This is a genomic window from Oceanospirillum sp. (assembly GCF_982874595.1).
The window spans coordinates 1-45051 of sequence record NZ_CEYNZH010000017.1 but is presented as its reverse complement, the minus strand read 5'-3'; the positions used below and the strand labels follow the sequence as shown (position 1 = coordinate 45051).

Sequence of the window (45051 nt, the reverse complement as noted above, 5' to 3'; positions counted from 1 at the left end):
GGCACTTTGGCACTTTGGCACTTTGGCACTTTGGCACTTTGGCACTTTGGCACTTTGGCACTTGCCCGATCTGCCCAGCATCAGTGGTACAATTGCCTGATATGTTGAAAGCTGGAACAGATACTATGCATCTGCCGCAGCATAGCGGGATGAAGACCAGCGGTATTTGCCGGTGAACGGTTCAGGGCGAGTAAAAGCGAGAGCGAGAGAATAATGAGCAAGGTTGATACCCTTAGCATTTACGGTTTTAAGTCGATCCGGCAGTTAGATCAGCTGAAACTGAATGATCTTAATGTGCTGATCGGGGCTAATGGTGCCGGTAAAAGTAACTTTGTCAGTTATTTTCGTATGCTGCATGAGTTAGCGGAAGAGCGTTTACAAGTTTGGACGTCTAAGCAGGGCGGGGCTGATCGTGTGCTCTGTATGGGGGTAAAAGAAACTGAGCAGCTTAAAACAGTTATCCGCTTTGGTAATAACGGGTACCAGGCGGTACTTGAACCCACAGTGGAAGACAGTTTTACCTTTATCGAGGAAAAACTGTATTTCAAAGGGCCCTACTATGGAGTAACCCGCCCCGACCTAGGCGCAGGTCATAATGAGTCAAAATTAAAAAAGGTGATGCAAGGGGGGATTTCCCAGAACATTGCCACCTTTTGTTATAACGCCATTGCCGGTTGGAAAGTATTTCACTTTCACGATACCAGCGACACTGCGGCAGTAAAACGTCAGGGGGCGGTGCACGATAATGAGTATCTGCGCTCTGATGCAGCGAATTTGGCCGCTTATCTGTTTAAGCTGCAACAGCAAAATCCTGAGGTGTATAGCCAGATCCGTAAAACGGTCCGTTTGGCGGTGCCCTTTTTTGATGATTTTGTTTTAAAGCCGGTACCGCTTTCATCCGGAGAGGAGCAGATCCGACTGCTGTGGAAACAGGCTGATAGTGATTACCCGTTCTGGCCCAGTCAGCTTTCTGATGGTTCGATCCGTTTTATCTGTCTGGTCACCGCGTTACTGCAACCAGAGCCACCCTCTACCATCATCATTGACGAGCCTGAGCTGGGTTTGCACCCTTATGCAATCACTTTGTTAGGTGCTTTACTGCGGGCGGCATCAAAACGTATGCAGGTGATCGTCTCTACGCAGTCGGTGCCACTGCTCAATGAGTTTGAACTGGACGACCTGATTGTGGTTGAACGTGAGCAGGGTGTTTCAACATTTAACCGCCTGGATACGGATCAGTTTGCCAGCTGGCTGGAAGATTACTCGGTTGGTGAGCTTTGGCAGAAAAATCTGTTGGGCGGGAGGCCGTCACGATGAGTGCAAAGCCCCCTGTTTTTGTGCATGTCATCTGCGAGGGACAAACAGAAGAAGCCTTTGTTAATGAGCTGCTGGTTGAGCCTTTTGCTTGCAAAGGGATCTACCTGAAGCCAGGCCTGATCGGTCGCCCGGGGCATAAAGGCGGCAATTTTAAGTTTGATCGTCTCTACCCGGATGTTGAAAAACGCCTTCTGGCAGACAAAAACTGTTATTGCACCACCTTTTTTGATTTTTATGGTTTGCCGGAATCTTTTCCCGGTAAAAGAGAGGCGGCTAGTCTTACCCGTATTGAAGATAAAGCCATGACACTGAACCGGGCATTGCTGGAGCAGCTAACCACCAAGTTGGGTAGTGATGCCATGCGGCGCTTTATTCCCTATGTACAGATGTATGAGTTTGAAGCCCTGCTTTTCAGTGATCCGGAAAAAATGGCAAGAGGAATGGATCAGCTGGAACTGACGTCATCGTTAAAAGCTATTCTTGATACTTTTGAATCGCCGGAACATATCAATAACAGCCCGCAAACCGCTCCCAGCAAGCGTATTGAAAAGCTGGTATTTGGTTATGAAAAGCCTTTGCTGGGTACACTGGCAGCACTGGAGGTAGGACTTGTTCAGATGCGGCAGGAGTGTCATCTTTTTAATGTTTGGCTACAGCAACTGGAAGCTTTGGCTCCCTGACGACTGTTGCCCTCGGAATAACCAGCCGGAAAATTCAGTTAAGGCGTGGAAGCGCCTTAACTATCATGTTAACTACTATCTGCAAAAAACAAGGGTAAAAAATTTTACCTTTGTGCATAAAAAGTTATCAAACAAAAGAGTTTCTCAGTTTGTTTTTTTGTCATAACCTATTGATTTTTATGGAATCAAAGAAATGGCACGCCACCTGCAATTAGTAAGGGAGCGCGACTAATGGTCGCTGACTTTCACTTATTCCAGGATGGTATCCATGAAAAAACTGATCTCTCTGCTGTTTCTTTTCTCTCTGTCTTCTCTGGCATTGGCCGAGTCCAAATCCTTCCCTGAGCCTTTTGGTCTGACCTGGGGCATGTCAGAAGCTGCACTGATTAAGGCCGACTTCAGTAAGACAGGCCCCTCCGATGATTTCAATGTTTTTACGTCGGTTTCGACACCAAAAGCCTGGTCCAAGGCCGATGACTATATTGCGCTGACCTACCGGGGCAGTCTGGTTAAGGTAGCTGCACACTCCAAAAAGTTCTCATCAGATCTGTACGGCAGTGAGGGCAAGGCGGAGTACGAAAATATTAAAGCTCTACTGACCCGGAAATATGGTGCACCAGAGTCCGCCTCGGAACGATCCGGCCTCAAACTCTACAAAGATGCTGACGAGTTCTACCAATGCCTGAAATACGACGGCTGCGGCTTTTACTTTGCTCTTTTAAGATCAATCAAGGCTATATTGCCGTGCAGTTGGAAGGGGTGTCACGAGGTACGGGCTATCTTTCTATCTCCTACGAAAGCCCAGGGTTTTATCAGGCAAAAGAAGCGATTAATAAGCAGGATTCTGCCGCTGACGCAGAAGCGTTTTAAGGAGCCCTATGATGCACAATTTTTGTATCAGACTAGCTTTTACGTTGGTAATCGCGTTGCTGAGTTCAGGTGCTTCAGCAAAAAATCTGAGCGCAGATCGTAAACAGATTCAACAGAGCGATCCTCGTAATGCCCCGGTCAGCTTCACGCTGAACAGTCGGGGGAAACCTTGCAGTTCTGCGTTCAGGATCTCAAGGATCAGGCGCAGCCGATGGATGTATTCCGAGTGTTTCTACAAACAGCCGAGCACTTTAAAGCGCGTACATTTGAAAAGGTGGCTTTATGCTTTCGCAACGAGAACCGCTTTATGCTCAGTGGTGATGATTTTCGTGTGATGGGTGAAGAGTTTGGTGTACAGAACCCTGCCTATACCATACGCACCTTCCCGGAAAAGTTGACCACAACACAAGGGGCAGCCGCTTTTGCAACTCACAAAGGTGGTGTACTTTATCTGATGCGGGTGCAGATGGCGGACTTTAACCAGATGCATGCCCAGTGGAGTCCAGAAATCTTTCGCCTGCTCATGTCGGGCAAGATGATTAATCAGAGTGAGTACAATACAAAAACAAATGAGTTTGAAGACAACCCATTTTATCAGGAAATCATCGGTAACTTTGGTGAATATGAGAAAGTCTATCGAGCGATTGGATACGAACTAAAGCCCATGGGGTGCTCTTATTTTATCCGGGAATACGGCCTAAAAACGTATGATGACAACGCGATGCAGGCAATGGTCTTGCTGGACTGTATTAATCGGGGGATGACGTTAAAAGGTATCAATCCAACCGTTATCCGAGAGCGAAACATTGGCCTGCCTTATGATCATCTGAGAGATATCGCTGAGGATCCAGCAATAAAAGTGGTGTTGAAAGGGTGCGGGCTGAAGCCACCACTGGAAAATAATGTCGATAATTCATTGGTGGCAAAAGGGTTGGCACATAACGTCGGTGGCAAGTTGGTATTGAGTGATGCCGGCTTGTGTTTTATGGATGAGTTGATTGAGCATGCTAGGTATCTAGATGTAGAAACCAGTTAAAAAGAAGCCGTGCAACCTCATATCGCAATAAATCGCGGTACCGAGAACAATCTGGTTGCCTTCTCCTGCAAAAACAAAGTTAAAGCCTATGAGGTTGTGACTCCCGGCCAGAGCGGTTTTATCGCCCCTTAGGGAACACCTTTGCCTCATTATCAGATCCGTTATCCCTGTATGAAAACCTTGATTACAAGGAGACCTGGCTGAGCAAGAAAGATGTGAAAGCACATACCAGATCGACAGAAACCATCAACACCCATCGCTAGGGGATAACACTGTAGATTTAATTGAGTCTACGGTGTTCCACCTTAGGTGGTTTAGCCACAGCCATTGCTGTGGCTTTTTTTATATTTGATGGATTAAATAAAAAATAGTGGTCAAAATCTGAACCGGGAAATTCAGCACTTATGTGACCAAAAAAATGGTCCCAATTGTCAGACAATTTACTTCTTGAGCAAGCATCTGAGAAAAATTTCCCTATGAATCAATGAGGTATATTCTTAAAGGTTTTGATTTTTCACACCCACCAACATTGACATGGTAGGGGTCGCTGGTTCGAATCCAGTCATGTCTACCAGGTACCTAAGAAAAACAGTCACTTATGAGCATTGCTCGGGTGGCTGTTTTTTTTTGGCAAAAAATTGGCAAAGTTTTGGCAAAACTTAGTCGTGTTTCAGGCTTAAGCCTTTCCGCCAGTCTCTGAACAAGGCTGGGAATCGCAGGTGGGAGTGTTGATCAACTCATCCAGAGTGGGTGTTACAATGGCGACGCAGGCTAATCGCCCATTCGCTGAGGCGTTCGCGGATTCGTTTGCACATATTCGGTAAGTACAAATAACAAACCCGCCAAAGGGCGGGTCGTTGATTGTATCGCTGCAGGCGCGAAAGCTAAGCTAATAACCTTGAGTAAAAATCCGTGATTTCAGCAGAGGCATGGGTCAGGAAAATATTATTATTGTCACCATCAAAAATGGCAATCAAACCCCAGCTGTTACTAATGCAATCAAGCAGGATCATTTCAGTATTTTTGCTTTTAAAATCAAGCTGATAGATACCTGTATCAGCATCGCAAACTGTTGTAATACCTAACAGTGTCTTAAACTCCTGCAGCAATCCTATGCTTACATCGGTCCGAATCATTGTGCTCATTGTCTGAACTCCTTATCAATAGAGCTATTGGCATCAAGTAATGATTTCATGTTTCGTCATTTCACAATCCAGCATCATAACCATGGATACGGTTGCAGCCGGATGCAAAACTTAACAAATCTGGACTTGCCCACTATACCGTAAAAAACGGATATCAAATCTGACAAAAATACATTTTTGCAGGGGCAAGCGCTTTGTGGTCGATAATAAGTGTGGCAGGCGATATAAAAGGTGCTGAAAAAGCAGGGGTCAGCTATCAATCTGGATCATTACTGCATCCGGTCGCCAGTATTCGAATTCGCAATCCATCAAGATGCCATCCTGATTGTAGTTAACCCGACAGATTTTCAGGATCTGTTGTCCCTCTGCCAGATTCAGGGCTTTGGCCACATGCTCCGGTGCGGCAGTTGGAATCACATCGAAACGGGATCGTGCCGTCTGATAGCCATACCGTTTGTCATAAAGCGCTGTCAGCGACTGAGACAGGTCATGAGTCAACAGATCCGGAAACAGGGCGGCAATCAGGCAGTTCTCGACAAATAAAACTACCCGATTATCAATCGAGCGCACCCGCTGAATCCGATGTACCGGTTGAATACTCTTCAGCTCAAGTACTTTACTAATGTCGCTGCTGGCCAGCTCCGTTTCAATCTTCAGTACCCGGGTTGCTGCCTGGCGTTGCTGTTCTTCCACCATCCGGTGAAAGTGACTGCGGGACAGAGGGTTATAGCGAAGCCGGGGTGGAGAGACAAACCAACCCCGACGCTCTTCCCGATAGATAAGTCCTTCTGTTTCCAGAGCGATCAATGCATCTTTCATTGTGATACGCGTCGTCTGAAATAACTCGCTTAACTCCCGTTCGGAAGGGAGCTTCTGTTGGCAGGTATAAATACCACCGGCGATCTGTTCTTTAAGTATCCCTTTAATGCTTCTGAGCTGCGTTTTCATAATCGTCTCAGCACAACCTCTGAACTAGTCCAATAAATAAGCGTCGAAATGCTATCACTATATTATTTCTTTTTAAATATTGTGGTTAATTAATCACTTTTAGCGACTAAAAAGCGTCATACAGCCTTAATCTTACTGTCACAAAGCTGATCTAGCATCGAATCATCAAAACTGACCTAGTCCAGAAAGGATGTTGATAATGAAACTGATATTAAAAGCGGCTTCTTGTGCTCTTGCGGCCGCTCTGTCTTTAAATGCGATCGCTTCTGAGAAAACGGATCTGAGTGCACTTATCAGTGCTGCCAAGAAAGAAGGCGCTGTTTACAGTGTGGGTATGCCGGATAGCTGGGCCAACTGGAAAGATACCTGGCGGGATCTGAAAACAAAGTATGCTCTGGAGCATCAGGATACGGATATGAGCTCGGCTCAGGAGATTGCCAAGTTTGAAGCTGAGCGCAAAAACGCCACAGCAGATATCGGTGATGTCGGTTTTGCCTTTGCCCGTGTGGCGGTTCGCAAAGGTGTGACTCAGCCTTATAAGCCATCAACCTGGAATGAAATCCCAGATTGGGCTAAAGATAAAAACGGTCATTGGGCGCTGGCTTATACCGGTTCTATCGCCTTTATCTCCAATAACAATCTGGTAAAGAATGCGCCAAAATCCTGGGCTGACCTTCTGAAAGGTGATTACAAGGTCACTGTCGGTGATGTCGGCGTAGCGTCACAGGCCAATAATGCAGTGTTAGCGGCAGCATTTGCCAATGGCGGTGACGAGAGCAACTTAAAGCCTGCAATTGAGTATTACGCCAAACTGGCTAAGCAGAACCGCCTCTCGTTCAATAACCCCAGCATCGCTAACCTGGAAAAAGGAGAAGTAGAAGTAGCTATTCTGTGGGACTTTAATGCGCTGAATTACCGCGACAAGATTGATCGTGATCGCTTTACGGTATCGATCCCTCAGGATGGCTCGGTAATTTCCGGTTACACCACTATTATCAATAAGTTTGCCAAGAATCCGAATGCCGCCAAGCTGGCTCGTGAATATATTTTCAGCGATCAGGGCCAGATCAATCTGGCAAACGGTTATGCGCGTCCCATCCGCACCAGCATTAAGATGCCAGCTGAAGTACAGGCTAAATTACTGCCGAACAGTCAGTACTCCAACGTTCAGCCGATCACAGACTTTAAGGCCTGGGAAAAATCCGCACGTAAACTGCCGCGCCAATGGCAGGAAAGCGTTCTGATTCACCAGCAGTAAGAGGTCAGTATGAGCAATAAGGTTATCCTTGTTGTTCTCGACGGCCTTAACAGTGACATAGCCCGAACGTGCATGGGCTATGTCAATGGCCTGGTCGAAGATCAGCAAGCCTCCGTTTATACCTTACAGAGTGAACTTCCATCTCTGTCCCGCCCGCTTTATGAGTGCATTCTGACAGGTGTGAAACCGGTCAACAGTGGCATTACACACAATCAGGTCTGCCGTCGGTCTAAGGAAGACTCTGTATTCAGTCTCGCCAGAAAGGCGGGCTTAACCACAGCCGCCGCCGCTTATCACTGGGTGAGCGAGCTTTATAACCGTGCGCCTTACCAGCCACGTCGTGATCGGGTAACGGCGGATGAATCTCTCAATATCCAATTTGGTATGTTTTATCAGTGGGATCATTATCCGGATGAGGCTTTGTTTCAGGATGCAGATGCACTGCTGAATCGCCATAACCCGGACTTTCTTCTGGTTCACCCAATGAATATCGATGATGCGGGGCATAAGTTTGGACTTGATTCCCGCCAGTACCGTAACAGTGCCCGCCGGGCCGATATCATCTTGTCGGAGTACCTGCCGGATTGGATACGTGAAGGCTATCAGATTCTGATTACCAGTGATCACGGTATGAATAACGACCTGTCTCATGGCGGAACTCTGCCGGAAGAGCGGGAGGTGCCGCTGTTTACCATCGGTCAGCGCTTTAGCCATGCTCCGGCAGGGATACAGCAGGCCCAGATCTGCGGGTTGGTCTGTCAGTTATTGGGAATACCGCACGACAAACCCTATCCAGCGGAGTTTTTGCGATGAGTTATCCGGTACAGGCCCAGAGTCAACCGTCTAGTGACACCACCGCTAATTCAGGGGCTAAAGCTGCCATGCACAAGGTCAGACGTTTTTTAGGGCAGGGCAAGGTTAAGGCGATTGCTGTAGTGATCCCTTTTGTGGTGTTTTTCTATCTGTTTCAGCTGACACCTTTGGTTTGGGTCGCAATCAATAGCTTTCAGTATGATGGTTCCTGGTCACTGGAACACTACACAGAAATTCTGGATTCTGCCTTTATTCAACAGGGTTTCCGCAACAGCCTTTGGTTGGCTTTCTGGTCAAGCTTAGTCGGCTTATTACTTGCCGCTTTGCTCGTGGCTTCTTTACGCCATCTCAATAGTCGTCTAAGGGATATGATTGTTGCTTTTACCAATATGAGCAGTAACTTTGCCGGTGTCCCTCTGGCTTTTGCCTTCATCATTATTCTGGGTACCAACGGTGCGGTAACGCTGTTACTGAAACAGTGGGGCGTTATTGATGATTTTAACCTCTATGGCAGTAGTGGCCTTCTGGCGCTTTATATCTATTTTCAGATCCCACTGGGTGCATTGTTACTGTACCCGGCGTTTGATGCGCTAAAGCATGAATGGCAGGAAGCTGCTGCTCTGTTAGGCGCATCGCAGCGGGTTTATTGGTGGCGGGTAGGTCTTCCGGTGTTGTCACCGGCGTTACTGGGCACTTTTATTATCTTGTTTGCCAATGCGATCGGTGCTTACGCCAGTGTTTATGCCCTAACTGCGGGTAACTTCAATGTGGTCACGGTACGTATCGCAAGCCTGGTATCGGGGGACCTGTTTCTTGAGCCGAATCTGGCGGCTGCTATATCCGTAGTACTGATTACGCTGCTGGGCGTGATTACCGCGATCAATCAATGGCTTATCGGCAGGAGCTATCATGCAAAACGTTAATCTCTTGTATCATAAAACAGTGGTTTATAGTCTTGTTGCTCTGCTGGCATTACCGATAGCAGCAACCCTGGTTTACTCCTTCGCCAGCCAGTGGGGCGCGACCATACTTCCTGACGGCTTCACACTGAAATGGTATAGCCAACTGTTTTCCGATATACGTTTTCTGGAAGCCTTTGGCCGGTCACTGCTTGTCTGTGTTACCGCGCTGCTGTTAGCGCTGGTGCTGGTGATTCCGCTGGCCTTTGTGGTGTTTTACTACTATCCCGGTTACGACAAGCTGATGAATCTTCTGATTCTGTTGCCCTTTGCCGTGCCGCCGGTAGTGTCTTCCGTTGGCTTACTGCAGTTCTACGCCGATGCCCCTTTCCCGATGTTGGGGACACCCTGGATTCTGATTGGCACCTATTTCACCATCGCGCTGCCCTTTATTTACCGGGCGATTGCGAACAGCTTTTTGGCGATCAATCTGCGGGATCTGGTGGATGCGGCCCATCTGCTGGGCGCATCTACACCAAAAGCCTTTTTCTACATCATCCTGCCAAACCTGAAAAAAGGTGTGTTGGCATCGATGTTTCTATCATTTTCCTTCCTGCTGGGGGAGTTTGTCTTCGCCAATATTCTGGTGGGTACCCGTTATGAAACCCTGCAGGTTTACCTCTACAACATGCGCCAGACCAGCGGTCATTTCACCTCGGCACTGGTGATGACCTATTTCTTTTTTATTTTTATCTGTACCTGGTTGGGCAGTCGAATCAGCAAGAGTAATGCATTATGAGTTATGTCAACGTCACCGGCCTGAGCAAGGCATTTGGTCAGAATCAGGTTTTTACCGATATTGCTTTCACCATTGAGCAGGGCGAGTTCATTACCCTGCTGGGCCCCAGCGGCTGTGGCAAATCAACCCTGCTGCGCAGTATAGCAGGGCTCAACTCTGTTGATAGCGGCTCATTAGCCGTTGCCGGTCAGGAGATCACCCATCTGGCACCACAAAAACGGGAAATCGGTATGGTGTTTCAGTCTTATGCGCTGTTTCCCAATATGAACGTGGAAGAAAATATCGCCTTTGGATTGAAAATGAAGGCCGTTCCTAAAGAAGACGCCCGAAAGAAAATTGCCCGTATTATCGATCTGGTCGAGCTAAAGGGTAAGGAAAGCTGTTATCCCCATCAATTATCCGGGGGGCAGTGTCAACGAGTGGCTCTGGCACGTGCTTTGGTCGTTCAACCCCGTATTTTGTTGCTTGATGAGCCCTTATCTGCGCTGGATGCAAAAATCCGTAAAAATTTGCGAATTCAGATCCGGGAGATTCAGAAAGAGCTCAATCTGACCACTATCTTTGTCACTCATGATCAGGAGGAGGCGATGCTGATGTCAGACCGTATTTTCCTGATGAATGGTGGCCAGATTGTGCAAAGTGGCACGCCGGAGACTATTTACACCCAACCCGCTAATGCTTTTGTGGCGGGTTTTATGGGACATTACAATATACTGGATAAATATACAGTTCTTGACCTGTTTGGCCTGAACAGTGAACAGCCGATCGCGATCCGCCCGGAAGCGATCTATATCAAAGAGCCGGGACGCCAGTACCCGGAACAGATGACGGAACCAGCAAACGCCATCATTAAAGACCACCAGCTGTTGGGAAACGTGATTCGGTACAAGGCCCAGATCGGTCAGCAGGAAGTTACTCTGGATGCACTAAACCGCTCAGCAGAGCATCTGATACCAGCCGGTAGGCCGGTTGAACTTCTGTTTGATCGCCATGAGTTTCAGCTGGTGGGAGCTTAAGTATGACTCAGACACTGTACGTCTTTGATATGGATGACACCCTGATCGAAGGTGACTGCTCCATGATCTGGAATGAGTATCTGGTGGAGCAGGGGATTGTCACCGAGCCGGGGTTTCTGCAGCGCGATCGTGAGTTAATGGCCCTCTACAGCGAGGGCAAAATGAGTATGGAGGCCTATCTCTCGGCCACTCTGCAGCCGTTACAATCGGTCAGTCTTGAACAGCTATCCCTTTGGGTGGAGGCCTGTGTCACAGAGCAAATACTGCCTCGGGTTTATCCTGAAGCACAGGCTCTGATTGAAACGCTGAAACAGCAGAAGAGCAGAATGCTGGTGATCTCGGCCAGTGCCAGTTTTCTTATCGAGCCGGTTGCCCGTGCATTAGGTATTCCTGAAGCTTTAGGCATCAACCTGAAAGAAGACGCAGGAAGAATCACATCACAAATTGAAGGTATCGCCAGTTATCGGGAAGGCAAGGTCAAACGGCTTGAGCAATGGCTCGCACAACAAGGTATCGACAGACAGCAGCTGGAGATTCACTTCTATACCGACTCGATCAATGACCTGCCCTTATGTTTGTACGCTGACTATGCACACCTGATTAATCCATGCCCGTTACTGATCCAGGCCGCAGACCATCGTTGGCAGCACTACCACTGGTAAGTGTTGCTTTCAGGGGAAATGATTAACTGATGAGAGATTTCATTTCAGCGCAAGCAGGATCAGATGGGGAGGCATGCTGGAATTTTTACGAACAGGGTTATTTCTCTGCTTACCCAATTAAAAGCCCGTAACCTGAGGGTGGCGGGCTTTTGTTTTCAGACCGGCGACATATCAATTCATTGGATGTGCTACACAACAAGGTGGGTTTTATATTTATTTATGCGAATGAAATTATAAAAAACATTAACATTTATTTGCCTGTGCTTCCAAAAAATACAATCAGTCATTACAATTAGTTACAATGCTGATGTCTTTAACGCCTTTTAGCGAGTTAACCGTTATTCAGTATTATAGAGTTTAGTTTTTTCTTAATTAGGGCTAGGCGGTGTCTTCGATTCTTACCATAAGGATGCGCAGGCTTATTGGTAAACTGCGTTAGCAAGGAGTGCCATATGTGTTTTTCTGTATTATCTCGTCCGTTTTCTTATCTAGCAATCTGTAGTTTATTTCTTACCGGCTGCGGTGGAGGCGGATCAGCAGAAACTGATGACAAACAGGATTCAACAGAACAAAGGATCAATGTAAATATTTCTCATAAGCTTCTCAGTCAGTTGCCCGATGACCAAGAGTATTTTGTCATTTCCGAGAGCGGCCAGACGAATGCCTCGATTGCTGAAGGGACCCTCACCAATAAAGCTCCTGAAGAAAGTGAACTGGTGCTGCTCTCTTCAGAATTTGGTGAGCCAATGGCTGTAGGAATCCGACATAGGGGAGATAGTTCAGTTCAAATTGACCTCACTAGTACTGCAACAGTGTTTGTTCTTCGTCATGAGCGATTTTTTGGCGTTGAATTTGATGATTTGAATGCGTTGCAAAGTCGGATCCGGTCTCATCCTCAGTTTGTAACTCTTGTTGAAAAATTACAGGCGGAAATCGACGATAAAAGTCCTTGCCCGATGAATCCTAATTGTAGCTTTTTGGCCACTATTACCGCTGATGAGGTTGCATCTACCTTGAGCTTGGATGGCCTTACGATGTCCTCGGGCGGAGGCCAGAACTAATGAAACGATTAAATAAGGCTTTGGCTTTAAGTACTTTGTTGCTTATTTCTAATTTACCGCCAGCTCTTGCTGACTCATCTGTTACTTTGAGCGATCGACTTTATCTGGATAGTACCGATACTGGAAAGCTTACAGTTTCTAATCGTTATCTGACCAACTATATAATGCGGGTTGTTGATCCTGTCACCGGGAAACTTGGTGGAATGCGCTTTATTAAGCCCAGTGATAAAGCGATTGACTTTGATATCGTTGATATTGATTTTGACGGCATAATTCCTAAGACCAACCTAAGCTATCCTGCAAAAGCGCCTGAAGAAACTGAAATTGATCTAAATAGTGCCGTTAGTGATTGGCGCAATGCTGATCTGGTATTTCAAGGGGCAAGTCTTGTTGATATGTCCTATAGGATCAGTTCAGGACGTCTAAGCAAAACTGAAGTGGTCGATACTATTATCCTCTTTGCTCTCAACGCGTTGACGTTAACGAAAACGAGTATCAGTGTGGTGCACGACCTTGACACAGCGGGTTTAAGTGAAGCAGGGGAATTAGTCTCAAAACTTAAGCCATGGGCAGAAAAAATTGCAAATTTCCAGGATGAAATAGCCAAGCTTGGCTTACTTTCTGATGTATCACAGACCTGGCTCGACATCGCTGATCTTTTCCTGAATGAGCTGGACCAGGATCTGAGCGCATACCCTGGGTTGGCCGATTTTAGGCAATATCACTTGATTTTCAATGAGTCTCTGAACCAACTGAAAGTTGTGGCAGGGATTACGAAAGAAATTACTGCGGGCCAGCAACAAAAAATAAAGGGGACTATCGCCAATCAGTATAAACGTCTGCTAAAAGATCTACCGGTTGATTTGAGCAATACATCCGTTGATACCGTTTTGGATCTCGCAGCTAATGAATTTGCGGTTCAGTATCGCGATGCAACTACTGGTCGTGAACAGGCAGAGCTTATTGCTCTCTATTTTATCCAGCCGATGGAAAAAACTCTTATTCTGTTCAGAACGGAATTTCAGCGCCAACTTAAACAACTGGAACGAGATAAAGCTCCTGCATCTGAGATTAAAGCTAAACAGGAAGAAATTGACTCCCTGAGAAATGGTAGGGCGCTCCTTCTATTGTCAAACATGGCTTTTAATGCTCCGGAAGTCATGCGAAAAATCCGTGAAGAACCTGAATTTATCGTTCCTTTTCTTTGGGAAGTTGGCGCAGCCGTGGCTGATGAAGTCTTTACACTGGACACCACAGAGACAGTGGTGAAAAAAGCCTGGCAACAGTATACAAAGCTGGATGGTCGTCACGCCTCTTTTGTCAAAATTAGAAAAACATTCAAAAAATCAGGGTCTTACATGAAGGCCGTGTCTGCCGGATCGGCTATTGGAAATCGCTTGTTGCCCTTGGTGTGGGATATCGTGTTGGCACCGAGTCGTCTTCAAACATCGTTCATCAATGGCCAGTTCAGCCCATATGGCCCTATGGAAACGTTAGTGGCTGTTGCTAAGATCGACACCGCAACTGGCGAAGAAAAGTTTATTGGAGGCGTTAATCATAAGGAGAATGAGGTTGCGTTAAGCCTTTCTGCTGGAGACAAGATTCGTATACAAACAGGTTTGCGCAGGTCGTTGCAGTTTGATCCAAGCCGGGCGCCCTGGGAGCTAAACCCCAGCGTTGTCCCTACAACGGTTTACGATGTACTGACGACATCTCCGGAGAGTTACTCGCACACCTACCTATGCGCCAGAAAGCTGATGGGAAATATTGATTATGCCTTTTATGACACAGCCGGCACGAATTGGTTGATACCGGCTAAGCAGTGTGGAACAGGTGTTTCCGATTTCGACCTGCTGGGACTACAGTTTCCATCAACGGGTGGAGATTGGTACGACGGCAGTAGGGAAAACAGTACGCCCTATAACCCCAATGAGTTGCCTGAGTGGTTAAAAATCCAACAATTCACAACAAGCACCAACCCGATAAACTCTCTGGACTATGAGTATAAGGGAGGAAAAGAAACTCTTCAGGTCATTGTCTCTGGCTTGAGTACAAACAATATCGTGCACAATATTCTCCTTGTACCTGAACTTCAGCAGGTTGGGTTCAAGATGTCAGAAGTTCCTGGCGATGGTAACTCGTTTGCCGCAACATTTGATGCATCACAAATTTTAGCGTCCCCCGAAGACCCTATTAAAAGCTATACATGGAGATGGGGAGACAGTGACATTGTATCTGTTTCTGCTGAGCCAAAATTTCAGCATGAGTACGCTAAATCCGGTAGTTATGATATCAGGCTGGCGGTTACGACTGAATCTGGTGCCGTAACGGTCCACGAAGAAAGTGTTGTGATCGGCGAGGGTGATGCTCCTGTGCTTCAGGCTTCTCCCGGTGACTCAACGATAACTCTTACTTGGAATAGCGTTACGAATGCAGAAAGCTACAACCTATATTATGCAAAGGAGACTATGGGAAATCCCTCTGATGTCGACAACTATTCGGCATACAGCGGGGGAACTATGTTAACGGGTCTAAGTGGTAACCGTCAGATATTACATGCTCTGAATAACAATTCGACCTATTATCTGACACTCGTAGCATTAGTAAATGGGGAAGAAAGTGTCCCAAGTAATGAGGTCAAAGCTATACCACAGGCATTAGGCGAAAATCCGGTATTCATGAATGACACTGGTGTTACTTGGGGAGGCAATTTCCCTGATAGTAACAATGAGGATTGTACTGGTGAGACCATCTTAGCGCAGGACTGCAGTCACGGTCGTGATGTTACCCATAATGATCCTTTGGATGGTCATGCAGGATTTAGTTTTACACGAATCAATAGTGACGGTAGTCAATATAGTGGTAGTGGAGACTATTCCAGTCAGCCTTGGTCCTGTGTTCAGGACAATGTTACTGGGTTAATGTGGGAAGTGAAAACAACAGCATCTGAGGGTGCAGATATTCACTCTCGCTTTGACAGGCATTCTTGGTACAACTCGAAGTGGCCTGAGCGAGGGGAAATCAATGAAGATGCTGATATCTGTACCGGCTTTGAGGCTAAAAATCCTGCAACGTACTGCAATACGGAGAGCTTTGTAGCGCGTGTCAACAAGCAGGGGTTATGCGGTTATAACGATTGGCGACTTCCATCCCCCATGGAGTTGCAGTCTATTCTGGACTATGGACAAACAATTCCTCCACTGTTGGATAAATCCTATTTCCCTAATACGGCACACATTTCTGCTGGAACTCGCTATTGGACTGATACACACCTCGCGGGCAGTATATTTGCCATAAAAGTTGTGGAACCTGTATTGGGCCAAGTGTCTATTAATCATGCATCTAATACCTCTTATGCTTACACACGACTGGTCAGGGATAACAATAGCTCAGCAGGAGGTGTAGAGTGAAACTGCTCAACTATGGAAAAACGCTTGCTCTCTTGACATTGACTCTACTAAGTGTTAGTCAGGTTCAAGCCGAATGCGAACTTATTTTTCCGGCATCGACTCCCTCTGGAGACTTTGAAATCCATAATAATGGCACCGTCACCCACAAAAAAACCAAGCTAATGTGGAAAGTGTGTCCTGAGGGATCTGATTGGGATAACGGGACGACCTGCACCGATGGTGAAGCAGGTTATACTTGGCAAGAGTCCTTACAGCATGTTTCAGGACTAAATAGTAGTGGTGGTTTCGCTGGCTATAGCGATTGGCGATTGCCCAATATTAAAGAATTACTGTCAATCGTAGAAGATCAGTGTCATCTTACTGCTATTAATGTAGACATCTTTAATGCTGGGGCTCTAGAGCTTTACCATGGTGTTTTTTGGTCTTCAACCCCCAGTATCAGAAACAGTGGTTACGGTCTGGACTCTGCCTATTTCATTGACTTTCGATCTGGATCGTCGTCTTCATTTACCCGAGAAAATACAGCCCAGATTCGGCTTGTGCGAACGGCAGAGTAAATAGGGAACCTGTATCCAGGCTCATTAAAATAAAGCAAAAGCCCGTAACCTGAGGGTGACGAGCTTTTGTTTTCAGACCGGAGATCATAGGGTTGGGTTAATCCCGCATAACCGGCTCCGGCAGATTCAGATCCAGTCGTTTCTTAAGCGACTCATAAAACGGTGCATAGGGTTTCCGCTCTACGTAGCGACCTGATCCCTGTTCAGCAAGGAGTTTGCCCTGATCAAATGCAATGTTGCCGTTGCAGATGGTAGTGACGGGCACACCATGAACATCCATCCCTTCAAAGATATTGTGCTCGATTTTCGACCACTGTTCCTGCGCTGAGAGGGTCTTGCTTTTTACGGGATCCCAAATAACCAGATCGGCATCTGAACCTTCACGAATACACCCTTTTTGAGGATAGAGATTGAAGATCTTAGCGGTGTTGGTAGAGGTCAGTGCGACAAATTCATTGGCTGTGATTTTGCCGGCATTAACCCCTTTCTCCCAAAGCACCATCATGCGCTCTTCAACCCCAGCTGTTCCATTAGGGATCTTAGTAAAATCATCTTTACCCATCGCCTTCTGTTCAGCACAAAATGCACAATGATCCGTGGCTGTTGTTTGCAGCGTCCCACCCTGAACACCCTTCCAGAGTGCGTCCTGATGATGTTTGGGCCGGAAAGGAGGGCTCATAACGTGAGCTGCAGCTTTTTCCCAGTTGGCATCACGATAAACGCTCTCGTCAACAACCAGATGTCCGGCTAAAACCTCTCCAAATACCGTCTGGCCATGATCTTTTGCATAACGAATGGCATCCGTGGCTTCTTCAGTCGACACATGGACCAGATAAATTGGCGCGCCCAACGTATTAGCAATAGAGATCGCCCGGTTAGCCGCTTCACCCTCAACGGAAGAGGGACGGGACAAAGGGTGAGCCTCAGGTCCCGTTACACCTTTTTCCAGCATTTGCTGCTGTAAATGGAAGACAAGCTCGCCGTTCTCAGCATGAACGGTAGGCACGGCCCCCAGTTCCAGGCACTTAGTGAAACTGGCCACCAGAATGTCATCAGTCGCCATAATGGCGTTTTTATACGCCATAAAATGCTTGAACGAGTTAACACCATGCGCTTTAACAAGCTGTGCCATCTCTTCAGCAACACTGTCATCCCACCAGGTAATTGCCACATGGAATGAATAGTTTGAATGGGACTTATCAGACCAGTCACGCCATTGGTTATAGGCCTCGATCAATGACTGTTGCGGGCTTGGAATAACAAAGTCAATAATCGTCGTTGTGCCACCGGCTAGCGCAGCAGCCGTGCCTGAAGCAAAGTCATCCTTCGCAACCGTTCCCATAAAAGGCAGCTGCATGTGAGTATGGGGGTCGATACCGCCGGGCATAATCATTTTACCTGTGGCATCAATAACCTTGGCATTCGGTTCAGAGATATTTTTTCCAACCCGAATGATCTTACCTTCATCGCATAAGATATCCGCCGGAAAACTTTCCTCATGGGTGACAACCGTTCCACCTTTAATCAGTAACATCATTGTTCTCCTTACTCGGGCTGAAGTTCTGCATCAACAGCGGTCTGGTTTTGGGCACTGGCTAACAGGAAGTAGACAAGAGCGCCAGTGAATGCACCGGTGAACCAGCCATAACTGTAAAACCAGCTCAGTGCTTCAACACTGAATGAGATCAGCGTAATCAAGACAGGTACGGCAAAGGCAGTCAGACCTGCAAGGTTAAATGCCGGATACACACCATCGGTCGAATACAAGGCCACCAGGTCCAGGTTCTGCTTTTTAATCAGGAAATAATCGACGATCATAATTCCGGCAATGGGGCCTAAAAGACTGGAGTAACCCAGTAACCAGTTGGTGTACATGCTTTCGACACTGACATCAGAAACCACCCAGCCCAGCTTTTTCAGCAACTCCCAGCTCATCAGTGCAATACCCACAACCCCCGTCATGAGCACACCTCGGGTATGGTCAATCAGTTTTGGCGCAATATTCTGAAAGTCATTGGTAGGCGAAACGATATTCGCAGCGGTATTGGTTGAGATCGTAGCAATAATGATCAGCACCATCGCGATCGCCACCCAAAATGGGCTATCAATTTTACCGATCAGCGAAATAGGGTCCGAGATGGTTTCGCCAACCAGTGTGGTCGATGCTGCAGTCAGAACAACACCCAGAGCCGCAAAGAAGAACATCGTCAAAGGCAACCCCAGAATCTGGCCGATAACCTGATCTTTCTGGGATTTGGCATAACGGCTGAAGTCCGGAATATTCAGAGACAAGGTTGCCCAAAAACCGACCATTGCCGTCAGACCACCGAAGAAATAACCCCAGAAACTGGCATCTTCAGGACGGGTTGCAGGAGTTGCCAATACTTCCGTAAAAGACACTTTACCGCTGGCCCAAAACATCAGACCAAAGCTAACCACCAGCAACAGTGGTGCCGCCAGAGTTTCCAGCCATTTGATCGACTCGGCACCCCGGATAACCACATACATCTGCAGTGCCCAGAAGATAAAGAAGCCAATCACTTCACCGACGCCGCCCAGAGATGTCCAGCCATCAGAGAAGGCAGAGAACAACAGATGGATCGCAAGACCACCAAACATGGTTTGAATACCAAACCATCCGCAAGCGACCAAACCCCGAATCAGGCAGGGAATGTTAGAGCCGACAATGCCGAAGGATGAACGAAGAACCACAGGGAAGGGGATACCAAACTTCGTACCCGGAAAAGCGTTCAGAGTCAAAGGCACCAATAAAATCACATTGGCCAGAAAGACGGTAAACAGGGCTTCCGTTACGGACATACCAAAGTAGGCTGTCAGTACACCGCCCAGGGTATATGAGGGAACACAGATCGCCATGCCGACCCAAAGGGCCGCGATATTAAAGATACTCCAGGTTCGTTCACTGATTTTTGTCGGGGCAAGGTCATCACTGTAGGCTGCGCTGGACTGCAATTCATCCTGGGCATCCAGTTCGTAAAATTCGCCTTTTTTAATTGCTTTGCTTGTCATCTTTACACCTTTGATTTTTTGATTGTAGGTGTGCAAGAGCACGTCTTCGGGTTAGGGCAACTCAGGAAAAAACGATCAGGCAGAGGCCAGACGATGGCTGGCTTCAAGCATGGTATGCAGCAGAACATTAGCGCCTGCTTCGCATTGTTCCGGGGAGCTGTACTCGATTTCGTTGTGGCTGATACCGCCTTCGCATGGGGTAAAGATCATTCCGGTAGGAACCAGATCAGCCATATAGCAGGCGTCATGACCAGCACCGGCATAGATATCCATATGGCTGTATCCCAGTTTTTCTGTGGCCGCTTTAACATCATCGGATGCGTTAAATTCCACCGGAGCGAAATACCAGAAAGGGTCTACCTTGATCTCAAGTCCGCGTTTGGTTGAAACGTCTTTGCAGAATGCAATCAGGTCCTCATGCATGCTCAGTAAGGTGTCTGGTTTAGGATTTCTCAGGTCCGCACTGAATTTGATCTGACCGGGAATGGTGTTGCGGGAGTTCGGATAAACCTGCATAAAGCCAACCGTGCCCAAACCGTTTTCATAGTTGTGAGCAATATTTTCGATCTCCTTAACGATCTCCGCCGTTGCCACCATGGCATCTTTACGCAGATACATAGGCGTAGTACCGGAGTGAGATTCCTGACCGGTCACTTCAATGTTGTACCAACGGATTCCCTGACCTAATCGAACAATACCGATCGCCTTGTCCGCATCTTCAAGAATAGGGCCTTGCTCAATATGAGCTTCGAAGAACGCCCCCACATGACGCTTGCCTGGCTCTTCCTCGCCTGCGTAGCCAATGCGCTCCAGTTCATCACCCAAACGGATGCCGTCAACATCGGTTTTATCCAGCTCTGTTTGCAGATCGAAGCGTCCTACATAAACGCCGGAACCCTGCATAGCAGGCTGAAAGCGGGAGCCTTCCTCATTGGTCCAGACTGAAAACTCCATCGGCGTCGGTGTTTCTATATTGTTCTCATGCAGTGTTCGAAGAACCTCGACACCTGCTAAAACACCAAACACACCATCAAACTTACCGCCTGTCGGCTGTGTATCAAGGTGACTGCCGGTTCCAACTGCCGGCAGGTCATTATTCAAGCCAGGGCGGCGCGCAAAAATATTGCCAATTTTATCAATTGAGATCTCGCAACCCGCTGTCTTACACCAGGATACGAAGAGATCTCGGGCCTGTTTATCCAGATCGGTACCTGCCAGACGATTACAACCACCTTTCTCCGTTGCGCCAAATTGAGCCATCTCCATTAAGCTGTCCCAAAGACGTTGTTTGTCGACCCTTAAGTCCTGCATATATCGTTCTCCCAAAATTAAGCGCTGTTAAAAGCACTAATTTCTTACCAATTGGTAAAAACATATCGCCAAAAAAACTCCCCAATGAATCGGTGTAGAACTGAGGAGTGACACGATCAGATGTCGTCATCCGGTAGAAGCAAGAGAGGGGCCAAGGTTATAAATCTGATAAGATGGGTTACCCGAAAAGGTCATTTCGGCAATTGGCAAAAATAGCTATTATAAAAGCAATAAATCATTTCAATTCAGCAGCTTACAACGGTGGCGATCTGTGACAGGAAAACATGAAAAAAAAACCAAACAAGCCATTAACCGTGAAATTTTAGAATCAAGAATTCTACGATCTGCTGAGTTGGTTTTCGCTGAAAAAGGCTTTAGCGGGGCGTCAATGGAACGCATTGCAGAGCTTGCCAATATCTCCAAGCAAAATCTGATTTATTACTTTGCAAACAAAGACTTACTTTATAAAAAAGTGCTACAGGAAATACTCGGCATCTGGATTGACAAGCTACAGTTATTGGAATTATCCGAGGCTGATCCCGAGACCTCAATTCGACACTATGTGAAAGAAAAAATGGCGTTATCCCGGGACTATCTCTATGGCTCCAAAGTCTTTGCCCACGAAATTATTAGTGGTGCACCGGTATTAAAACCCTACCTGATATCCGATCTTAAACCTCAGTTTGAAAAAGACATTGAAGTTGTTAACTCTTGGATTCGTAAGGGTTTTATCAATGATATCGATCCCGCTCACTTCTTCTTTATGGTCTGGGCGACTACCCAGTCTTATGCTGATTTCTCCACACAAATGGACATTCTGATGGATCAATCCCAATTACAGGGAGAAGGTTACCTAAGGGCTGAGCAGGCGGTGACTGATTTAATTCTGCACGCTATTGGTGCCGGAAAAAAATAATTCCAACTGTTTTACCATGTGTAAAAAAATACTAATTTTCTTGCCAGTGAAATCATTGCTCTTACCAATACTTGTAATCCCATGATTTAAAAGAGGTTTTAATTTCAGTTAATCATTTGCTTACGTCAAATTAACTCGCCTTCTGCCAAAACAGTGCACGATCTGCACTAAAAAAAACGTGTTTACCCGCCAAAATTCTATGTGCTATCAATTGTTTTATACCAAACGGTAAAACTTTTTCTTCACAACAATTTGGCGGTGCACCATGATCAGTATTGCTGATGCCTACAGCTATAAAAACGCCACTGGCCCGGATCTGCATGCTTTATGCGAGCAGGCATCAGCCGTTCGTGATCTGCAGTGGGGCAAACAGGTCTCCTATTCACCAAAAGTCTTCCTTCCCTTAACGAATATGTGCCGCGATTCCTGCGGTTACTGCACCTTCGTCCAAAGCCCTGACAGCCCAAGCGCTAACTATATGACGCCTGAGGAGGTCTTAACCGTTGCTCTTCAGGGAGATCGCTCAGGCTGTCGTGAAGCTCTGTTTAGTCTGGGTGAAAAACCTGAACAGAAACACGCTAAAGCCCGCCAATGGTTGGAGCATCTTGGTTACGCATCCACTCTGGATTATCTGCAAAGCCAGTGTGATCAGGTGTTATCACACACACGTTTGTTGCCTCATATCAACGCCGGAGCTCTGAGCAGAACTGAGCTAAAAAACCTTAAACCCTATGCCGCAAGCATGGGCATGATGCTGGAAAACAGCTCGTTAGCGCTGATGAAGCCGGGACAGGCGCATCACGGCTGCCCGGATAAGACACCAAAGCGTCGAATAGCCACTTTAGAAGCCGCCGGCGAACTCGGTATCGCCTTTACCACAGGAATTCTTATCGGTATCGGTGAATCCTGGGAAGACAGAGTCAACAGCTTGGCTCTGATAAGGGATATTCATCACACCTATGGCCACATTCAGGAAGTGATCGTACAGAATTTCCGGGCGAAGCAGGGCACCGCAATGGCCAACTGCACTGAACCGGATCTTGATGATATGAAGCGTACTCTAGCGGTTGCGAGGCTCATATTACCCCCTGAAATCAGTCTGCAGGCTCCGCCAAATCTGGAACAGGAATATGGTGCTTATCTCTCGGCAGGCATCAACGACTGGGGTGGAATCTCACCGATTACCCGTGACTTTATCAATCCTGAAAGGGCCTGGCCCCACATCAACAGCCTGACTCAGGCCTGTCTGGGTAAGGGGTACCGTCTTGTCGAACGCCTGACAATTTATCCCGCATTTAGCTCAGCCAACCAGCAATTTCTGACACCGGAACTCAATCAAAAAGTTCAGTGGCTTCAACAGACAGAACTCACCTCAAGAGGGCTAGTAGCATGAATGCACCGTTTAAAACCGCAGATATAGCGATTCGTGAAGAATACCGTGCCGTATTGGACAAGGCTCTGGCCGGAACAGAGCTGAGTAAAGATGACGCTATCTTATTGTTTAAGGGCAACCCTGAAGAAACACGCATGCTCTGCGATACCGCTAATCAGATTCGTCAACGCATAAAGGGGCAATGTGCCAGCTTTGTGGTGACACGCAATATCAATTTCACCAACGTGTGTTACATGGGCTGTAAGTTCTGCAACTTTGCCAAACACAAAGGTGATGAAGGTGCTGAATTTCTCTCACTGGAGCAAGTTGCCGACAGGGCTGCTGAAGCCTGGGAGCGGGGCGCTACGGAGGTTTGTATTCAGGGTGGACTGCACCCGGATCTTGATGCGGATTATTACCGTGGCGTAATTTCCCATGTGAAAGCCCGTGTCCCTGATATTCATATTCATGCCTTTTCACCTTTTGAGATCTGGTATGGCTCAAAAAAAGCCCGCATGGCTCCCGCTGATTTTCTCGCAGAATTAAAAGCATTAGGGCTCGGCTCTATGCCGGGCACCGCTGCCGAAATTCTGGATACCGAGGTCAGAAGTCAGCTGACCAAAAACAAACTCACCACTGATGAATGGGTGCGCATCATAAAGGCCGCTCACAGTGTCGGTGTGCCAACTACGGCAACCATTATGTACGGCCATATCGACGGCCCTGAACACTGGGCAGAGCACATGGCTCTGATTCGCTCAATTCAGAAGCAAACAAAAGGCTTCACCGAGTTTGTCCCCCTGGGATTTATCCATTACGAAACCGCGTTGTACAACGACAATCCAACCGTGGTTCGTGCCGGGCCAACGACCGATGAACATATCAAAATGCATGCGGTTGCCCGCCTGATGCTGCAGGGGCAGATCGACAATATTCAGTCATCCTGGGTGAAGATGGGGCCGGGAATGGCCTCCTCATTACTGAAATCGGGTGTGAACGACCTAGGCGGAACCCTGATGGATGAGAGTATCTCCCGCGCTGCCGGGGGAACCCATGGGCAGGAAGTTTTGCCTTCCGATATGGTCGCTAATATTCAGGCCAACGGTTTAACACCGGTTCAGCGCGGCACCCTGTACCAAACGCTGAAAACCTATCCGTCTCCCATCGATTCAATCCCGCTTAATCCGGCGACTACGGCCTCAGAGGTTACTCTGGCAGGAACTGTGGCAGGAGAGGCTGTATGACGAGTCTTCAATCGGTTTTAAGTCAGGTGCCAGTGTCTGATTGCCCCACGATTACCCTTCTGGCCGGTGGTGTGGGCGGAGCCAAGGCTGCGGAAGGCTTACAGGCCTCACCTTATGCGGAAAAAGCCGCCGTTATCGCCAATATCGGTGACGATGAGATCTTTCATGGACTGAAGGTCTGCCCTGATATCGACACCCTGATTTACTCCCTGTCTGATCAGATCGACAGGAACAAGGGCTGGGGCCTTAAAGAGGAAAGCTATCAGGTGTTGTCCGGCCTGAAGGATCTGGGCTGTGATACCTGGATGACGTTGGGTGATAAGGATTTTGCTACCCACATCTACCGCTCAATGGCGCTGAATAAGGGGCAGACGTTAACCGAAGTGACGGAGCAGTTGGCCACCCGTTACAAGGTTACCCTGCCCATTATGCCGCCAACCGATGCCCCCGTGCCCACTCAGCTTTATTACGCCGATCAGTGGCACAGTTTTCAGGATTATTTTGTCCGCGAGCAGTGCCGGCCTGACATTGAAGATATCCGTTTCTCTGGGGTTGAACAGGCTAACGCAACCGACAAGGTACTTAATCAGCTTTCCCGAAGTGAGATTATCCTGTTGGCTCCCAGTAACCCGCTGGTCAGCATAGGCGCTATTTTAGCGGTGCCGGGCATTCGTGAGGCAATACAGGACAGCAACGCCTTTGTTGTCGCTATTTCTCCCTTTATCACCGGTAAAACGGTTAAAGGCCCCGCAGACAGAATGATGCGGGCCATGGGAAAAGATGCCGGAAACATCGCCTTGGCAGAACACTACTCGGATCTGATCCACGCACTGGTGATCGATCAACAGGATCAGCCGGATGCTCAGGCCATTGAGGCGACAGGCATCAAGGTCCTTAGCATAAATACGCTGATGACAACGCTGCGGGATAAAAAAGAGGTTATTACTGCATCGATACAGTGGGCTCTGGAGCAATCCCGAGGGCTGCTTGCCCAAAAGGAGGCCACGTTATGAACCTTACCGTTAAGCCTTTTCAGGACAATAAAGCGGAACTCTGCTTTGTGGTTCCGGTGAAATCCCCAAGCTGCGCCAAACAGCGTTTATCGGATGTTCTGGATCACCCGCAACGCACAGCGCTGGCCCGTCAGCTCTATCAGCACACGCTTCACTATTTAAGGCAGCACTTTCCTAAGTATGACGTCCTGGTCGTGAGTGAAAGTCAGGATGTTCTCACCACATCAGAGACCCTGGGATGCAAAACGCTTTTGCAGTCTGATGACGCCGGACTGAACAGCGCAATGGAGCTGGCAGCATCAGAAATAACCCGACAGGGCTACAAAGGGATGGTAATGCTGCCGGCTGATCTGGCTTTTCTGAGTCATGATGAGCTGTCTCGTCTGCTGCAGTATCACAAGCAGTACGACCTGATTCTGGCTGAAGCCAATGATGGGGGGACTAATGCACTTTTAGTCCAGCCTGCCAATGCGATCCGGTTCCGGTTCGGACTGAACTCCGCTCAAGCCCATCAGAGGGAGGCTACCAAAGCCAACCTGAAAGTCTGCGTACTCAAACTGCCACTGATGGCGGTAGATATTGATAAAGCAACTGATCTGGCTATCGCGCAGCAGGCCAACAGCAGCGCTCTGGCAGGTTTTGGTAAGGTCCCCTTGTTTTTCTCAGCAAAAGCAATGCCCTCGGCAAGCGAGGTTTCTCAGCGTTCCGGAGGGCCATGCCATGCCTGACTCCGTGTCGAAGAACGCCCCTTCAGACAGTCTTTACATGTTCAGACTGGAGGGCTTACCGGACTTTCAGCCGGGGGATAGTCTGGCTGAGCTACTGATTAACCACCTTGAGAAGACCCGGACTCAACTGGTTGATAAAGACATTCTTGTGATTGCCCATAAGGTGGTATCCAAGTGCGAAGGAGCCGTGCGACGCCTTTCAGACGTCACGCCAACGGCTGAAGCTTTTGAGGTTGCAGAAAGCGTCGGCAAAGACCCGCGTAAAGTTCAGGTCATTCTTGATCAGTCCAAACGTATTCTTCGGGCCGTGCGGCATCAGCCCGAGCGGGAAGGTGTACTGATTGCTGAGCATAACCGTGGCTATATCTGTGCTAACGCAGCGGTGGATGAATCGAATTCTGCCGATCCTGATCTGCTGATCACCCTACCTGAAAACCCGGACCGAAGCGCCAGAGAACTCGCTAATGCTCTCGAGCATCACTTTGGCGTCACTCTGGGCATAGTCATCAGCGACACCTTTGGCCGCCCCTGGCGACTGGGGCAAACCAACGTTGCTATTGGTGTCGCCAATGTGCCTGCCCTGAACATCATGGCCGGAGATACCGACGCTTATGGACGGCCTCTCACTGTGACCGCTCCCGCACTGGGGGATGAGCTTGCGGCTGCATCCGGATTACTGATGGAGAAGAGCGCTCAAACCCCCGTCATTGTTTTTCGTGGACTTGATTGGCAAGTCACTGACAGCTCAGGTCAGGACCTGATCCGAGCACAACAAGAGGATTTATTCCGATGAAAATTGCCATTATTGGTGGAACAGGCCCTCAGGGCAAAGGGTTAGCAAAACGCTTTGCACGTGCTGGTGTTGATGTCGTTATCGGTTCAAGAGACGGTCAGAAAGCAGAAACCCTGGCAGGTGAGCTGAACACAATACTGGATGGTCAGCATCTGAGCGGCTGCGATATTGAAACCGCCGTTCAGGCCAGCGACGGCATCGTCATTCTCTCCGTTCCTTACGCTGCGCATAACGCGACACTGGAGCAGATTAAACCCTTACTGGCCGACAAAATTCTGGTGGATATTGTCGTTCCACTGGCAGAGGGCAACCCGAAAGCAGTTGCCATGCCACCGGAAGGCTCAGCAACTGAGGCGGCGCAAAGCCTGCTGGGTGAAACCATTCCCGTCGTCGGGGCACTGCACAATGTTTCTGCTGTAACCCTTAACAATCTGGATAACCCGATCAACTGCGACATTCTGGTTTGCGGAAACGACCTTGAAGCCAAGAAGCAGGTGATGGCCCTTTGCGAAAAGTTGGGAACATCCGCCTATAACGCAGGGTTGGCCGAAAGTGCCCGCTGTATCGAAGCGATCACCCCGATTCTGATCCGCCTCAATATTTCAAAAGAGGTGCCTTTCTCTCATGCCGGGATTCGCATCTGCCCACCTGAACACGAATGACTGACGTTTAAACCCGATAAAAAACACAAGAAACACAACTATCTGAGGTAATAATCATGGAATTTGGCATCACTTTTAAAGGTTTTGTAAGTCCGGACCGCGCCCGTAATCTGGTTCGTCAGGCGGAAGCTGCAGGTTTTGATTACTGCTGGTTTTACGATTCTCATATCCTCTGGCGCGAATCCTTCGTTGCGATGGCGATGTGTATGGAGCACACCACCAAAATGCGCTTCGGACCTTGCGTCACCAACCCTAACATCCGTGACTGGTCCCTGGCTGCCAGCCTGTATGCCAGTCTGGCGCACCAGAGTAACGGCCGTTTTGATATCGGCCTGGGCCGCGGTGACTCATCAATGCGGGTTATGGGCAAGAAGCCCGCACCGCTGGCCCGTGTGGCAGAGTTCACCCAAAAAGTGAAAGCGATGGTGCGCGGTGAAGAAGTTGAATATGGTGAATGTGAGCAGCCGGTGAAACTGCCCTGGGCAACAGGTTATGAACTACCGGTCTGGATTGGTGCCTATGGCCCTAAAGCCCTGAAAACAGCCGGTGAAGTGGGTGATGGTCTGATTTTGCAGATTGGCGACCCCAGCCTTGTGAAATGGTTTGGCGATCAGGCTTTAGCTGCGGGCAAAGAAGCCGGCCGTGACATGAGTGACTTTAAGATTCAGGCGGCCGCGCCAGCTTATTTCGGTGATATGGATTACTGCATCGAGCACACCAAATGGTTCCCGGCGATGGTGGGTAACCATGTGGCGGATATCGTCGAAAAATATGGCAACGACTCAGGCTTAGTTCCCCGCAGTCTCACGGACTATATCGAGAAACGACGCGGCTACGATTACTCCAAGCACGGTCAGAGCGATAACCCCTATCTGGACTTTATCACTGAAGATATCGTAAAAAGCTTCTGTATTCTGGGTAGTGTTGAAGACCATATCGCTAAGATCCGTCATCTGGAAGAAGCCGGAACGACTCAGTTTAATATCTACCTGGATAACGGCGACGAAGAGAACATTATTGCTCAATACGGTAAGCACATTATTCCTCAGTTCAAAGGGGAATAAAGCTAGGGCACGATCCTAAGCATTTGGTGCTGAACAGAAAACTCCGGCATTTAGCCGGAGTTTTTTATACTTGTTTTTCAGCAAATCAGGGTAAACGACTTATTTGATCGTCATCAGAAGGTCATTCTCAATCGCATACCGAATCAACTCAACGGTGTTATTAAAGCCCAGTTTACGCTTGATATTGGCTCTGTGATTATCAACGGTACGCTTGCTAAGGCCAAGTCTTGAGGCGATCGCATCACTGCCATGGCCTTCAGCAACAAGTGTCAGAACCTCCTGCTCCCGTTGGGACAGCGGAGATTCCGGTTCAAGCTGAGAACTCTGCCAGGCCATTTCATGGGCAATGGCAGGGCTGACAAACCGCTGGCCTTGTTGCGCTCCCATAATCGCATTAACCAGATCTTCCGAAGCATCCAGCTTCAGCACATAGCCGTCAATTTTGGTAATGGCAGATGCCCGCTTAAATATCTTCAGTTCAGTATGCATGGTCAGCATCACGATTGAGCCCTTGTACCCGCGAATGCGCAAACGCTCTGCTAACTCAATTCCATTGCCATTTGCCAGTGAGATGTCCAAAACACAAACATCGGGCTGTTTGCCGATAATAATCCGCTCGGCATCCGGTGCATTGGTTGCCATATCAATCACATGAATCTTATTGGATTCTTCAAGCAAGGCTTTAACCCCCTGCTGGAAGATGACGTGATCATCAACGATAACGGCCTTAATCATGATAGGGGACCTCTAAACGGACAAGGGTGCCTTGCTCAGCAAGGTTCCGGATACTAATCTTTGCACCGATGATCATGCTTCGTTCCTGCATAGAATTCATACCATAGCTATCATGATGAGACTGCCCAAGAACAACACCCTTACCATTGTCCGCAATAGTCACGACAAAGTGATGTGTTTCTGCCTCCAGACTCAGAGTGATAAGACTGGCCTCACTGTGTTTAATGGCATTATTAAGGGCCTCCTGTGCAATCCGGTAGACCTGATAGGCACACTCCTTTGAAAGCCTGACATTATCCTGTTTATTCACGTTCAGCCTGATATTCGCCAGCCCACAATTATGGGTTGCCAGACTGATAATAGATTGCGTCGGTGATCCTGAGGCAACTTCTATGGGCTTCAGGTTACGAATCACAGACTTGAGGGTATTGGATGTAATCGCCACTTCAGTCTGCAAAGTTTCACTAAGCTCCGGCTCCAGCTTTTTAGCATTCAGATTAATCAACAGTTTAAGAGTAGACAGCCCTTGCCCGACACCATCATGAATATCCCGGGTCAGTCGGGCACGCTCCATCTCGCGAATCGACACTAACCGGTTTGAAAGCGTCAGCAGGGATTTAGCCATCTGCCGGAATCTGAGAGCAACATTAAAAAGCAGGCCAAAGGCTACAACAAACAGTGACATTTCCAGAGGTTTGACGGGACTGTAATCCAGCGCCCAAAACAGATCCAGAACAGCCCCCGTAAGCACCAGAAAAATCCCCGTATGTTCGAGCTTCAACAGTCGCCAATATCGAATCTTCTTGCCATAAACTTCGGTTAAAACACCGATATAGGAAAGCAAACAAAGGGATTTGAGGAACTCTGTTTCAGAACTCACGGTTGATTCTAACGCTAACAAAGCAAGCAGCAGTAAATTGGAGAGCAGCAGAGCTTTCGCAAAGGGTGATAATTTATGCTGTTCAGAATAAAGCCCCGCAAGGGTGAATACAGAAAGCGAAGCCAGCATCCAGGGCAGGGCCGATTGAGCCAGTTGATAACCCAATTCATCCGATAAAAGCAGAGAATTTGAAAAGATCATCAGGGCAACACTGGTGACAAACAGGCCGAAAAGGATATTGTCGCGTTCTTTAAACCCAACAGCCCGCAAGAATGCCGAAAACAGCCCAAATGAAACCAGAAGGCCGATCATAGCGCCTTGGGCGATTTTCAGTAGAGTATCGGAGTCTTTAGCTTTAAGCGCCAGAAAGTCATAGTTGTCGATAATGACACTACCGGGATTTATCGTCAGTGGCTCTTTATCACTTTGTAAGTGAATCAGTAGCTCATTGTCTTTTTGGAAATCCAGGAAGCTGTACCATAACCTTTGGCTGGGCAGAGGGAATATCTGAGTCTGAGAACGACGGAAATGCTTTAACGTACCATCAGATAAGGAATTGATACGAACCCCATTAACAAAGACTTCCGCGGAAGAAAACAATGGCCCAAGGCTAATCGCCAGAGATGTTGTTTTATGGTGCCAGCCAACCCGAAAATTAGCCTTAAACCAACGGCTTTTCAGACGGGGAATGTGCCACAAAGGGGGGTTCCAATGCTGAAGCGGTTGCCAGTCAGAAGCGGGGTAGGGCAGATCCGACATAGATCCGGAAGAATCCAACACCTGCCATTGATAAAGCAGGATATCGAGCTGCCCCTTATTATTCTCCTCCGCACTCGCAGCGGCACTTAATGACACAGCGCTTAATAGCATCAGCAGGCCGGCGACCAGAAATCTGCAAGTCAATATCATAACGATCTCATCAGTTCGGTTTGCCAGGCCTCAAGCATCCTCGCGATACTGGGAACCGTTCGGTGCGCAAGACTGTTTGGCCACAAATCAGGCACATCAGATAACTGCAACGTATCCTGTTGTATTTTCGAATAGCGTTCCGAGGCCGTCATATAGGGTGAAAGGTTACAAGTGGGGCCATTGTAAGACAGGTGAAAAGCTGCTTGTTCGGAGGCGATATAGTCCACCCATTGAAGGCTAAGCGCTTCATAGGGTTGGTCTTTTATTGCTCCGGAACCCTCCGTCCAGACGATACACTGGGGCATGCCATTTCTGATGTCAGGAATCGTCGTTTTAATCTGCTTGAGTCCCGCGCGTCGCATGGCCGAAGTCAGATAGGTTCCTGTTCCGATCAAGGAATGGACACTGCCATCAAGTAGTGCTCTCTGTCCTAATGCAACATTTGAAATAAAAACCGGCTGGTTTTTAAACAAAGCACGAAATGCCTCCTGCAAGTGTCTGATCGCATAGTCATCAAGTGATTCATAAGGGTTTATGCCTAAATACAGAGAGATTGGCAGCATGGGCCAATCCCCCCAGTCCATAATGCCGATTTTGCCTTTGTTCTCAGAACGGAAACACGGGGCATAACTCCGGTAGTCTTCTTCTTTAACAAAGCGGGTATTGATCGTGGGGCCGATCCAACCCCATTGAGTGGGCAGCCAGTTTGCATTCCCGTCGCCATCATCGAAAAAAAGCTCGGTTAACTCCGGGTAATACACTTGAGCAGCGTTCGCAGAAAAGCTTTTGGGAAGCATCGCAAGAACAGCATCCTGATCAAGGCGTTCTAACCAGGGACTATCAATAGAGACCATATCGTATTGACGGTGACCACCCTGATCGAGCTTGGCAAAGGCAGCGGGGCTGTCACTGATGATTTCAGGACGTATCGAACACCTGTGCAGGTTTTCAAATGGGACAAGCAAACTGGGCTGATCATAGCCATCCCAGCACAAATAGCGCAGTTCCGCAGGAGAAGCAGCGCCAAAAGAGAGGTTTGAACTCCCCATGAGCCCGGAAAAACAGATCAGAAATTGGCGTCTTGTTATCACTTGCAGACCTTTTTTCACTAGTTTGGCCCCAGAGCGCTCCGCAGGCAATAGGTATAACTACTCATGCCGTTTGCAGAAAATCCTCATTTATTTACGTCGTGATAATAGCCAACAATAAAAGCACACTGGCTAACATAACGATTGAATTATGAAAATAACAATTGCTCAGATCGATATTACGGATCATAGCTATGATGCGAATGCCGATAAAATAATAAAAGTAATCACCGAAAATAAAGATTCAGATATTCTATTATTCCCTGAATTAGCGATTACCGGTTTCCCTACAAAAGATCAGGTACAACCCGCCTATTTAAAATCAAAAAACGCTTTAGAGCGTATCGCGTCGGCGTCTGAGGGCTTATCGACAAAAATAGTCCTGGGCCATATTGAGCAGCACGACTTGGGCTATTACAACAGTGCCTATTTATTAAGCGATGGCGAACAGCAGATTTTACACCGCAAAGCCCATCTGTGGCTGGATGATATCGGAGTGTTCACTAAGGGCCATGAGTGCCCATTGTTAACCCATAAAAACACCGAAATCGGGGCGCAAATCTGCTTTGACCTCGAATTCCCGGAAGGTAGCCGCAAGCTTGCGCAGGCTGGGGCAGACCTTATTGTCATGCCTAACGGCAATATGCACCCCTATTCCAATATCCATTTCATATTGACTCAGGCAAGAGCGATCGAAAATCAGGTCTTTGCGGTTACCTGTAATCGGGTTGGTTCTGGTCATGGCGGTCACTTCGCTGGCGAAAGCCTAGTGGTTTCACCTTTCGGTGAAGTGCTCTTACGTATGGGCGATCTGGAAACCATTCAAACAATAGAACTTGATTTAACACAGGTTCAAAAATCCCGTCGTGATTATTTGTACATTAATAATCTATAACAACAAGAGGTTCTCATGAGAGATAACATTGAATTAAAGAAAACATTAGGACTGGGTGGTTTAATACTGTTCGGATTAGCCTATATGACGCCAATGATCGTATTTGGTACGTATGGTGTTATTTATGAAGAGTCAGGTGGTCAGGTTGCTACCTCTTATATCTTTGCGATGATAGCCATGCTATTTACTGCGATAGCTTATGCAGTTATGGCTAAGAAAATTCCTGAGTCCGGTTCATCCTACGGCTATGTCTCAAAAGTATTTGGTGAAAAGCTGGGCTTTCTGGTTGGCTGGATCATCCTGTTAGACTACCTGTTCCTTCCTATGGTGATCTGGTTAATCGGGGGCGTGTATCTGGAAGCTTATGCGCCTGCTATTCCGGGATGGTTCTGGCTGGTTGCCTTTATCGTATTAACCACAGGGCTGAATATCATCGGCTTTGGCGTCGCGAAAAAAGTCAATCTGGTACTTATGATTCTGCAGTTAGCCGTGATCATCGCTTTCTGTGCCCTTGCCATCACGATTATTGGTGACCAGCCTGAGGTAGCCCCCTCAGTGCCTGACTTTAATCTCGCCTTTGTTGGTGCTGCGATCGCCTGTTACTCGTTTCTTGGTTTTGATGCGGTATCGACTATGGCAGAAGACACCAAAGAGCCTCAAAAGAATGTCCCTAAAGCCATTATCCTGGTTACCCTGTTAGGCGGAACCATTTTCGCCGGTGCGTCCTTTATCCTTGGCACAGCCTTCCCGGACATTACTCTGTTTGCATCTGATTCAGCGGCAGCAGATATGGCCGCCCAAATAGGCGGAGTCGCCTTCTCATCAATTTTCGTAGCAACCCTGGTCGTTGCGCAGTTTACTTCTGGTGTCAGTGCTCAGGCCGGTGCATCACGCTTGCTGTATGCAATGGGTCGTGATGGTGTACTGCCGGGCAAAGCATTTGGTGCTTTACATGAAAAATTCCATACGCCATGGATCAGCATCATTTTGGTCGGTATCGTCGGTCTGTTAGCTCTTAAAATGGACATTACGACATCAACCTCATTTATTAATTTTGGTGCTTTCCTTGCCTTTATCTTTGTGAATCTGTGCGCGGTTGTTACCTACTTCAAAATGGAGCCTGCACAACGCACGCTTTCAAACGCCTTGACGCATCTTGTAGCACCTTTGCTGGGTGTCGTCTGTATCGCAAAACTCTTGATTAGTCTGGATACCCACGCAATCACGTTAGGCCTTTGCTGGTTAGTTGCCGGTGTCGCCTTGCTGGTATTTTTAACCAAAAAGGGAACCAAGCTAGAGCTGGAAATGGACTAAACAGTCATGCTCTAACAACAAAGGCCGCACTAAATGCGGCCTTTGTCATTGTTGGTTGAATGTCTTTGTTCAGAAACCTTCAGTAAAATCACACGACTTACTTAGTTTCAATTCTGTTAAGTTTCAATGCTGTTTCGCCTTAACCCTGTTTAGCCTCAACCCTGTTTAGCCTCAACAAACATGGGCCCGACAAAACGTCGCTGCGGATTTCCGCGCTCTAATTGCCAGTGTTGCTGCCAACGCTGCTGCTCCTCTTGTGAGCGATGGGCATCGGCTTGTGTCGCAAGCTTATGCTGTATCAGAAGCCTTGCCAGTTTTTTGTTGGCGTGCTGACTGCGTTCGCTTTCTACCCGCACCCGGATGCCACTGGGCAGGTGTGTGGCCTGAACCGCTGAATCAGTGGTATTCACATGCTGACCACCCGCTCCGGAAGCTCGACAGCTGCGATACTGGATGCTCTGTTCTGAGATTTCGTACGGCGTATCCTTTTCCGCATCAAACAGCTCACCACTGAAATACCAGTTTTTACGTTTGTGTGCCGGACGATACGGGCTGGGGCACACCCACAGCAATCCCCCTTGCCAACGTTGGCTGAAGGGGAGTGCATCAGTACCCCTGATCCCGATTAAGAGCGACTTATAGCAACCCGATCTTCGATCATCCTGACGCTCCAGAATCTGCAGCTCGATATCATACTGACGGGCTTCCGCCTGCATTCGCTCAAAAGCCAGCGCGACCGCACGGCCGCATTCTTCCGGCCCCTGACCCGCGGATAATTGTAATAACAACATTAACAGCACCCTCCCTGAGTCTTGAAGGTCAGCACCGGTTTCAGTCGTGCAACCAACCGGATCAGGCCAGCCTCCAGCATATCATCGATCACCCGACGACTGTCTTTGTAAGCTTGCGGGGCTTCTTCATAAAGCAGCTCCTTATTACCACAGATCACCTGACTACCCAGTGTTGTACGCTGCATCTCGGATTGACTGTATCGGTGGGACAGGCGTCCCTTGCAGTCGCTGCGTTTCCACTTACGGCCAGCTCCGTGTGCAAGAGAGCAAAGGGCCCTGGGATCAGCATCGCTTTCGGGAGCAACCAGCCAGGAGTAATCACCCCGGGAGCCCGGAATAACCACTAAAGGGACATCTGCCGGTGTGGCCCCCTTACGATGCAGCCAGCCTTGTTGTGACAGGCCATCGGTGTAGGTAAAAGGGGAGACCAAATTATGATTCACATCGAGCACCGGCTCACCCTGGGTACGCACAGCCTCAAGAAAGCGACGGGCTATCAGAAAACGGTTCAGCTCGGCCCAGCGCAACGCATCATTATGCTGTAACAGGTAACCCTGCTGTTCAGGACTGTGATCAGCCAGTCCCCGATGACCAAACTGCTGCACATGCTGCTGCAGGATACTCTGGCCATAACCGCGGGAACCGGAATGCACCAGTAACTGCAAATGCCTGAGGTTCAGCCCGGAAGCAGCAAACAGGTCCTCATCCAAAACCTGATCAACCTGCTGGAATTCCGCAAAATGATTCCCACCGCCAATGGTGCCCAGTGACGCATCAAAGCTGTCAGCAGAGATACCCCGGTGGCTTTTTTCAGACTGAATCAGTGACTGCCAACTGCCATCTAGGGGCTGCTCGACATGGGTCAGCGCTTTAGCGAGCTTATCTGTTTTAGCTTTACGGCATGCCAGATCTGTTTGCCACAGGGACATACCGCAACCGATATCACTGCCAACTAAAGCGGGGTACAGCTGACCAACACTAAAACAGGCTGCACCAATCGGATAACCTTTTCCCGGATGCAGATCCGGCATTCCTGCCACCTGCTGCATATCCGGCATGGCTGCTGTGGTGTGTAATTGTTGAATGGCCAACCCTTCAATCCAGCTATTTGCTGAGGCGACCAGAGTAATATGTTCAGACAGAATTTGTAGGGACGTGCCCATAGTTCCAATTCTCTTTCAAATGGATAGAAAAGATTTTGAATTGGCAGGCCGCAGAAAACTGAGCCCGGGCAGTCAGATATTCCTGCAAACAGCAGGAAGAGAATTAACTGAGGGCGAGGCCTGCAAGGGAGTTAAATAACGACATAATACGATCTCCTTTGCAGTTGAAGGTGAAGACCGCTCAACTTTTGAAGGTGTTCAAAAGTAATAGCGATCAGAAAGTGGGGCGCATAGTAACGGTTGAAACCCGGAATGACAAGGGGTTGTTCAAACCCTGTATTCAACCGTTTAAGGCGCGTATTGGTTTCTTACCAGGCCGTTGACTCAGAAAAACATTATGCCGAGAGCAACAAGCCGATACCCAGACCGACTAATCCCCCTAATACAATCGTCAGGTAGGGGTGGTTATAAATCCATTTGATCATTATTTATCCTCAGAGGATCAGCGCAAGCGGGAGGGGGAATCTCAAGGTAGTTTGTAACCGGAAATAATCAGCCCAAGCAGAATACCTGTCGCAATGCAGATAATCAGAGCCAGATAGAACTTTTTGCAGCTGTTTATATTGATATTTTTTTTCATCATGCCTTCCTTGCAAGGGTGGTTTCTAAATTAAATGAGCCACTATAAAACCAACGAAAACACCACTTAAAGAAGCCACGGCAGCGGCAAAATAGAGTTTCTTAGGATTAAAAAACCAAGGGGAAAATCCAGTCATTGTTTTATCCCATAGTAAAGTTTGACAAGCACTACGGTGATAATTGCTGAGACCAGAAAAATACGTAGCAGTGTTCGGGTTACTTCTTGCTTGGCTGTAGTCAAAATACTTTCCAATTCTGACTCATAGGCAGCTATTTTTGATTCCGCCTTTCTTTTTCTTATATGCGGCATGAGACATCCCTCTTGTTTTAATCAGCTATCGCAATATGCAGGTTATTGCGATCAGAACTGAGTTGGGACTCTAATTTTTATTGGGAGGGATTTCTGTAAGCTTTAAGATATATATTGTAAACTTTTTTAAGGAAGGCCAGCGGATTATAAGGCCTACAGCCTAATGAGCGCTAAACGGGGGGGAAATAGCAGGCTGCAACCGGAATGCTAAAAAACAGGGATAAAGGCTTTAAACATATAAGATATCAACCTGAAAACGGTCACTGAGGGAGCCGCTTCCTGAGGGAGTTGATAGCATTTCCGTCAACAGTAATGACAACAAGACAGAGGTGTAAGGGCCAATAAAGTGAGATCATCATTTAAAGGCCCATCCGAATTATTACTTAAGATTACAGTGAGAATTAATATTCTTACCAGAAATTACGATCACTTAGGCTTAGCCAATAACAACGTCCAATACTTTTTATAATCTGCGGTATCAGAAGAAACACAGGCTGAGCCGATTTCAGTGTAGGTCGATGTCATTATATTTTTGCAATGGCCATCACTCTTTAACCAGGCATTAACAACCGCTGCGGTTGTACTTTGTCCTGCAGCAATATTTTCACCCGCACTGGAATAACTGTACCCGGCGGATTTCATACGATCACTAAATTTCAAACCGTCTGAACCGGTATGACTGAAGAAATTCTCTTTCACCATATCCTGAGAGTGGGCATTAGCCGCTGAAAAAAGTTTCTCATTCCAACTGATGGCTCCAGTCGCCGGAAAATTGCCTTCGGCCCCGCAACTTCTCGACTGGCTTCTTGCTTCATTTATCAGCTGAACCATCTCTTTCTGACTGGTCTTCAGATCGAAACAGCTATTGCTGATCGTCTGGGTATCATTGTCGCCACCGGAGCTTTCTCCGTCGCTATCGCTACTCTCTCCACTCCCTCCACCGAGGCATGCGGTTAACAAAGAGGTAGTGCACAGCAAGAACGCAGTTTTCAGTGTATTCGATTTCATAGTCATTCAGATCCTTTGAAACAAGGGTAATGTGGGTATTCCTGTAAAGCTGAAAATACAGGTATTTAGTCAAAGATTCAAAAGCCAAAGCACAACGAATCAGCTGCGGATCCTCCATTCTTAAGCCTCATTATTCTGTCCCCATTTTTAGGGGACAGGTTTTTTTCTTGATCAAACTAAGCTTTTCATCATCGAAGCAATCCGTTTTCCCATGGGAAATTGAATAATCAGCACATTCAGCAGACCGAACAAAACAATAACGACAAGAGGATATCAGGATGCAATACCATCTGAACGGCTTTAAACCCGGTAATTATCAGATCCGTGATGAGGCCCGTCAGCCTGCAACACCACCACCCATGAAAGCACTACCCAAGGAGGTTGACGTGCTTATCGTGGGTTCCGGACCTGCAGGTCTTGCACTGGCACGACAACTGGCCGATTTTGCAAACATCAAAACCTGCCTTGTCGAACAGAAAACCGGACCTATGCTGTTTGGTCAGGCCGATGGCATCTCCTGCCGTACTCTGGAGATTATGGAAGCTTTTAACTGCAGTGAAATGCTGGTGAAAGAGACCTATCAGCTGCGCCAGAACGCCTTCTGGGAGCCGGATACCGAGCAGCCTGAGCAGATCAAACGCACCCACAAAGTCCCGGATGCACGCCTTGGCCTGTCTGAATTTACCCACGGTGTTGTCAATCAGGCCCGACTGCACGATCTGCTACTGGAAGGCATGGCGAACTCAGTGACGCATCTGGTACCCCATTACAGCCGCCGTTTGCTTTCGTTGGACGTTAATACGGCGCTGAGTCAGGATCTGGATGCCCATGCCATCACCGCAACCTTTGAAAGCGTTGCTGACTCAACAGACAAGGCCATTGAAACCGTCAAAGCACGTTTTGTGGTGGGTTGCGATGGGGCACACAGTGCCGTGCGTAAGAATCTCGGTATCGAAATGCAGGGGGATTCTGCCAACAAGGCCTGGGGCGTGATGGATGTGTTGCTGGTTACGGACTTTCCGGATATCCGCGTTAAAACCTTTATTCAGTCTCAGAACCACGGTGCACTAATGGTGATCCCCCGTGAAGGCGGTTATCTGGTCAGACTTTATGTCGAGATGGATCTTTTTGGAGAAGACCAGCGAGCGGGTAGTCTGAACCTCACCCCTGATGACATAATTGCTAAAGCAAAACTGATTCTGAACCCTTATCAGATAGACGTAAAAGAAGTTGCCTGGTGGTCGATCTATGGCGTTGGTCAGCGTGTCGCAGAGCGTTTTGACGATACGCCGGTGGGTAATCCGGGTAATCTTATTCCCCGTGCTTTTGTCGCAGGGGATGCCTGCCATACCCATAGCCCGAAGGGAGGGTGGGGGTTGAATACCTCTCTACCGGACACCTTCAATCTGGGCTGGAAACTCGCTGCCGTATTACAGGGGCGATCCGATCCTAAACTGCTGCAAACCTACGAAGAAGAGCGCCGCAAAGTCGCCTTTATGCTGATCAATGCTGATCGGGAGATGTCTGCCCTTGTCGCAACCCGGCCAAATGCCCAAAAGAATACAGCAGGAGTAACAACCAACACCGCAGACATTGAGCAGTTTATCACCCGTCAGAACGGTTTTATCGCCGGAACCTCTATCGGCTATGACCCTTCCTATATCACCACAGGACAGGAAAATCAGGCACTGGCGACGGGCTTTAAGATCGGACAGCGTTTTCATTCCGCAAAAGCCGTACGCATTGCCGATGGCTGCCCCGTCCATCTGGGGCATCAGGTAAAAGCCGACGGGCGTTGGCGTCTCTTTATATTTGCAGATAAGAAGAACCCATTGGATAAAGACTCAGCAGCAGCCGGGTTAATTGATTATCTGGCACACAATCCGGCTTCGCCGATATTAAAATACACCGCTGAAGATCAGGATATTGATGCCGTGATCGACGTTTATGCCATCTTTCAGCAACATAATATCACTCTGGAAACACTGCCCGCTTTTGTCTGGCCGGCTAAAGGTAAGTACGGTCTGAGGGATTACGAAAAAGCCTTCCAGTGCGACGCGCAGTACAATATTTTTGAAGAGCGGGGGATTCACCGTAAGCAGGGCTGCATGGTCATTGTACGCCCCGATCAGCATATCGCTAACATTCTGCCGCTACACGCTCATGGGGAATTAAGCACCTTTTTCGATGTTTTTATGCGGTCATAAGCGATTTTCATACTGTGTTACGGGTATCGGTTCAAATCAGCCCTTAAGTCATAGCCAGACAAGGATGTCGGGCTTCACAGCATGGGGTACGGATACTTCTTTGCATAGTATTCTTTACTCTTTTTTACTTACCCCTTTTCTGCTTTTGGTTAGCCCTTATTCCTATGGCTCGAAGTCACCGGAGTTTTATCCCCACTGGAGGTTTAAGAATGCGGAGGAGGGCACTACAATCATTGCCATCATTTTAGCGATCCCTGATATCTCCAGCTAACGGAACTCCATGCCTCAATTCTTTTTTTCGCGTTACCGTTCTCAAACTCATGCCAGATGGCTGGCATCGGCAACAGGGATCCTTTTTCTGGCTTGCGGGTCTTCCTTTGCCCTTGGAGGATCCGCAACCTATGCGGATTCAGTACCAACATCAATACAAGCACCAACCTCAACCGAAAGCCGCTCATACCCAAAGCTTGTTCATGTTGGCTTACTGGCTCCCCGCGGTGATGCCTTGGCACTGCAGAAATGGCAACCCACCTTTGATGGGTTAAGCCAACGTATTAGGGATGTCTCCTTTCAGCTGCACCCCCTGACCCTGAACAACATGGCTCAGGCGGTTCAACAAAGGCATATGGATTTTATCCTTACCAACCCAGGGCAGGCGGTACAGCTTGGGCGAAGGTTTGAGCTTTCCTGGCTGGCAACCCAAACCAAAGCGGGAGTGGGCAGCCATGGCATAGGCTCCGCACTGGTCGTCAGGCAGGATTCGCCGTTTTATCGTTTTGAAGATCTCTACCACAAGCCGATCGCTGCCGTATCTAAACAAGCTTTTGGCGGCTATCTGACGCTGCATTATCATTTGCTGGAACAAGGGCTATCACCTGACCGCTTCTTCAGCAACGTGCATTTTCTGGGCTTTCCCGTTGACGTCAATCTCTATCAACTGCGGGACGGTATTGTCGACGCAGCTATTGTGCCGGTCTGTTTACTGGAAACAATGACCGATAGTGGCCTGTTACCGAAAGAGGCGTTTCGGGTAATTACGAACCCAGAAGGTGCTCCTGATGATCCGTCTCATCGCTGTCAGACCACAACGCAGCTCTATCCGAACTGGTCCATCGCCCGTACAGCCCATGGTAGTCCCGAGATCGCCAAAATGATCGCCCGGGAGTTACTGGCACTGCCCACTGCCAGAGCTAATGGCACCAGCGGCTGGACAACACCGGTCAGCCTGCTGGCGGTGGACCATCTTTACGAAACCTTAGATCTGCACCCATTGGTGAAACCTTTCTGGAAGCAGGCATTACGTTGGCTGAACGCCCATAAAGACAGCGCTTTTCTTGTGCTGGCACTTATCCTTCTGATAGCCGGTTACCATTTCTGGCTGCAGATGAGTTTCAGACGCAGTCAGGAGACGCTGCATAAAACACTGACCGATCTGGCGGATAAACAGGCCCAGCTGGAGCACGCCCAGCGAATCGCTATCCTTGATGAACTCGGCTCAACCCTTGCCCACGAACTGAACCAGCCTTTAAGTGCGATCCGAAATTTTACCGAAAGTATTCAGGTTCGCCTGCGGAAAAACCTCCCGGAGAAGAAAATAACCCCCGTTGTGCAACAAATTGTTGCACAACTTGATCGCACAGATGCGATCATAGGTCGCCTTCGGCAACTGATTAAACAGCCGAAAGGAGAATCACAACAATGCCTGCCCGGACAGCTGCTTGATGCCAGCTTTAGCCTGATGGATCACCGGCTGAAGGAACAAAACATCCGGCTGATCACGCATCCGGAATCAGCGCAAACCCTGATTAACGCAGATCAGGTGGCTCTGGAACAGGTACTGGTCAACCTGATCGGCAATGCAATCGATGCCTGTTGCGAATATCGTGATCAACACGCAGAGGGTCAGGCCACAAGTCATACAGGACAGCAAGGTACCGGCTATCAGCCAGAAATTGAGGTCACTCAGACCTGCGCTGATAATGAGCTTTTGATAACCATCCGGGATAACGGAACTGGACTGCTGACGGACGGTTATCCGAAGGCCTTTCTGACGACCAAGGTGGAAGGGCTGGGGTTGGGTTGGGTGATTAGCCGCGATATCGCAGAACGGCACGGTGGCACCTTAAGAATTGAAAATATCAGCCCCCATGGCTGCCTGGTCAGCCTGAAACTGCCCCTGGCAGAGACGCAGAAAACGCTGGGGTGATCGCTGCAAAACAACCTTAAAACGACGATAAACCCCTACAAAAAATATAACCACCGACAAGAAATATAAATAAGTACACAACAAACAAAATAAGAACAGGAACACTGAATGCGACAACCGGATAAGGCGCTGCCCGTCTACATCGTTGATGATGATCAGGCCGCCTGCGAATCACTGGCCATGATGCTGGAAGACTACGATTTTAAAGTCTCAGCCTTCACGGAGGGTCATAGCTTCCTTAACAGCCTAAAACCGGACGTTCCCGGCTGCCTGATTCTGGACAACCAAATGCCTGAGCTGAACGGGCGGGAGCTGCAACAGAAACTCAGGCAACTGGACAGCCCCGTCTCGGTTATCTTTCTGACCGGTTTTGGCGATGTGCCTTTAGCTGTAGAAGCCCTACAGGCGGGAGCAACGAACTTTTTTCAAAAGCCCGTCAAAGCCGATCTGCTGATACCCGCTATCGAAGAGGGTCTGGTGCAGTCGGTAGAACAATCAGAAAAACAGATGCTGCTCAGGGCCTATAACGCCTTAACGCCCCGTGAAGCTGATATTTTACGCCTGCTGATCGAAGGTCAGCGCAACGCCTGTATTGCCGATAAACTCTGCATCTCTGTACGGACCGTTGAAGTTCACCGGGCCAGTCTGATGAAAAAATTTTCCGCCAGTACAGTGGCCGAGCTCGCATTCCGCTTTGGTAAAATCGAGCACGATCTTTAAACCGCCACATCCGGCGTAGCGACCTATCATCATGCCGTTGTAACCAACAGACAAAGCCGGCCGATTGTTAAAGTGTACAGAAACAAAAAAGCCACCTGAAAAGGTGGCATAAGTGCAGAGTGTATTGCAGTACTACTCGTGATCAACCGTCCCATTAGGGTAAGCCTGCTCACCCAGGGTTTTTCCACCTATCTTCTGGCCGTAGTAGCCCTGATGATTGTGATAACGCTCGCGGTTTTTCTGCAGATCACCCTTATAGCGGGGGTCCTGAGGACGCTCGTGACTGTTGATATAAGCAGCAACATCCCACGCCTGCTGTTGCGTCAGCTGAGCACTTTTACCCAGAGGCATATTTTCGTAAATAAAATAAGCCGCCGTATTGATACGGTGCATACCTGCGCCCCAGTTGTAGGCTTTAGCTCCCCAAAGTGGCGGAATATAGGCGTAACCATCACTCCCTTTCAGTCCCTGACCGTCAGCGCTATGGCAGGTCGAGCAATACTGGTTGTAAACGACCAGACCGCGCTCCGGTGAGGGTTCCTGCTTCGGATTAGCAATCTTCGGATACCCCCGACCTTTCAGTTTACCGCGCTCCTCCAGCGGAAAAGCATCAGCCACTTCTTTGGGTAGCGGGAAGCTAACATCTTTACCGCCGGACTGAAGCATCGCATTGCTGATCTCAGGTACAGGTTGCCCCTCAAGACCGTGTCGATCCATCAAACCACTCATCGCCAGCCAGTAGGAGTAGGCACTCAGAGCAAGAATCTCCGGTGAATCATACGCCGGTGGCTTACCGTTCATAGAATAGGTGAAACAGCCCTGCACGCGTTCGGCGTAACTGTTCACTTTATCGTTCTTCTTACGATAAGCCGGATAAGCCATAAAGCCTGCCCATAAAGGCGCTGCGTTGGCTTTAATACCCGCCTGCATATGACAGTTAACACAGTTCTGGTCGTTACCAACATACTTGCCACGCATCTGCTGCGAATTAACAAACAGGGAGTATCCCAGTCTGACCATGTCACCAAACTCTGTATCCGGCACCTGATCCAGAGAGCGGGGGGTTAAATAGTCCGTATCCGCTTTCTTTTTAACGGCAGGCAGTTCCTGCTGGCGATCCGGTAAAGCATCAGCTGAAAAGGCGGCTTGAGAAAACAGGCTGCTGGCAAAGCCGAGCGCGAGTAGAGGCAATATCTGTTTCATCTTCATTTTTTCACCTCACCCGACAGAGAAGAGAAGTAGCTGGCCAGTCCTTTAATCTCAGATGCGCTCAATTCACCCGCGACATGTCCCATCATATTGATCGGATCACCGGTGCGCAGGCCCTGCTGCCAGTCCTGAAGTTGCTTAGCCAGATAATACTCCTGCTGACCCGCCAGACGGGGGATATGGCCAACACCCATCCCACTGGCACCATGGCAGCTGGTACAGGCGGGGATATTACGGCTCCAGTCCCCCTGATAGGCCAGGGTTTCAGCTGCGCTATCAAAGCGGAGTCGATCACCCCGATACTCAAGGTCTTTAATCGAAGGGGCGGACAGGTTAGAGAAATAGTCCAAAGCCTGTTTGCGGACAGCCGGATCGGCCAGTGGGGCAGACATCGCTGTCATCACCGGATCTTTACGCTTACCGGAAAGGAACA

39 protein-coding genes are annotated in these 45051 nt (G+C 48.4%); 26 read left to right on the top strand and 13 right to left on the bottom strand.

Annotation, left to right across the window (positions count from 1 at the left end):
• Positions 1-213 precede the first annotated feature (213 nt).
• The 4 genes from AC4GL5_RS09710 to AC4GL5_RS09695 all read left to right on the top strand — a co-directional run bounded on the left by AC4GL5_RS09710 (position 214) and on the right by AC4GL5_RS09695 (position 3903).
• The gene (locus AC4GL5_RS09710) at positions 214-1317 is read left to right on the top strand and encodes an AAA family ATPase (RefSeq protein ID WP_490382582.1); all 1104 of its coding nucleotides are present in this window, start codon (positions 214-216) and stop codon (positions 1315-1317) included.
• Positions 1314-1997, top strand: coding sequence for a DUF4276 family protein (locus tag AC4GL5_RS09705; RefSeq protein ID WP_490382581.1), 684 nt, complete (start codon positions 1314-1316; stop codon positions 1995-1997). The genes AC4GL5_RS09710 and AC4GL5_RS09705 overlap by 4 nt, the downstream gene beginning before the upstream one ends.
• 268 nt (positions 1998-2265) lie before the next feature.
• Positions 2266-2970 carry a hypothetical protein gene (locus tag AC4GL5_RS09700; protein WP_490382580.1) on the top strand — a complete coding sequence of 235 codons (705 nt, stop codon included), beginning with the start codon at positions 2266-2268 and terminating at the stop codon, positions 2968-2970.
• Between the two features lie 108 nt (positions 2971-3078).
• The gene (locus tag AC4GL5_RS09695) at positions 3079-3903 is read left to right on the top strand and encodes a condensin complex protein MksE (RefSeq protein ID WP_490382579.1); all 825 of its coding nucleotides are present in this window, start codon (positions 3079-3081) and stop codon (positions 3901-3903) included.
• 884 nt (positions 3904-4787) lie between these two features.
• Here the strand turns inward: AC4GL5_RS09695 and AC4GL5_RS09690 are convergent.
• A complete protein-coding gene (locus AC4GL5_RS09690) occupies positions 4788-5048 on the bottom strand; it encodes a hypothetical protein (RefSeq protein ID WP_490382578.1) in 261 nt (86 codons plus the stop codon).
• Between the two features lie 249 nt (positions 5049-5297).
• On the bottom strand, positions 5298-5996 hold the full coding sequence (locus tag AC4GL5_RS09685; protein WP_490382577.1) for a UTRA domain-containing protein: 699 nt from the start codon (positions 5994-5996) through the stop codon (positions 5298-5300).
• A 199-nt stretch (positions 5997-6195) separates the two neighbouring features.
• Here AC4GL5_RS09685 and AC4GL5_RS09680 point away from each other — a divergent pair, with 199 nt between their 5' ends.
• The 9 genes from AC4GL5_RS09680 to AC4GL5_RS09640 all read left to right on the top strand — a co-directional run bounded on the left by AC4GL5_RS09680 (position 6196) and on the right by AC4GL5_RS09640 (position 16471).
• Positions 6196-7254, top strand: coding sequence for an ABC transporter substrate-binding protein (locus AC4GL5_RS09680; RefSeq protein WP_490382576.1), 1059 nt, complete (start codon positions 6196-6198; stop codon positions 7252-7254).
• A 9-nt stretch (positions 7255-7263) separates the two neighbouring features.
• The gene (locus AC4GL5_RS09675; protein WP_490382575.1) at positions 7264-8067 is read left to right on the top strand and encodes an alkaline phosphatase family protein; all 804 of its coding nucleotides are present in this window, start codon (positions 7264-7266) and stop codon (positions 8065-8067) included.
• On the top strand, positions 8064-8990 hold the full coding sequence (locus AC4GL5_RS09670) for an ABC transporter permease (RefSeq protein ID WP_490382574.1): 927 nt from the start codon (positions 8064-8066) through the stop codon (positions 8988-8990). Before AC4GL5_RS09675 ends, AC4GL5_RS09670 begins: the two co-directional genes overlap by 4 nt.
• Positions 8977-9765, top strand: coding sequence for an ABC transporter permease (locus AC4GL5_RS09665; RefSeq protein ID WP_490382573.1), 789 nt, complete (start codon positions 8977-8979; stop codon positions 9763-9765). Before AC4GL5_RS09670 ends, AC4GL5_RS09665 begins: the two co-directional genes overlap by 14 nt.
• Positions 9762-10781, top strand: coding sequence for an ABC transporter ATP-binding protein (locus AC4GL5_RS09660; RefSeq protein WP_490382572.1), 1020 nt, complete (start codon positions 9762-9764; stop codon positions 10779-10781). Before AC4GL5_RS09665 ends, AC4GL5_RS09660 begins: the two co-directional genes overlap by 4 nt.
• A 2-nt stretch (positions 10782-10783) precedes the next feature.
• Positions 10784-11443 (top strand): HAD family hydrolase, encoded by a 660-nt coding sequence (locus tag AC4GL5_RS09655; protein ID WP_490382571.1) that lies wholly within the window; start codon positions 10784-10786, stop codon positions 11441-11443.
• 452 nt (positions 11444-11895) lie between these two features.
• Positions 11896-12504, top strand: coding sequence for a hypothetical protein (locus AC4GL5_RS09650; RefSeq protein WP_490382570.1), 609 nt, complete (start codon positions 11896-11898; stop codon positions 12502-12504).
• On the top strand, positions 12504-15914 hold the full coding sequence (locus AC4GL5_RS09645) for an Lcl domain-containing protein (RefSeq protein ID WP_490382569.1): 3411 nt from the start codon (positions 12504-12506) through the stop codon (positions 15912-15914). Before AC4GL5_RS09650 ends, AC4GL5_RS09645 begins: the two co-directional genes overlap by 1 nt.
• Complete coding sequence (locus AC4GL5_RS09640) at positions 15911-16471, top strand: Lcl C-terminal domain-containing protein (protein ID WP_490382568.1); 561 nt, start codon at positions 15911-15913, stop codon at positions 16469-16471. The genes AC4GL5_RS09645 and AC4GL5_RS09640 overlap by 4 nt, the downstream gene beginning before the upstream one ends.
• A 97-nt stretch (positions 16472-16568) precedes the next feature.
• On the opposite strand, the gene hydA is transcribed toward AC4GL5_RS09640, so the two are convergent.
• From hydA to AC4GL5_RS09625, 3 genes are all read right to left on the bottom strand, one after another.
• Entirely contained in the window at positions 16569-18008 is a 1440-nt protein-coding gene (gene hydA / locus AC4GL5_RS09635; RefSeq protein WP_490382567.1) for a dihydropyrimidinase, read from the bottom strand.
• Between the two features lie 8 nt (positions 18009-18016).
• Positions 18017-19501, bottom strand: a complete 1485-nt coding sequence (locus AC4GL5_RS09630; RefSeq protein ID WP_490382566.1) for an NCS1 family nucleobase:cation symporter-1 — start codon at positions 19499-19501, stop codon at positions 18017-18019.
• Positions 19502-19576: 75 nt separating this feature from the next.
• Entirely contained in the window at positions 19577-20812 is a 1236-nt protein-coding gene (locus tag AC4GL5_RS09625; RefSeq protein ID WP_490382565.1) for a Zn-dependent hydrolase, read from the bottom strand.
• A gap of 271 nt (positions 20813-21083) precedes the next feature.
• On the opposite strand from AC4GL5_RS09625, the gene AC4GL5_RS09620 reads away from it, so the two are divergent.
• The 8 genes from AC4GL5_RS09620 to AC4GL5_RS09585 all read left to right on the top strand — a co-directional run bounded on the left by AC4GL5_RS09620 (position 21084) and on the right by AC4GL5_RS09585 (position 28604).
• The gene (locus AC4GL5_RS09620; protein WP_490382564.1) at positions 21084-21728 is read left to right on the top strand and encodes a TetR/AcrR family transcriptional regulator; all 645 of its coding nucleotides are present in this window, start codon (positions 21084-21086) and stop codon (positions 21726-21728) included.
• Positions 21729-21993: 265 nt separating this feature from the next.
• Positions 21994-23121, top strand: a complete 1128-nt coding sequence (cofG, locus tag AC4GL5_RS09615) for a 7,8-didemethyl-8-hydroxy-5-deazariboflavin synthase CofG (protein ID WP_490382563.1) — start codon at positions 21994-21996, stop codon at positions 23119-23121.
• Positions 23118-24344, top strand: coding sequence for a 5-amino-6-(D-ribitylamino)uracil--L-tyrosine 4-hydroxyphenyl transferase CofH (cofH, locus tag AC4GL5_RS09610; protein WP_490382562.1), 1227 nt, complete (start codon positions 23118-23120; stop codon positions 24342-24344). The genes cofG and cofH overlap by 4 nt, the downstream gene beginning before the upstream one ends.
• Entirely contained in the window at positions 24341-25357 is a 1017-nt protein-coding gene (gene cofD / locus AC4GL5_RS09605) for a 2-phospho-L-lactate transferase (protein WP_490382561.1), read from the top strand. The genes cofH and cofD overlap by 4 nt, the downstream gene beginning before the upstream one ends.
• Positions 25354-26085, top strand: a complete 732-nt coding sequence (gene cofC, locus AC4GL5_RS09600; RefSeq protein ID WP_490382560.1) for a 2-phospho-L-lactate guanylyltransferase — start codon at positions 25354-25356, stop codon at positions 26083-26085. Before cofD ends, cofC begins: the two co-directional genes overlap by 4 nt.
• The gene (cofE, locus tag AC4GL5_RS09595; protein WP_490382559.1) at positions 26078-26878 is read left to right on the top strand and encodes a coenzyme F420-0:L-glutamate ligase; all 801 of its coding nucleotides are present in this window, start codon (positions 26078-26080) and stop codon (positions 26876-26878) included. Before cofC ends, cofE begins: the two co-directional genes overlap by 8 nt.
• Positions 26875-27540, top strand: coding sequence for an NADPH-dependent F420 reductase (gene npdG / locus AC4GL5_RS09590; RefSeq protein WP_490382558.1), 666 nt, complete (start codon positions 26875-26877; stop codon positions 27538-27540). Before cofE ends, npdG begins: the two co-directional genes overlap by 4 nt.
• Before the next feature lie 56 nt (positions 27541-27596).
• Complete coding sequence (locus AC4GL5_RS09585; RefSeq protein ID WP_490382557.1) at positions 27597-28604, top strand: TIGR03842 family LLM class F420-dependent oxidoreductase; 1008 nt, start codon at positions 27597-27599, stop codon at positions 28602-28604.
• A gap of 99 nt (positions 28605-28703) precedes the next feature.
• Here AC4GL5_RS09585 and AC4GL5_RS09580 read toward each other — a convergent pair whose 3' ends face one another.
• Genes AC4GL5_RS09580 through AC4GL5_RS09570 form a run of 3 tightly spaced genes read right to left on the bottom strand, consistent with a single transcriptional unit; the run spans position 28704 to position 32237 of the window.
• Entirely contained in the window at positions 28704-29339 is a 636-nt protein-coding gene (locus AC4GL5_RS09580) for a LuxR C-terminal-related transcriptional regulator (protein WP_490382556.1), read from the bottom strand.
• Complete coding sequence (locus AC4GL5_RS09575; protein ID WP_490382555.1) at positions 29332-31128, bottom strand: sensor histidine kinase; 1797 nt, start codon at positions 31126-31128, stop codon at positions 29332-29334. Before AC4GL5_RS09575 ends, AC4GL5_RS09580 begins: the two co-directional genes overlap by 8 nt.
• Positions 31125-32237 (bottom strand): ABC transporter substrate-binding protein, encoded by a 1113-nt coding sequence (locus tag AC4GL5_RS09570; protein WP_490382554.1) that lies wholly within the window; start codon positions 32235-32237, stop codon positions 31125-31127. Before AC4GL5_RS09570 ends, AC4GL5_RS09575 begins: the two co-directional genes overlap by 4 nt.
• Positions 32238-32367: 130 nt before the next feature.
• Between AC4GL5_RS09570 and AC4GL5_RS09565 the strand changes: the two genes are divergently transcribed.
• Both AC4GL5_RS09565 and AC4GL5_RS09560 read left to right on the top strand, forming a co-directional pair.
• A complete protein-coding gene (locus AC4GL5_RS09565; RefSeq protein WP_490382553.1) occupies positions 32368-33111 on the top strand; it encodes a nitrilase-related carbon-nitrogen hydrolase in 744 nt (247 codons plus the stop codon).
• 15 nt (positions 33112-33126) lie between these two features.
• Positions 33127-34425 (top strand): APC family permease, encoded by a 1299-nt coding sequence (locus AC4GL5_RS09560; RefSeq protein ID WP_490382552.1) that lies wholly within the window; start codon positions 33127-33129, stop codon positions 34423-34425.
• A gap of 155 nt (positions 34426-34580) precedes the next feature.
• On the opposite strand, the gene prfH is transcribed toward AC4GL5_RS09560, so the two are convergent.
• From prfH to AC4GL5_RS09545, 3 genes are all read right to left on the bottom strand, one after another.
• A complete protein-coding gene (gene prfH / locus AC4GL5_RS09555; RefSeq protein ID WP_490382551.1) occupies positions 34581-35216 on the bottom strand; it encodes a peptide chain release factor H in 636 nt (211 codons plus the stop codon).
• The gene (locus tag AC4GL5_RS09550) at positions 35216-36379 is read right to left on the bottom strand and encodes an RNA ligase RtcB family protein (protein WP_490382550.1); all 1164 of its coding nucleotides are present in this window, start codon (positions 36377-36379) and stop codon (positions 35216-35218) included. Before AC4GL5_RS09550 ends, prfH begins: the two co-directional genes overlap by 1 nt.
• 1315 nt (positions 36380-37694) lie before the next feature.
• A complete protein-coding gene (locus AC4GL5_RS09545) occupies positions 37695-38276 on the bottom strand; it encodes a CAP domain-containing protein (RefSeq protein ID WP_490382549.1) in 582 nt (193 codons plus the stop codon).
• 278 nt (positions 38277-38554) lie between these two features.
• On the opposite strand from AC4GL5_RS09545, the gene AC4GL5_RS09540 reads away from it, so the two are divergent.
• From AC4GL5_RS09540 to AC4GL5_RS09530, 3 genes are all read left to right on the top strand, one after another.
• A complete protein-coding gene (locus AC4GL5_RS09540) occupies positions 38555-40483 on the top strand; it encodes an FAD-dependent monooxygenase (protein ID WP_490382548.1) in 1929 nt (642 codons plus the stop codon).
• Between the two features lie 280 nt (positions 40484-40763).
• Positions 40764-42689, top strand: a complete 1926-nt coding sequence (locus AC4GL5_RS09535; RefSeq protein WP_490382547.1) for a sensor histidine kinase — start codon at positions 40764-40766, stop codon at positions 42687-42689.
• A gap of 108 nt (positions 42690-42797) precedes the next feature.
• Complete coding sequence (locus AC4GL5_RS09530) at positions 42798-43409, top strand: response regulator transcription factor (RefSeq protein ID WP_490382546.1); 612 nt, start codon at positions 42798-42800, stop codon at positions 43407-43409.
• Positions 43410-43541: 132 nt separating this feature from the next.
• Here AC4GL5_RS09530 and AC4GL5_RS09525 read toward each other — a convergent pair whose 3' ends face one another.
• Together AC4GL5_RS09525 and AC4GL5_RS09520 are read right to left on the bottom strand one after the other, a co-directional pair.
• Positions 43542-44612 (bottom strand): c-type cytochrome, encoded by a 1071-nt coding sequence (locus AC4GL5_RS09525; protein ID WP_490382545.1) that lies wholly within the window; start codon positions 44610-44612, stop codon positions 43542-43544.
• A gap of 2 nt (positions 44613-44614) precedes the next feature.
• On the bottom strand, positions 44615-45051 hold a 437-nt coding region (locus tag AC4GL5_RS09520), incomplete at its 5' end, for a c-type cytochrome (protein ID WP_490382544.1).

Coding starts and splice junctions, on each gene's coding strand:
- AC4GL5_RS09710 (WP_490382582.1), top strand. CDS start 214: ATGAGCAAGGTTGATACCCTTAGCATTTACGGTTTTAAGTCGATCCGG.
- AC4GL5_RS09705 (WP_490382581.1), top strand. CDS start 1,314: ATGAGTGCAAAGCCCCCTGTTTTTGTGCATGTCATCTGCGAGGGACAA.
- AC4GL5_RS09700 (WP_490382580.1), top strand. CDS start 2,266: ATGAAAAAACTGATCTCTCTGCTGTTTCTTTTCTCTCTGTCTTCTCTG.
- AC4GL5_RS09695 (WP_490382579.1), top strand. CDS start 3,079: ATGGATGTATTCCGAGTGTTTCTACAAACAGCCGAGCACTTTAAAGCG.
- AC4GL5_RS09690 (WP_490382578.1), bottom strand. CDS start 5,048: ATGAGCACAATGATTCGGACCGATGTAAGCATAGGATTGCTGCAGGAG.
- AC4GL5_RS09685 (WP_490382577.1), bottom strand. CDS start 5,996: ATGAAAACGCAGCTCAGAAGCATTAAAGGGATACTTAAAGAACAGATC.
- AC4GL5_RS09680 (WP_490382576.1), top strand. CDS start 6,196: ATGAAACTGATATTAAAAGCGGCTTCTTGTGCTCTTGCGGCCGCTCTG.
- AC4GL5_RS09675 (WP_490382575.1), top strand. CDS start 7,264: ATGAGCAATAAGGTTATCCTTGTTGTTCTCGACGGCCTTAACAGTGAC.
- AC4GL5_RS09670 (WP_490382574.1), top strand. CDS start 8,064: ATGAGTTATCCGGTACAGGCCCAGAGTCAACCGTCTAGTGACACCACC.
- AC4GL5_RS09665 (WP_490382573.1), top strand. CDS start 8,977: ATGCAAAACGTTAATCTCTTGTATCATAAAACAGTGGTTTATAGTCTT.
- AC4GL5_RS09660 (WP_490382572.1), top strand. CDS start 9,762: ATGAGTTATGTCAACGTCACCGGCCTGAGCAAGGCATTTGGTCAGAAT.
- AC4GL5_RS09655 (WP_490382571.1), top strand. CDS start 10,784: ATGACTCAGACACTGTACGTCTTTGATATGGATGACACCCTGATCGAA.
- AC4GL5_RS09650 (WP_490382570.1), top strand. CDS start 11,896: ATGTGTTTTTCTGTATTATCTCGTCCGTTTTCTTATCTAGCAATCTGT.
- AC4GL5_RS09645 (WP_490382569.1), top strand. CDS start 12,504: ATGAAACGATTAAATAAGGCTTTGGCTTTAAGTACTTTGTTGCTTATT.
- hydA (WP_490382567.1), bottom strand. CDS start 18,008: ATGATGTTACTGATTAAAGGTGGAACGGTTGTCACCCATGAGGAAAGT.
- AC4GL5_RS09630 (WP_490382566.1), bottom strand. CDS start 19,501: ATGACAAGCAAAGCAATTAAAAAAGGCGAATTTTACGAACTGGATGCC.
- AC4GL5_RS09625 (WP_490382565.1), bottom strand. CDS start 20,812: ATGCAGGACTTAAGGGTCGACAAACAACGTCTTTGGGACAGCTTAATG.
- cofG (WP_490382563.1), top strand. CDS start 21,994: ATGATCAGTATTGCTGATGCCTACAGCTATAAAAACGCCACTGGCCCG.
- cofH (WP_490382562.1), top strand. CDS start 23,118: ATGAATGCACCGTTTAAAACCGCAGATATAGCGATTCGTGAAGAATAC.
- cofD (WP_490382561.1), top strand. CDS start 24,341: ATGACGAGTCTTCAATCGGTTTTAAGTCAGGTGCCAGTGTCTGATTGC.
- cofC (WP_490382560.1), top strand. CDS start 25,354: ATGAACCTTACCGTTAAGCCTTTTCAGGACAATAAAGCGGAACTCTGC.
- cofE (WP_490382559.1), top strand. CDS start 26,078: ATGCCTGACTCCGTGTCGAAGAACGCCCCTTCAGACAGTCTTTACATG.
- npdG (WP_490382558.1), top strand. CDS start 26,875: ATGAAAATTGCCATTATTGGTGGAACAGGCCCTCAGGGCAAAGGGTTA.
- AC4GL5_RS09585 (WP_490382557.1), top strand. CDS start 27,597: ATGGAATTTGGCATCACTTTTAAAGGTTTTGTAAGTCCGGACCGCGCC.
- AC4GL5_RS09580 (WP_490382556.1), bottom strand. CDS start 29,339: ATGATTAAGGCCGTTATCGTTGATGATCACGTCATCTTCCAGCAGGGG.
- AC4GL5_RS09575 (WP_490382555.1), bottom strand. CDS start 31,128: ATGATATTGACTTGCAGATTTCTGGTCGCCGGCCTGCTGATGCTATTA.
- AC4GL5_RS09565 (WP_490382553.1), top strand. CDS start 32,368: ATGAAAATAACAATTGCTCAGATCGATATTACGGATCATAGCTATGAT.
- AC4GL5_RS09560 (WP_490382552.1), top strand. CDS start 33,127: ATGAGAGATAACATTGAATTAAAGAAAACATTAGGACTGGGTGGTTTA.
- prfH (WP_490382551.1), bottom strand. CDS start 35,216: ATGTTGTTATTACAATTATCCGCGGGTCAGGGGCCGGAAGAATGCGGC.
- AC4GL5_RS09550 (WP_490382550.1), bottom strand. CDS start 36,379: ATGGGCACGTCCCTACAAATTCTGTCTGAACATATTACTCTGGTCGCC.
- AC4GL5_RS09545 (WP_490382549.1), bottom strand. CDS start 38,276: ATGAAATCGAATACACTGAAAACTGCGTTCTTGCTGTGCACTACCTCT.
- AC4GL5_RS09540 (WP_490382548.1), top strand. CDS start 38,555: ATGCAATACCATCTGAACGGCTTTAAACCCGGTAATTATCAGATCCGT.
- AC4GL5_RS09535 (WP_490382547.1), top strand. CDS start 40,764: ATGCCTCAATTCTTTTTTTCGCGTTACCGTTCTCAAACTCATGCCAGA.
- AC4GL5_RS09530 (WP_490382546.1), top strand. CDS start 42,798: ATGCGACAACCGGATAAGGCGCTGCCCGTCTACATCGTTGATGATGAT.
- AC4GL5_RS09525 (WP_490382545.1), bottom strand. CDS start 44,612: ATGAAACAGATATTGCCTCTACTCGCGCTCGGCTTTGCCAGCAGCCTG.